Below are 56,603 nucleotides of genomic sequence, written 5' to 3'. Positions count from 1 at the left end.
GGCCTATCCTGCCGCCCGAATCGCTGTTCCTGTCCGACGAGCAGTTCTTCGGCCTGGCCAAGCCCTACCCGCGCCTGGCGATCGCCAAATCGAACGATGCGCTGGCGTCCGAACTGTCGGCGCCGATTCCCAACATCGCCGTCAACCGCCGCGCCGACGACCCGCTGGCCAACCTGCGCAGCTATCTGCTGCAAGCGGGCCGCCGCGTGATGATCTGCGCCGAATCGAACGGCCGCCGCGAAACCCTGCAGCAGTACTTCAGCGAATACGACCTGCACCTGACACCGGTGGAAGGCAGCGACGGCTTTTTGCAATCAAGCGCCAAACTGATGCTGGGCGTGGCGCCGCTGCACGCGGGTTTCGAGCTGTTTACGCCGGAAGGAAATTTATCCTTCATCACCGAGACGGAGCTGTATGCCGGCTCCGGCCGCAGGGTCGGCACGAAAAAACAGGAAGGCGTGACGCAGGTCGAGTCGATGGTGCGCGACCTGTCGGAGCTGAAAATCGGCGACCCCGTCGTGCACATCAACCACGGCATCGGGCGCTACATGGGCCTGACCAGCATGGACCTGGGCGAAGGCGAGACGGAATTTTTGCACCTCGAGTACGCGAAAGACACCAAGCTGTACGTGCCCGTGTCGCAGCTGCATGTGATCTCGCGCTATTCGGGCGCCTCGCCGGAAGACGCGCCGCTGCACTCGCTCGGCTCGGGGCAGTGGGAAAAGGCGAAGAAGCGCGCCGCCGAACAGGTGCGCGACACGGCCGCCGAGCTGCTCAACCTGTACGCGCGCCGCGCGCTGCGCCAGGGCCACTCGTTCGAATTCTCGTCGCACGACTACCAGCGCTTCGCCGACAGCTTCGGCTTCGACGAGACGCCGGACCAGGCCGAGGCCATCCACAACGTCATCAAGGACATGACGTCCGGTAAACCGATGGACCGCCTCGTGTGCGGCGACGTCGGCTTCGGCAAGACGGAAGTGGCGCTGCGCGCCGCCTTCATCGCCGTCATGGGCGGCAAGCAGGTAGCCATCCTCGCACCCACCACCCTGCTGGCCGAGCAGCATGCGCAAACCTTCGCCGACCGCTTCGCCGACTGGCCCGTGCGCATCGCCGAGCTGTCGCGCTTCCGTACCGGCAAGGAGATCACGCAGGCGTTCAAGGGCATGGCCGACGGCACCATCGACATCGTCATCGGCACACATAAACTGCTGTCGGACGACGTGAAATTCACGCGCCTGGGCCTCGTCATCATCGACGAGGAACACCGGTTCGGCGTGCGCCAGAAGGAAGCATTAAAGGCCTTGCGCGCGGAAGTGGACGTGCTGACCCTGACGGCCACGCCGATCCCGCGCACCCTGGGCATGGCGCTGGAAGGCTTGCGCGACTTTTCCATCATCGCCACGGCGCCGCAAAAGCGCCTGGCCATCAAGACTTTTGTCCGCAGCGAGGGCGAAGCCATCATCCGCGAAGCGTGTTTGCGCGAACTCAAACGCGGTGGCCAGATCTACTTCCTGCACAACGAGGTGGAAACCATCCAGAACCGCCTGGCCATGCTGACGGAACTGCTGCCCGAGGCGCGCATCGCCGTGGCGCACGGCCAGATGCACGAGCGCGACCTGGAAAAGGTCATGCGCGACTTCGTCGCCCAGCGCTTCAATATTTTGCTGTGCACGACGATCATTGAGACGGGTATCGACGTGCCGACGGCGAACACCATCATCATGCACCGCGCCGACAAGTTCGGCCTGGCGCAGCTGCACCAGCTGCGCGGCCGCGTGGGCCGCTCGCATCACCAGGCTTACGCCTACCTGCTGGTGCACGACGTGCAGGGCCTGACGAAACTGGCGCAGCGCCGCCTGGACGCCATCCAGCAGATGGAAGAGCTGGGCAGCGGCTTTTACCTGGCCATGCACGACCTGGAAATCCGCGGCGCCGGCGAGGTGCTGGGCGAGAGCCAATCGGGCGAGATGACGGAAATCGGCTTCCAGCTGTATTCGGACATGCTCAACGAAGCCGTGCGCTCGCTGAAAGCCGGCAAGGAGCCGGACCTGGCCGCGCCGCTGGCCTCGACCACGGAGATCAACCTGCACGTGCCGGCCCTGCTGCCCGCCGACTTCTGCGGCGACGTGCACGAGCGCCTGTCCATCTACAAGCGCCTGGCCAACTGCGCCACGCAAGAGAAGATCGACGATATCCAGGAAGAGCTGATCGACCGCTTCGGCAAGCTGCCCGACGCCGTCAAGGCCCTGGTCGAGACGCACCGATTGCGCATCGCGGCGAAAACCGTGGGCATCGTCAAGATCGACGTGCATGGCGAGGCGGCCACCCTGCAATTCATGGCCAAACCACCCATCGACCCGATGCGCATCATCGACCTGATCCAGAAGAACCGCCACATCAAGCTGCATGGCCAGGACAAGCTGAAAATCACGGCCGCCATGCCGGACCTGGCCGCGCGCGTGACACAGATCAAGACCACCATCAAGCAATTGACGGTGTAGACCATTTCGACCATTTATGCAGGCCTGACCCATGACCAATACCAAGACCATCACCATGAATCTGATCCTGCAGGGCCTCGACGGCGATAGCGCCCGCCTCGAGCGCATCGCCGCGCTGGCCGCACCCACGTCCGTCACGCGCCTCGGTCCGAATGCCGTGCGCTGCGAGCAGATCGCCTATTCGCCCGCGCTGCGCCCCACCATCGAGGTGGCGGCCCAGGCGGCGCAGCTGGACGCCACCTACATGATGGGCCAGCGTGAGCTCAGCGAATTCAAGCTGGTGGCGATGGACATGGATTCGACCCTGATCACCATCGAGTGCATCGATGAAATCGCCGACATGCAGGGCCTCAAACCGCAAGTGGCGGCCATCACGGAAGCGGCCATGCGCGGCGAACTCGATTTCGCCGCCAGCCTGAAGCAGCGCGTGGCCCTGCTCGAAGGCCTCGATGCATCGGCCCTGCAGCGCGTCTACGACGAGCGCCTGAAACTGTCGCTCGGTGCCGAGAAGATGCTGGCGGCCGTGCAGGCGGCTGGCCTGAAGACCCTGCTGGTGTCGGGCGGCTTTACCTTCTTCACCGAGCGCCTGAAAGAGCGCCTGGGCCTCGACTACACGCACGCGAACGCACTGGAAATCGTCGACGGCAAGCTGACGGGTAAAGTGTTAGGCGGTATCGTCGACGCCGAGGAAAAGCAGCGCACGGTGGAACGCGTATGCGCGGAGATGGGGATTGCGCCATCGCAGGCCATCGTCATGGGCGACGGCGCCAACGACTTGAAAATGATGGGCATCGCCGGCCTGTCCGTGGCCTTCCGCGCCAAGCCCGTGGTGCGCTCGCAGGCCGACGTGGCGCTGAACTTTGTGGGACTCGATGGCTTGCTCAACGTCTTGAGCTAAGTCGGGGCCAAGTTCGCGGCGCCAGGCGGTGCGCGCACGGTTGCATAAGTTTGCTATATTGCAAACTTATGTTCACCCCGCCCGTCCACCGTGAAAGAACACCGCATGCCGCCACCGCTGCCAGAAGAAATACAACGCCACCTGGAGGTGTTCGTCGCCGCCGCGCAAACGGCCTTCGGCGCCGACCTGGCCGCCGCCGTGCTGTTTGGCTCGGCCGCCGACGGCCAGTTGCGCGCCACCTCCGACGTCAACCTGCTGTTGCTGCTCAAGCGCTTTACGCCGCAGGCGGCCGATACACTGCGCGCTCCCTTGCGCCTGGCGCACGCCGCCATCGATTTGCAGGTGATGTTCCTGCTCGAGAGCGAATTGACGCAGGCCGCCGACGCCTTCGCCGTCAAGTTCGCCGACATCATCGCGCGCCATCGTGTCTTGCTGGGCAATGATCCTTTCGCCAGCCTGCACACCAGCCGCGACGCCGTGCTGCGCCGGCTGCGGCAAGTGCTGCTGAACCAGCAGCTGCGCATGCGCGAACGCTATATGCTATTGAGCCTGAATGAAGAACAGCTGGCCGGCGCCATCGCCGATGCCGCCGGTCCCTTGCGCTCGGCCGCCGCCTCGCTGGCGCAGCTGGAGGATAAACCTGCGCAGTCCGGCAAGCAGGCGCTCGAAGCGTTTGTCGACCAGCTGGGCGAACCGGCCCTGCACGCTGCCCTGCAAGCCATGTCAAAGGCGCGCGAGACGGCGCGCCTGGCGCCGGGGCAAGCCCTGCCCGCCTTCACAAGCCTGATGACGATTACCGAACGCCTGCGCGAGCACGCGGAGCAGATGCGGTGAACGGTCTCAATCCCTTTGACTGGAGCGGGCCATGGTTCCTGCTGGCTTACCTGATCTTCGGCCTGCTCGTGTACTACGGCGTGCGCGAGCTGCTGATCCGCCAGGAAGTGCGCAATCCGCACGCCCAGCTGTCGCTCGCCGACGATCCCTACCGCATCGCCTTCTTGCGCGGCGGCGCCCTCGAAGCCGTGAAGATCGCCGCCATCGTACTGGTCGACCGCGGCTTGCTGCGCGCCGATGGTCCGCTGCTGGAAACGGCCAGCGCCGACAGCCTGCGCTTCGCCAGCCACGACATCGAACGCGACGTGCTGCGGCTGTACCTGGGCCGCCAGGGCCATAGCAAGGAACTGGCCGTGCAGGCCGGGATGCTGCCCTCGTGCCGCGCCTACCAGGAGACCTTGATGCAGCAGGAATTGCTGGTCGGCCCGCCGCTGCTGCGCCGGCGCGAACGCATCACCTGGGCCGCGCACTGGCTGCTGGTGACGGTGGCCGGCGTCAAGGCCGTCATCGCCATCAGCCGCCAGCACTACAACCTGCTGTTCCTGGCAGTCCTGCTGGCGATCTTCCTGCTCATGCTGCGCGGCTTGCGCACCCAGGCGACCAGCTGGAGCGCGCAGCGGCTGCTGACCGACTTGCGCATGCTGTTTGGCCGCCTGAACATGCGTTCGGCGCGCCTGCAGGCGGGCAGCAGCAGCGCGGACATGGCGCTGCTGGCCGCCATCTTCGGCATCGGCGCACTGCCCTTGTCCGTGTACGCGTATGTCGCCGAGCTGTACCCTGCGCCCCGGCACAGCTCGGGCGGCGACTCGTCGTCCGGCGGCACGGGCGACTCGGGCGGCTCTTCATCGGGTGGCGACGGCGGCGGAGATGGCGGCGGCAGCGGCTGCGGCGGGTGCGGCGGTGGCGGCGGCTGTGGCAGTTAGCCAGGGAAGCGCGCGCGACCGCGTCGGCCTGGGCTGGCGCGGCGAACTGGCTGCCGGCATCCTGTCCAACCTGGCGCGGATCGACGTGCTGGAAGTGATCGCCGACGATTATTACCATGCCTCGCGCGCCGGTATCGCCGCCCTGCGCCGCCTGGCACGCCAGGTACCCGTCAGCCTGCACGGCGTCGGCATGGGACTGGCCTCGACGATACCCGCCGACCCGCGCCGCCTGCAGGCGATGGCGCGCCTGATGAAGGCCGTGCAGGCGGAATCGTGGTCCGAGCACCTGAGCTTTGTGCGCGCCGGCGGCATCGAAATCGGCCATCTGGCGGCGCCGCCGCGCACGCCGCATAGCGTCGCCGGCGCCATCGCCAATATCGCGCTGGCCACGCGCATCGTCGGCAGCGCGCCGCTGATGGAAAACATCGCCACCCTGGTGCAGCCGCCCGCCAGCACGCTGGACGAAGCCGCGTGGCTGGCGCGGATTATCCATGGCGCGCAAGTGCCGCTGCTGCTCGACCTGCACAACCTGTATGCGAACGCCGTCAATGCTGGCGAGCAGCCGGAGGCACTGCTGCTGCGCCTGCCCCTGGACAGGGTCGGCGCCGTGCACCTGAGCGGCGGCCACTGGATCGCGGCGCCGGGCGGCGGGCGGCGCCTGCTGGACGACCATCTGCACGACGTGCCGCCCGACGTCTTCAACCTGTTGACCCAGCTGGCGCGCCATGCGCCGCAACCATTGACGGTGATCGTCGAACGCGACGGCAATTACCCGTCGTTCGAGCATGTGCTGGACCAGCTGGAGCTGGCGCGCGCGGCCTTGCGCGCGGGGCGCAGCGCATGAGCTCTCCCGCACTGGAAACCTATCTGGCCAGGCTGTACACGGACGACGCCGTGCGTGCCGCCTTCCTGCTCGCGCCCCATGCGCAAGCCTTGCTGCATGGCTTGTCGCCGCAGGAAGCGGAAGCGATGGCAGCCATGGACCGCGTCGGCCTGCAGATGGCGGCGGCCAGCTATCGCGCCAAGCGGGCCGGGCGCGCCGGACACGGTGCACGGACTACGCCGGCACCACGCTGGTGGCGCCGGCTGCTGGCTGCCCGGACCTGACCGCCTACATCTGCCACAGCCGCAGCGGCAGCAAACCCCACCAGGCCAGCACCAGCAGCAGTTGCAGGGCCGCCAGCAAGGCGACCCAATCCCATTTCGCCCACGAGCCCGCCTCGGCCGCCGTGCCGCGGCTGCGCCAGCAGCGGGCCAGGCCGAACGCCGTGGCCAGCGGCAGCGCGCCCGTCGCCACTGTCAGCAGCACGCTGGCCACGGTGACGTCGCCCAGGCGCAGATAGGACTGGAAATAGAAAAACGGCAGCGGCAGGAGCAGCGCCAGCAGCGACAGCAAGGGCGCGAACAGATGGTCGCCCCGCCCCAGCCTGCGCAGCGCGGCGCGCCAGATGCCCACCACCAGCACGTACAGCAAGCCGGCGGCACCCAGGGCCAGGCTGCCCCACAGCACCAGCATGCGCAGCATCGACGCCCGCTCATAACTGCGCAAGCCGTCGCTGAGCACATGCTTGCCATCTTCCTGCATCAGCACATGCGACGCGGTGCTGCGGTCGCTGGCGCGGAACAGCAAGCCGCCCACCGGTTCCAGCTCCTTCGGCTCGCCCTGGAACGGGATCAGGAACAGCGATTCGCCATCCCATTTGACGCGCGTAAAGCCGAAGACGGCATCGACCCAGGCCATGCTGGCCATGGCGCTGGGCGACGGCACATAGACGCCCTGCCAGTTTTCCACCGTGGGCGCGGGCGTGCCCTGCGGGGCCGGCGCGCGCAGCGGCAGTTCCAGGTCGCGCAGCAGCAGGCGGTTGAAGCGTTCATAGTCGGCCCGCTCCGCATCCGTGTTGAAGGCCACGAAGAAGGCGCTGTCCTGCTCCGGATAGATGCACAGCATGGCGCGGAAACCCACGGCCGTGCCAGGGTGGCAGGCGCCCACCACATTGTGGCGGTCGCGCACGGCCAGCGCCAGGCCGTGGCCCGTCGCCAGGCCCGCCTGCGCCGCATCGGTGCCGGCCGGCTCCGACAAGGCGCCCATCAGGGCCAGGTCGATGAACTGCGTACCCTGCAGCTTGCCATCGCCCATCAGGAACTGCGCCAGCTTGCCCATGTCGGCCGCTGTGGTGGTAAATTGCGCGGCCGGACGCAGATACTGGGGCACGGCCGGCTGCGCCACGCCATGCTCGAAATACCCCATGGCCAGGCGCGGGTCCGCATGCGGGCCTGTCTGGCTGACAAAAGCAAACGTGCTGTCCGCCATGCCCAGCGGCTGCAGCAGCTGCGCATCGAGGTAGCGTTCATACGGCTGGCCCGTGACTCGCTCGATCACCATGCCCAGCAAGCCGTAGCCCATGTTCGAGTAGGCGTAGCGGCTGCCGGGCCGCGTGCGCACGCGCAGCAGATTGCCGCCGCCGTCAAAAGCCTCGGCCAACGGCGTGTCCGGCGCCGGTTGCAGGCTGAAGGCCTGCCAGAAGCGCACATTATCGAGGCCGGACGTATGCGCCAGCAGGTGGCGGATGCGCACGGGATCGCTGGCCAGCCACGGGTTTCTCAGCGCCAGTTCGGGCAGCACTTGCTGCAGGGGCGTATCGAGCGTGAGCTTGTCTTCGCTGATCAGACGCAAGACGCCCAGCGCCAGCGCCACCTTGCCCACGGAGCCCACCTGCATGCGCGTATCGGCCTGCATGGGTACTTGCTTGGCGGCATCGCGCAAGCCGGACGCGCCGACTTTGACTGTGCCATCGGGCAAGACTTCGCTCCAGACGGCACCCGCCAGGCCCTCTTCCTTCAAGCCGGCGCCAAACTCCGCCTCCAGGGTGGGGCCGGCGGCGTGCGCCGCCGTAGCGCAGCACAGCAGCAAGGCCGGCACGGCGCGCCGCAGCCATGAGCTGGCGCGCGCGGCCAGGGTGAGATATTGATTTCGTTTCAACAATGTATTCTGCCTTTTTCCATGGACTGCGCTGCCTCGCCGCTTTGCTTGTTACAATTAAAAATTGAGCAACGACGGGAGCCTTCATGTCACAAGATATTATTTTGGATACCCAACTCCAGCAGACCAAGAACCTGGCCTGGTGGTTGTACCTGATACATGGCGCCAGCTTCGTGTTTTCGCTGGGCGCGTTTTCCTTCATTCCGCTCATCATCAATTATGTGAAGCGGGACGAGGCGGCCGGGACCTTCGTGTACAGCCATCACAGCTGGATGATCCGTTCCTTCTGGTGGTATGTAGCCTGGATCGTCGTCGGCGCCATCCTGTGGATCACGCTGATCGGCATTCCGCTGGCCTTCGTCGTGTGGGGCGTGGCCTGGCTGTGGAAGGCTTACCGCCTGCTGCGCGGCTTCCTCGACCTGAACAACAACAAGCCCGTGCCCATGTAAAGGTGCTTCGCGGCAAGCTAACGGCTTGCCGCTTCCTGCATCGCCGCGAACGCCCGTTCGATATCGGCGATCAGGTCCTGCGGATCTTCCAGTCCCACGTTCAGGCGCACCAGCTGGCCCGGCAACTGCCAGCCCTTGCGCATGGCGGCGATGCGGTACGGCATCACCAGGCTGTTCGCGCCGCCCCAGCTGTAGCCAATCTTGAACAACTGCAAGGCATCGACGAAACGGTCCGTCTGCGCCTCCGTGTAGCGCGCGTCGAACAGCACGGAAAACAGGCCGCCCGCGCCCGTGAAATCGCGCTGCCAGATGGCATGGCCCGGGCAATCGGCGAAAGCCGGATGCAGCACCGTGGCGATCTCCGGGCGCCCCTTGAGCCAGGCGGCCACCGTGCGCGCGCCCCTGTCGTGGGCGTCGAAGCGCAGCTTCATGGTCGGCAAGCCGCGCAGCACCAGGTAAGCGTCGTCCGCCCCCACGCCCATGCCCAGACGCATGTGCGCCTGCGCCAGGCGGTCGTGCAGCGCCCGCTCGCGCGTGATCAGGGCGCCCATCAGCACGTCGGAGCCGCCCGACTGGTATTTCGTCAGCGCCTGCATGATGATGTCCACGCCCAGGTCGAAGCCGCGCAGGGCCAGGCCCGCCGACCAGGTGTTGTCCAAAGCCACCAGCACGCCGCGCGCGTGGGCTGCCGCGCAGATGGCAGGCAAATCCGGCACTTCCATCGTCACGGAGCCCGGTGCTTCCGTCCAAATGAGCTTGGTATTCTGCTGGATCAATGCCGCGATGCCAGCGCCGATGAGCGGATCGTAATAGCGCGCCGTGATGCCGAAATCCTGCGCCAGCCAGCGTCCCAGTTCGCGGTTCGGGTTGTAGATGTTTTCCGGCAATAACACGTCGTCGCCCGTCTTCAGCAGCGCGAAGTCCGCCATGGCGATGGCCGCCAGGCCCGACGGCGCCAGCAGGCAGTGCGTGCCCCCTTCGATCCCGGCCAGCCGCGCTTCCAGGGTGAACGTGGTGGGCGTGCCGTGCAAGCCGTAGGTGTAGGCGTTCTTCTCTTTCCAGTCGCCCGAGCGCATGGCCGCCACATCCTTGAACAGCACGGTCGAGGCATGGTGGATGGCGTTGGGAAACGCAGCAAAGCCTTGCGGCGCCTGGTAATCGCTGTGGATCAGCGCGGTTTGCGGGGATTTGGGTGTGGTCATGGCGTTGGCAAATAAAAAAGGCGGATTGCAATAATTGCGAATCCGCCTTGATTGTAAGGGCTTATGCCCTTGCCTGCCGTACGTCTGACAGAGTGTTACACCTGCGAAAAAACGTTCAGGCCAAGGCGCGCTGCCGAAGACAGTACTTTACTGTACGGCAAGGCAGCGCAACGCAGGCATGGACGTTTTTTACTCGGCGGCGCCCCACAAGTCATGTGCATCGGCCGAGGTAATGGTCACGTCGACGAACTGGCCGACCGCCAGCTTGCGGTGCGGCTCGAACGGCGGCTTCACATACACGACGCCGTCGATTTCCGGCGCGTCGGCGGACGAGCGGCCCACGCCGCCGGAACGGGTGACTTCATCGATCAGCACGCGCACGGTCTTGCCGACCTTGGCTTGCAGGCGTTTCTTGGAAATTTCTTCCTGCAGCAGCATCACGCGGCCACGGCGCTCTTCGCGCAGCTCTTCCGGCACAGGATTGGCGATGGCGTTGGCCGTCGCGCCTTCGACGGGCGAATACGCGAAGCAGCCCAGGCGGTCGATCTGCGCTTCCTTGAGGAAGTCGAGCAAATACTCGAATTCCGCTTCCGTTTCGCCAGGGAAACCCGCGATGAAGGTCGAGCGGATGGTCAGGTCCGGGTTGATGGCGCGCCAGGCCTGGATGCGGTCGAGGTTTTTCTCGCCGCTGGCCGGGCGCTTCATGCGTTTCAACACGTCAGGGTGCGCATGCTGCATTGGAATGTCGAGGTAAGGCAGGATGTGGCCGCCGCTCATCATCGGGATGATCTGGTCCACGTGCGGGTACGGGTACACATAGTGCAGGCGCACCCAGGCGCCGTAGGACTTGGCCAACTCGCCCAGCGCTTCCGTCAGCTGCGTCATGTGGGTTTTCACGGGACGGCCATTCCAGAAACCGGAGCGGAATTTCACGTCCACGCCATACGCCGAGGTATCTTGCGAAATGACCAGCAATTCCTTGACGCCAGCCTTGAACAGGTTTTCCGCTTCGATCATCAGTTCGCCGATCGGGCGCGAAACGAGGTCGCCGCGCATCGACGGGATGATGCAGAAACTGCAGCGGTGGTTGCAGCCTTCGGAAATTTTCAAATACGCATAGTGCTTCGGCGTCAGCTTGACGCCTTGCGGCGGCACCAGGTCGAGGAATGGCGCATGCGGTTTCGGCAGGTGGAAGTGGACGGAATCCATCACTTCGGCCAGCGCGTGCGGACCCGTGACGGACAGCACTTTCGGATGCACCTTCATGATGATGTCGTCGCCGGCAGCATCTTTCTTGGCGCCCAGGCAGCCGGTGACGATGACCTTGCCGTTTTCAGCCAGCGCTTCGCCGATGGCGTCGAGCGACTCTTGCACGGCGGCATCGATAAAACCGCAGGTATTGACGATCACCAGATCGGCGCCAGCGTAGGATTTCGCCGTTTCGTAGCCTTCGGCGCGCAGTTGGGTCAGGATTTGTTCGGAGTCGACCAGCGCTTTCGGGCAGCCGAGCGAGACAAAGCCCACTTTCGGCGCCGCACCTGGCATGGCCTGCATGGCCTCGGGCTGGGCGGAAGGAACGGGGATACGGTGAATTTCAGACATAGTTGGCAGCTAGTAAAATGGTGAGGCGAATCGGCTATTGTACCCCGAGCCGCCCCTTGCTGTCAGCGCGGCTTCCTTTTGCCAGCGCATCTGCAACGCATCAACCGCAACTTTGTTCCGGCGACTGCCGTAATGGCCGTGCGCGAATAAGATCCCGCACCGCACCGCCGGTATCAAGAAATTAAAAAATAATGCCAAAAAGAAACTAATGACTGGCATATAGTTGTTTTTAAAAAAACTAAATCAATCTCATGTCCTTTTCCAATCTGAAAGCGCGACGCTCGGCTGTCGCGGCTTGCGGTTTGACCGCATTGCTGCTGAGCGGCTGCGCCGTCAACACCTCGGTGGTCGATCCACTGAAAATGAGCGCACAGTCGGGAGAAACCCCGGTGGTCGTCAGCATCACGTCGAATACCAAAGATATTTACGGTTTCAACATGATCAAGTTACGCCGTGTGGTGGCGGGCGAGCAGCGCAGTGATTTCAAGCTGGTGTCCGCAAACCTGGTGATGAAAAAGGTCGAGAGCGCGATGGCAGGCGATACTTCCCTGTTCATTGGCGCACTACCGCCTGGCGAGTATGAATTTATCGAATTGATCGACACCCGGGCCAACAAGCTCCTGCATGTGTATTCGACCATCGTGGGAAGCTTCAAGATCGAAGCGGGCAAATCGGCGGATCTGGGCCGACTGATTGTGACACGCGGCAATTTCGGCATGCAGTACGGCCGCAGCGCCCAGGTGGCATCGAATGCGGAATTGATCCGGCGCTTTGCCCCCGACTACAGCGCCATGTTTGGCGCCGCTGCCAGCCTTGGCTGGAGCACCCCACGCCACGCGCGGGACGATGTCGAGCAATTTGCTCGCGCCCACCCTGCCGGGGCCGAGTGCGCCACCGAAATGCCCGATGGCCGGGTGGCCGCCGCCAGCCGCATGGGCGCCATCCTGATACGCTCGACGCAAGGGCGATGGAATATCATCAATGCGCCGTCGGTGGAGTCGCTGTCTTGCGTATTTCCTGTGGACCTGCCCAATGCCGAGTTGATCGCGGTAGGCGAATCGGGCTCCCTGCTACGCAAAGCGCGTGACAGCGACAAGCTGCTTCCTGTCGATGCAGGCAACCTGCCGCCCGGCAATCTGCTGCGCATCGGTGGCAACCCCAACGATGGCTGGTACGTGATGCATCGCAAGGAAGGCGAATTGAACATTTTCCATGCGAATCAACTGGACGCTGGCGACTGGCGATCCGTGTACCATACCACCCTGCCCGGATCGTGGCTGCATGGCCCAGGCTTATTGTGGACGTGGCAAGACGCGGACCGGATCGGCTATGCGCTGGAAAGCGGCTTGATCGGCGAACTCGATTACAGCACGGGCAAGTTGACCGAGCGCTTTAGTCCGCACAAGAAAAGCCTGACGCAGTTTATTCATCAAGCCAATGGCACGCAAAGCGTTCTGGTAGCGGCTGGTCTGGGAGGACGGTTTCCCGACGCCTATGCCTCACGGGATCGCGGCCAGAACTGGACGACTATCGTTTCGCCATTCAAAGTCCTGATGTCGCCCGTGGCGCCGCTCAATGACGGCCGCTTGCTGATGGAGGCCGGCATGTATAACGACGGAGCACTGCTGGTCAGCAGCGACGAAGGCAAAACCTGGGGGCCGTATGCGCCATACCGACTGCGCCACGCCCCATTGATTTTCCCTTCCGGCCTGGCGCTCAATATCATGGAAGATTTCAAGGGTAATGTCAGCATCTACAGTTCCATGGACAATGCCAGGACATGGAAGCTCGAGCATTCCAACCAGGATCTGCTCTCCACGCTGCAACAACTGAGGCAATAGCATTCAGCATCCGCGGCGGCGACAAGACAGCCGCAAAGCACAACGGCACAGGAGGTCCTGTGCCGTTGTGTGGCCCGCAATGGCTGCGGCCTACTTTTTGTCCGTGGGAGGAACCGGCGGCACAAACGGGAACGTGCCGAACAGATTCTTGCTCTGGCTCTGCATCTGTTCCTGCATCTGCACGAACAGGCTCTTGCTCTGGTCGATGTAGTTGTTCATCATGCCTTGCATCATCGGACCCTGAACATTCATGAACTGCGTCCACATTTCCGGGCTGAAAGGCTTTCCTTCGAAACTGCCGGCCGACGTGCCCGTGAATTTGTGCTGGATATCGGTGAACGCTTGCACGTTCTTTTCCAGGTAGGATCCCATCATGCCCTGCATGGCGTGGCCATAGTAGCGGATGATCTGCGACAACACGCTGCTCGAGAACATGGGCGCGCCGTTCGCTTCCTCTTCCAAAATGATTTGCAGCAAGATGCTGCGCGTCAAATCTTCATTGGATTTGGCATCGACGACGGTAAACACTTCATTGTCCAACACCAGCTGCTTGACGTCCGTCAAGGTGATGTAGGAACTGGTTTGCGTGTCGTACAGACGGCGGTTGGGATATTTTTTAATCAGGCGGTCTATACTTTTTTTTGCACTACTCATCACAAGTTCCACTTATTGCGCCGCAGCGCATACTGAGTTAATCCGAAAAAAAAGCGAACGTGGGTCCGCTTTCGCACCTGCCTACGTTTTCCATTATAGAGTGGAAAACGGCTCCATTGCACATCAGGGTAGTAGATTCCCGCATTTATTGCAACGCAACTAAAAGTAGATTCCTGACAAGACCGGAGATTACGCCGGTCTTGCCCGGCAAAACGCTTTGTGACTTAATCCGCCCTGACTTTAACATACCGCCCCGGCGCCGGCTCGATTGCCGCGTGGCGCTTGTTGCCCGGCTTGGCTGGCGCCTTCACCTGGGCGCCGCCGTGTTCGGCCAGGAAAGCCGCCCATTCGGGCCACCAGCTGCCCACATGCTCGGTCGCGCCTTCCATCCATTGCTCGGCAGTCAAGGGCTTGGCTTTCGCCGTGCGCGCGCCTTTGCCTGCGTCGTTGCTCCAGTAGCTGCGCTTTTTCTTCGACGCCGGATTGATCACGCCGGCGATATGGCCGGAGGCGCCGAGGATAAAACGGTTGGCTTTCGGCTTTTTCGGGTTCAGCAGGGCCGTGCTGGCGTAGGCCGCGCCCCAGGGCACGATATGGTCTTCGCGCGAACCGTAGATGAAAGCGGGCGCGTCAATGCTGCTCAGGTCGACCTTTTCGCCGGCCACCGTCAGCTTGCCCGGCACCTTCAGGCTGTTTTCCAGGTAGGTGTTGCGCAGATACCAGCAGAACATGGGGCCCGGCAAGCCCGTGCCGTCGCCATTCCAGTACAGCAAGTCGAACGCGGGCGGCTCCTTGCCCTTCAGGTAATTCGACTGCACGTAATTCCACACGAGGTCATTCGGCCGCAGGCTGGAGAACGTGCTGCCCAGGTCGCGGCCCGACATCAGGCCGCCCTTGGACAGGGTCTGCTCGCGCAGCGCCACTTGCGGCTCGTCGATAAAGACATCGAGCGCGCCCGTGTCGCAGAAATCGAGGAAGGTGGTCAGCAGGGTCAGGCTGGCGGCCGGATTCTCGCCGCGCGCCTTGAGCACCGCCAGCGCCGTCGAGACGATGGTGCCGCCCACGCAAAAGCCGAACATATTGAGCTTGTCCTGGCCGGAAATGTCCTGCGTCACCTTGATCGCTTCGATCACGCCCTGCTCCACGTAATCGTCCCACGTCAGGTGCTGCATGCTCATGTCCGGATTGCGCCAGGACATCAGGAACACGGTATTGCCCTGCTCCACCGCATAGCGCACGAGCGAGTTTTCTGGCTGCAAGTCAAGGATATAGAATTTATTGATGCACGGCGGCACCATCAGCAGGGGCCGCTGGTGTACCGTGGGCGTGCTTGGGGTGTACTGGATCAGCTGGAACAAGGCGTTTTCAAACACCACCGTGCCCGGCGTGGTGGCCACGTTGCGGCCCACTTCGAAAGCCGATTCGTCCGATTGCGAGATGCGGCCCTTCTGCATGTCGGCCAGCATATTGCTCAAGCCCTTGGCCAGGCTTTCGCCCTTGGTCTCGATCAGGGTTTGCTGGGCGTCGGGATTGGTGGCCAGAAAGTTGGCGGGCGACATGGCATCGACGATTTGCTGCACGGCAAAGGCAATCTTTTGCTTCTGGTGCGGCGTCGCTTCCACGGCATCGGCCATGGCGCTGAGAAATTCGGCATTGAGCAGATAGGCGGCCGCATTGAAGGCCGACAGGGGGCTGGCGTGCCAGGCGGGCGCGGCGAAGCGGCGGTCTTTCAGCTCCGGCGCCTTGCCGGCCATAAAGTCAGCCCACAAGCCCGTCAATTTGGCCACGTAGGCATTTTTCAGTTGCTCGATCGCTTCCGGCTTGATGCTGGCGCCCGCATCCTGCAAAATGCCGGCAATCGGATTGCCCTGGGGCTGCGGTACCATGTTGAACCACGTCTTCCACTGCTCAGGATTGCTGATCTGCGCCATCCATTCCTTGGTCATCATTTGAGGATCGGGCATGTTCATAGATGTAAAAGTCCATTAAGAAATTAAAACGTCGTCAAAAATAAATACTTCTGGATCAACTGCATGCAAACTCTTACTGACTGCCACTACTCATGATGCTCATGACCGCTGTTGCCTGGATCTATGTCGTCGGCCTCATGGCGCTGACGGAACCGTCCATCGTTGCCGGGGTGATGACCTTCGTGCTGTACTGCGTCATCCCGCTGTCCATCCTATTCTATCTGACGGGCTCGCGGCGACGCAAACGCAAGGCGGCGCGTATCGCTGAACTGAACGCCCGCGCGCTCGCCTCAGCAGACGATAAAACAAAAACGGCAGACACATAAGTGTCTGCCGTGCAGATTATTTGCGCCAGATCAAACTGGCCTGTCTTCCCGTGACGCCATCGCGCCGATACGAGTAAAACTGCGCCGCATCGCTGACGGTGCAATATTCCCCGCCCGCCACTTGCGCCACGCCATCGCGCAGCAGCATGGTGCGCGCCAGCGCATAGATGTCGGCCAGATACTTGCCCGGCTTGCCGGCGATGGCCGCGAATGCATCCGACAACACTTGCCGCTCGACATCGTCACGCGCGCCGTCGCGGAACGCCTGCAGCACGTCCTGCCCCACTTCGAATTGCTGCGGACCTATGGCCGGCCCCAGCCAGGCGAGGATCTCCGTCGCGCCCTGCGCGCGCATGCTGTCCACCGTGCGCTGCAAGACGCCGTTGGCCAGGCCGCGCCAGCCCGCGTGGGCCGCGCCCACGACGAGGCCATCGCTGGAGCTGAACAGCACGGGCAGGCAATCGGCCGTCATCACCACGCACACGGCGCCCGGCTGCGTGGCGATGCTGGCGTCGGCGTCGGGCACGTGGCCGTCCAGCTTGCCAGCATCGGCCACGGCCACGCCATGCACCTGCGACAGCCAGGCGGGCTCGGACGGCAGGATGGCTGCCAGCCGCGCGCGGTTGGCGGCCACGTGGTCAGGGTCATCGCCCACGTGCGTGCCCAGGTTCAAGCCGCCGCCGCCCTGCCCGTCACCATATGGCCCCTGGCTGACGCCGCCCGCGCGCACGGTCGCCAGCGCGCCCACGTTCGCGGGCAGGCCGGGCCAATGGGGAATAATGCAAGGCAACGGCGACGTCATCAGACCTGTTCCGGCTCGGGAATGCCGGCCGTGGCGATCAGTTGAGCGAAATCATCGGCCAGCGGCACGATCCATTCGCACGCTTCCAGGGTGCCCGGATGCACGAGGCCCAGACGACGCGCCTGCAGCGCCTGGCGCGAGAAGACGGACACCAGGTGCTGCTTGCCGTACACGGAATCGCCGACCAGCGCAAAGCCCAGGTGCTGCATGTGCACGCGGATCTGGTGCGTGCGGCCTGTTTCCAGACGGCATTGCATCAGACTCACGGGACGGCGGTCGAGTTCGCCGCTGCCAATCAATTCATAGTGGGTGATGGCGGGCTTGGCGGTGAAATTTTCCGAGACAGCCATCTTGACCCGGTCGCGCGGGTGGCGCGCGATCGAGGCATCGATGGTGCCCGCCATTTTCGGCGTGCCCCACACGAGCGCGAAATACTCGCGCTTGACGGTGCGCGCCTGCAGCTGGCGCACGAGGTCCGTTTGCGAGGCCAGCGTCTTGCCTACCACCATCAGGCCGCTCGTATCCTTGTCCAGACGGTGCACGATGCCGGCGCGCGGCACGCCGGCCAGCTGCGGGCAGTGGTGCAGCAAGCCGTTGAGCAGGGTGCCCGACCAGTTGCCTGGGCCCGGATGCACGACCAGTCCGGCCGGTTTGTTGATGACGATGATATGCTCATCTTCGTGCACGATGTTCAATTCCATCGCTTCCGGCTTAAAAGCCTCGTCTTCCGGCGCGCTTTGCGGCAGAATGACGATCTTCTCGTCGCCATAGGCGGTCATGTTGCGTTTGGCAACTTTTCCATCGACGGTCACGAAACCGGCTTCCAGCCACAATTGCAAGCGGCTGCGCGAGTATTGCGGCACCAGCTGGGCGATGACTTTATCGAGGCGGTGGCCGCAGGCGTCCGGCGTCAGTTCCAATGTAATCGGGGCCATTTCCTCGAAGACGTCGTCGGCGGCAAAATCGCCGTCAAACGCCTCTTCGGCAGCATGGTCAGAAAGGGAGTCAAACGCGGGGTCAGCCAAATTAGGCTTCGGAGTTAATATCACAGCATTCCCATCGGCTATAATCAGCCTATTGTAAAATCTTGGTTAAAACCTTCTTGCAAAACGTCATGCAAAAAAAATTATCGTTGGTAGTCGCTTCAGTCGTTCTGCTCGGCATGTCCGCTTGCAGCTTGTTGCCTGAAAAAGTGGATGAGACCAAAAACTGGTCCGTTACGAAATTATACTCGGAGGCGCGTGAAGAAATGGCCGGGCAGCACTATGAAGCTGCAATCGGCCTGTTCCAGAAGCTGGAGGCTAACTATCCTTTCGGCAACTATGCTCTGCAAGCGCAGATGGAGATCGCTTACGCGTATTATAAGTCGGGAGACCAGGCGCAGGCACTGGCCGCCGTCGAACGCTTCATCAAGTTGCATCCGAACCACGCCAATGTGGACTATATGTACTACTTGCGGGGCCTGATCAGCTTTAACGACCAGATCAGCTTCCTGAACTTCCTGTACGAGCAAGACCCGACCGAGCGCGATCCGAAAGCCACGCGCGAAGCGTTTGCGGCCTTCAAGCAACTGGTCGACAAGTTTCCAAATAGCAAATATGCGCCCGATTCGCTGGCCCGCATGAACTATTTGATCGATGCCATGGCGAAATACGAAGTGCACGTGGCGCGCTATTACTACCGCCGCGGCGCCTACCTGGCCGCCGCCAACCGCGCGCAAACGACGGTCAAGGACTTTGCCGCCTCGCCCGCCATCGAAGAAGCGCTGTTCATCATGTACCGCTCGTACGACAAGCTGGGCTTGACCGACCTGCGCGACGACACCTTGCGCGTGCTGACCAAGAACTACCCGAACACGGCATTCCTCAGCCCGGAAGGGGTGAACAAGGAACGCAAGTGGTGGAAATTCTGGCAGTAAGCTGCAATAAAAAACCGGGCTGGCCCGGTTTTTTTACTTAGAACGCCTATCAAAACCTACTGCGCGTCGTAATTTGCGGTCTGCGATGCTCACTGTACCTTCGTACAGTTCCGCTTCTCAACCACAACTTCCTTCCGCTCGCTACGGTTTTGTTAGGCGTTGTTATTCGCCGACCTTGCGTCGGAACACCCAGCTGGTGTCGTTCGACGCTTCCGGCACATACGCGTAGCCATCGACGTCGAACTGCTTGAGCTGCTGCGGATCGCGGATCTGGTTGACGGCCGCATAGCGGGCCAGCATGCCCCGCGCGCGCTTGGCGTAGAACGAGATGATTTTATATTTGCCGTTCTTCCAGTCCTCGAACACGGGCGCGATGACGGGCACGTCCAGCTGGCGCGGCTTGACGGATTTGAAATATTCTTCGGAAGCGAGATTGACCAGCACTTGCGCGCCCTGCTCCTTCGCCGCGCGGTTCAGGCCATTGGTGATGGTGTCGCCCCAGAACGCATACAAATCCTTGCCGCGCGCGGTCGTCAGGCGCGTGCCCATTTCCAGGCGGTGCGGGTGGATCAGGTCCAGCGGGCGCAGCAAGCCGTACAGGCCCGACAGGATGCGCACGCGCGACTGGGCATAGTCGAGCTGGGCTGGCTGCAGGCTGCGCGCCTCGAAACCGGCATACACGTCGCCATTGAAAGCCATGATGGCCTGGCGCGCTTCCGCCAGCTTCGGCGTCCAGGAGGCGTAGCGGGCCACGTTGAGGGCCGACAAGGCATCGGAAATGCCCATCAGGCTGCCCACTTCGGCGGGCGAGAACTGGCGCATGCGCTCGATGAGCTGGGCGGAATGGTCGAGAAAATCGGGGGTGCTGTGCAACGTGGTTGTTGGCGGCGTCTCCAGGTCGAGACTCTTGGCGGGCGAAAGCACGATCAACATAAATTATCACTACAGAATAGAATTGCCGACATGATACCTGCTCCACAAAAACTCGTCCTCGACACCAACGTTTGCCTCGACCTGTTCGTCTTCAACGATCCGCGCTGGGCGGGCCTGCTGGCGGCCATGGAAAGCGGCGCCGTGCACGCCATCACGCGCGAAGATTGCCGCGCGGAATATCTTGTCGTATTGCATTACAAACATCTGCCGCTCGATGAAGCCAGCCGCGCTGTCGCCGCCGCCCGCTTCGACGCCCACATCAGCGTCGTGGCACCGCCCGTGTCGGGCGTGCGCCTGCCCGTCTGCACGGACAAGGATGACCAGAAATTTCTCGAACTGGCGCGCGACGCCAACGCCGACATCCTCATCACCAAGGACAAGGCGCTGTTGAAACTGGCCCGCAAGACGGCCAAGGCCGGCATGTTCAAGATCATGGTGCCGGAAGGCTGGGCATTGCCGGGCTGAGCCGCCAAAGCCCCGCACGCGACGGGGCGCGCTGCGCTAGAATGGGAAACGATTCCACTTTCCGCACCGCGCCCCTACCGTTCATGAACAGCCCGTCCCTGCCCCACCTGACTCCCACCCTGACCACCCGCCTGCCTCTGGTGGGCACCACCGTGTTTACCCGCATGTCCAGCCTGGCGGCCCAGCATGGCGCCGTCAACCTGGGCCAGGGCTTTCCCGACTTCGATTGCGACCCGGCACTGGTCGGCCTCGTCAGCGACGCCATGCGCGCCGGCCACAACCAGTATCCGATGATGACGGGCGCCGCGCCCCTGCGCGAGGCGATCGCCGCGAAGATCGCCAGCCTGTACGGCCACGCCTACGATGCGGGCACGGAAATCACCGTCACGGCCGGCGCCACGCAGGCGCTGACCACGGCGATTTTGTGCTGCGTGCACCCGGGCGACGAAGTCATCGTCATCGAACCGGCCTACGACAGCTACCTGCCCGCCATCGCGCTGGCCGGCGGCGTGCCCGTGCTGGTGTCCATGCAAGTGGGTGAACAGGGCTACAGCGTGCCATGGGACAAGCTCGCTGCCGCCGTCAGCCCCAAGACGCGCTTGATCATCATCAATACGCCGCATAACCCGACGGGCACGATCCTGCGCCCGGCCGACGTGGCGGCCCTGGCCGACATCGTGCGCGGCACGCAAATCCTGATTTTATCGGATGAAGTCTACGAGCACATGGTGTACGACGGCGTGCCGCACGCCTCGCTCTCGCGCAATCCTGAACTGGCGGCGCGCAGCTTCATCGTGTCCAGCTTCGGCAAGACGTATCACGTGACGGGCTGGAAAGTGGGCTATGTGGCGGCGCCCGCGGCCCTGACGGCGGAATTTCGCAAGGTGCACCAGTACAACGTCTTTACCGTCAACACGCCGATGCAGCACGGCATCGCCGGCTACATGGCCGACCCGCGGCCCTACCTGGACTTGCCCGCGTTTTACCAGCGCAAGCGCGATTTGTTCCGCGACGGCCTGGCGGGCAGCCGCTTTACCCTGCTGCCGGCCGACGGCACGTATTTCCAGTGCGTGCGCTACGATGCCATTTCGCAAGAGACCGAAGCGCAGTTCGCAGAATGGCTGACGGCGGAAATCAAGGTGGCCGCCATTCCCGTGTCCGCGTTTTACGCGCAGGGCAAGGAGTCGGGCATCGTGCGCTTCTGCTTTGCCAAACAGGACGAGACCTTGCGCCTGGCGCTCGAGCGCCTGCGCAGCATTTAACGACAGAACTTCTCCGCCCCGGCGGAGCAAAGGATGACAGCATGGTACAGCGTCGCATCGGCCCGGCCGACCTGGTTCCCGGCGAACCTCTGCCCTGGGATCTGTTTCTGGCCGACCACAGCGCCGGCCCGCAACTGCGCAAGGGGCAGATCATCACGGACGGTGCGCAGCTGGGAAGGCTGATGCAGCTGGGCCTGTATGTGGGCACGCCGGACCAGCCGTCCGTCTTGCGCTTGCTCAATGAAGCGGCGCAGCGCCTGGAACGGCTGCTGCTCGCCTTGCGCAGCGAAAACAATGCCGAGCGCGACGTGCGCGACATCGCCCGCGAACTGCTGCGCGCGCTCGAACACGATGCCGACATCGCCCTGGCCAGCATCCTGCTGAACCAGATCGCCGGCAGCTACGCCGTGCGCCACTGCATAGAAACGGCGCTGCTGGCCATGCTGGTGGGCCGCAGCATGCACAAGTCCCACGATGAACTATTATTGATCGGCGCGGCCGCGCTGACGATGAACGTGGGCATGCTGCGCCACCACGACAGTTTCCAGGACCGGCGCGGCCCCCTGAACGACGAGGAAATGCGCATCGTGCGTCTGCATCCGCAGGAAAGCACGGAACTGCTGCGCTGCGCCGGCGTCGACGACGAGGAATGGCTCAGCTGCGTGCTCTTGCACCATGAAAACGACGACGGCAGCGGCTACCCGCAGGGGCGCACGGCCGATGAAATCCTGCAAAACGCCAAGCTGATCGGCCTGGCCGACCGCTATTGCGCCCGCGTCTCGGCGCGCAACTACCGCCGCTCCATCGTGCCCGACCAGGCGCTGCAGCATATCTTCCTCGACCAGAACCTGCCCATCGACCCGCTGCTGGGAGAACAGTTCGTCAATTTGCTGGGAAAATATCCGCCCGGCACATTGGTGCGCCTGCGCAACGGCGAACTGGGCGTCGTCACGCAACGGGGCGCCGCCTACGTGCACCCGCTCAGCGACCCGCTGGGCGCGCCGCTGTCCGCCGCCGAACTATCGCGGATGACGCCGCGCGACACGGGCGACAGCCAGTTCGCCATCGTCTCGTCGCTGCATGAAGACGATGCGGGCGTGCACTTCAGCATGCGCAATGTGTGGGGCGACGAGGCGCGGCTGTAGGCTCGGCGGGCACCAGGCACAGCTCACTTCACGGTTTCGGCGGGCGGATGCCGGTGTACTGTGCGCTGACCAGCAGCCATTGCTTGTCAACAAGCCGCGCCACATAGCCGGCGCGCAGGGCGAACGTGCGGGCGGCCCCCTCCTGATTGACACGGTAGGACAGCCGCGCCGAAATGAGCGCCGTATCGCCAAACAGACGCACCACCGGCTCATCGACCTGGAGCAGAGGACTCGGCCGCTTCTGCTCCGGCGCATAAAACGAGAGCATTTTTTCGCGTTCGTCCACCTCGCCGACCGGCGAAATTTCCACATAGTTCTCGGCCGTGGTGGCTTTCAAGGCAACTTGATCAAAGTTATTCTGCGCCTGCGCATGGCGCTGCACCAAGGCCACCAGTTCGGCATCGGCGGGAGCCGCGTGCGCGCTGCCGATCACGCCGACAGCGCCAAGCAGGCAGGTGGAAAGAACATGTGGAAGGGTCAATTTCATGCGTATTCATCCTGATCGAGGTCATTGAGAAGCGTCCGTTGCCTGCTATGGCAGTATCGGACACTCGCTGGCGGGCGGCGCATCGCGAGAAAGCCCACTGTATGCTATCCCCTTGCCATTTTCTGACACCGGCCATTGCGACAAACCGCTCGATTCGTGGATTGAAACGCCATTTCGCCGGCGCGGGATGCGCATGGCGATGCCTCAGCTCGCGCCCGCAGGCGCATCCAGCAACTTCTGTTTCAGGTCGAGGTTGAGCGCCCACTGCTCCGCCACGGGAATGGCGCGCCGCGAACTGGTCTTGATGGAACCCTCTTGCGTCCACAGAAATGGATAAAAGTTCAGACATAGGTCGCCGGCCAAGGGCAATTCGTCAAAGCCATCCGCATCGCCCGACTGCCGGCCGTAGAACTGCCGCAACTGGCTGGTAAAGGCCCATTCGACAAACGCCGTGAAGCCTATCTCCAGTGCTTCCCACTCCAGCGTCTCGGGGGCAAGGTAATACAGCTTGCCCTGGTCGGCCCCAAGTGCGCCGCCGTTGATGGCAAAAAAACCGCCGAGCACGTCATCGGCCACCAACAGAAAGCCCTCGGCCTTGCCTTCGTTCCACGAAACAATGTTCCGGCCCAGCTTGTCATGGCCCGAGCCCAATATCCGGAGCCAGCCGTCATCGACCAGGATGCCCCCGGTTTCATAGGCGATCGCGCCGAGGGGTGAACGCGTGGTGACTTGCAGGCTCAGCAGCACATCCTCCCGGCCGGCAGAGGGAGGCAGCAATTCGACCGGAATGTCGGCCTCGCTGGCCCATTGCCTGATCAGCGGAAACGCCGGGTCTTCACTATCCAATAATTCATTCAATGTACGCATGTCAGCTGACCTTATCGATGACCGCTTCCGGCGGTCGGAATGTGCATGGCGACGCCGGCCCTGCCTGGCAGATGCCGCCCGGCACCCTTCATTTTGCGGACGTCAGATACGCCCGCAAGCCCTGCGTGAGCACAAAAGGGAACACGCTCGCGTGATCTTCATCCTCGAAGACGCGCAAACGAGTTTTCAAGCCGGGGAACTTGCGCGACTTCAATTTCCCGTCAAACTCGCGCAAGTCCGCCAGCATGTCGGCCTCTTCCTCCAAACGCGAACGCTTCTTGCCCGCCGCCAGCTTTTCCAGGCCGCCAATGCCGAAGAACACGGACGCGGGCAAGTCCTTGTGGCTGGCCGCGTACGCCTGCTCGCGGTCGAACATCACGCCGGCGTCGTACCACAGCGACGGACTGCCAAGGATGTAGTGCTCGAAGGTGCGCGGTTCCGTCAGCAAAAATTGCAGGCCCAGCAGGCTGCCGTAGGAATGGCCGATAAACACCTTGCGCTGCATGTTCACGCGGTAGTGCTGTGCGATGAAGGGGAACACCTCGCCCGAGACGAACTGGCCATACGCCTTCGCTTCGCCGAACGCGGGCGGCCGCCCCGGCATGTCCGAGCGGTAGTCGTGCTTGCGCGGCGTGGTGGGCGTGTAGTCGCGGCGGCGGCTGTACACCCCGCCATCGCCATTGGCGTATGACAGTCCCACCACGATGACTTCTTCCATCCCCGCATGCTTGTTCAGGCGCTGCGCGATATTGCGCACGACGGGAAACGCATAATTGGCGTCGGTGACGAACAGCACCGGGTAACGCTTATTTCCCTGCCGATAGGAATCGGGCAAGGCGACATACAGCTGATAGTCGCGCTTCAAGGCTTGCGCGCGAATATCGCGCACTTCCGTATTGTCCAGCACGTAGCTGGCAGGCGCGCTGGCGGGCGCGCTGGCGGGCGCGGCCAGGGCGCTGCTGCACAAACAACAAAATGCAATGAACAGGCTCAGAGGTTTCAAACTGGTTTCCTTCATTGAGGTAAAAGTTACTTTGCCGCAACCGCCGTCAGCTGCACCAGCTTGCGCTCGACAAACGCCTGCAGCTGGGGCGACAGGGTTTGCAAGCCCTTGGCCCGCTCATATGCCTGGCGCGCCTGGGCCGGGTGGTTGTCGGCTTGCAAGGCGATGCCGAGGCCCATCCACCAGACGCTGTTGTCGGGCGCCGCCTGCAAGGCCAGCTGGTAGTGTTCGGACGCTTCGCGGTAGCGCTGCTCGCGCTGCAGCACGCCGGCCAGGAAGGCCTGGTATTCGCCGCTGTCGGCCGCGTACGGCAAGCTGCGCATCAGGGTGTCGAGGGCGGCCGCGCCGCCGTTGGCCTTGTCCAGTTGCAAACGGGCCAGCATCATCGCTTGCGCCGGCTGTTTCGGGTCCAGTGCCAGACTCAGCTGCAACTGGCGGGCCGCCTCGTCGGGACGCTGCGCTTCAAGCAGCAGGCGCACCAGGGTTTCGCGCGCCCCCTGGTGGCGCGGGTCCAGCTGCAGGGTCTGCTGCAAGGCCAGCATGGCGTCGGAGACGCGGCCATCCTGCAACTGGGCCAGCGCGCGCCGGTATTCGTTCTCCACGCGCTGCTGCGCAGTCACTTGCTTGCCGTCGATGAGGAGTTCGCTGGCGGCGGGCGCTGCCGTCCTCACCGCCACCTTGGCCACGTGCTCCTCGGCAGGCTTGGCCGGCTTTCCAGTGATGCGGCGCATTTCAGCATCGCGCACCCTGGCGGGCGCGACCGTCTCCACGGCCTGGAACGCGGGCTTGGGTTCCGCCACCACGACGGCCGCCGCCCGGGCAGTCACTACCGGCACTGGCATGGGTGCAATGGGGACAACAGGCACAGGAACGGGCATAGGAACAGGCACCGGAACCGGGTTGCTGGCCACATTCACCAGCACTGGCGGTACGGGCGGCCGCTTCAGGTAGACCCAGCCCAGGGCGATGGCCACCGCCGTCAGGCCGGCCGCGCCGCCGATGACCAGCGCGCGCGAGACGCCCCGCTCGCGTTCGGGCACGGAGCGGATGCCGGCCGCGTCGCCGCGTCCCTCGGGGGTGCCGCGGGCGTCGAGGTCTTGCAACATCTTGTTAATCAGGCTCATCTACAGGCTCATCTTCGTCATCGGTTCAATAAAGTCCAGCTCACGCCGCAGGCGGCGGCCAGCACGCCGGCGCCGGCCAGCCACGGCCATGGCCGTTGCCAGAAGCGGCGCGGCTTGCTGGCCAGGGTATCGCTGGCGGCCAGCCCCACGTGGCGGCCGCTGACCTGTTGCCGCCCTTCCCCATACGCCACCATCAGCGCCTTGTGCGCCATGATGTTGATCAGGCGGGGAATGCCGCCGGACGCCTTGTACAGGCGGGCCACGCCGCCACGGCTGAACAGGCGCGCGCCATCGAAACCGGCCACGCGCAAACGGTGCGCCACATAAAAATCCACGTCGTCGCGCGACAACGGTCCCAGGTGATAGTGAAAGGTGATGCGCTGCGCCAGCTGGCGGATCTCCGGCAGGGCCAGCTTGACGTCCAGTTCGGGCTGGCCGAACAGCACGATCTGCAGCAGCTTGCGCTTTTCCGTTTCCAGGTTCGTCAGCAGGCGCAGCGCTTCGAGGCTGTCGACGGGAATCGCCTGCGCTTCGTCCAGGCACAGCAGCACGCGCTTGCCTTGCGCGGCCAGGTTGAGCAGGCGCAAGTTGAGGGATTTGAGCAGCTGATGCTGATCCGCATCCTTCTCCAGCAATACATCGAGGTCGTCCGCCAGCGCCAGGATCAATGATCGGGGCGGCAGGTTCGGATTCGGGATATAGGCCGTGACGAATTCCGGTCCCAGCGATTGCATGAACTTGCGGCACAAAAAGGTTTTACCGGTGCCCACTTCGCCAGTGATCTTGATGAAGCCCTCGCCATTGCGCGCCGCCACCAGCAGGGTGTTGAGCGCCTTTTGCGACTGCGGGCCGTTGAAGAAGAAACTGGTATCGGGCGTGAGGCCGAACGGCGCCTCGCGCAAGCCGAAATGGGCCTGGTACATTTAGCGCTGCTCCGACGGCCGGCGCGGATCGAGCGCCTCGATGCGTCTGCCGGAATCGAGCAAGTCCTCGTTCCAGCTGCTGGCGCCTTCGACGATGGTGGGCTTGATCAGCACCACCAGTTCGCGCTTCTGGATCACCTGGCCCGTGTTGCGGAACAGCGCGCCCAGCACGGGAATGTCGCCCGCGCCCGGCACTTGCGAACGGTCCGAGGTGGTGGCCTGGCGCATCAGGCCGCCGATGGCGACGATGCGCCCGTCCTGGCTGCGCACCATGCTGTCCATCTCGGACGTGCTGGACGCGGCCAGCGGCAGCTTCAGCGAACCGGCACTGCCCAGGTCGATCTGCTTGTTGACGGTGGTGACCTGGCTGACGGACGGATGCACGTGCAGGATGATGTTGCCCTGCTCGTCGATCTGCGGCGTCACGTCCAGCACCACGCCGGAAAAGAAAGGCTGCAGAGTGACATTCGGGCTGGAGGTGGTGCCGCCCGTGGTGCCGGTGGAGGTCACGGTGGTGCTCACGCCCGTGACGAAGAATTCGTCCGTGCCTATCTTCAGCACGGCCTTCTGGTTGTTCATCGTGGCGATGCGCGGACTCGACAGCACGTGCACGGCCCCCTGCGACTCCAGGAAGGAAATCATGGCGGCGAAATTGGCCGTCTGGAAAGCCAGGCCGAACATCGAGCCGGCCGCATTCGCCGCCGAACTGAGGCCAAAGCCGCTGCTGGCCGTCAAGCCGCTGCCATTCGTCATGTTCGGCGGCTGGCCGCCGTTGAACGGCAGCGGCGCCAGGGTGCCGCCAGGCTGGATGAAGCCCGTCGAAATGCGGTTCGTATGGCCGCTCTTGATCGAGGCGAACGAGGCCCAGTTGATGCCGGTCTGGAAATTATCGTTCAATTCCACTTCGAGAATCTTGGCTTCCAGGATCACCTGGCGGTCGACCGACAGCTGCGTTGCCTTCAGGTACAGATCAACGGCACGCAACTCGTCGGGCATGCCGCGCACGACGACGACGCCGGACTGCGGGCTGATCACCACCTTGCGGCCATCGGCCGTGCCGCCGATGATGGCGCCCAGCGAGTCTTTCAGTTCAGCCCAAAAATTGCTGTCGGACGTGGTGCTCAGATTGGAACTGTCCTGCACCACTTGCTGGCCCGGCTGGCCCGGCTGCTGCGGCAGGTTCTGCTGCGCCTGCTGGTTGCCGTTGCTCCCGCTCTGGCCGCTGGTGCTGGTGCCGGCGTTCGCTACCGACGTCGAGGAAACGCGCAGGTTCGACATGCCCTTGCGGCTGCCCGTCAGGTAGTTCACCTGGAACATGCGGGTTTGCATGGTGAGCGGCCGTATCGTAATGCGCGTGCCGTCGACCTTATAGTCATAGCCATACAGCTCGCGCACGGCATCGAGCGCCTCGAACAGGGTCACATCTTTCAGGTTGGCGGAAATATTGCCCTGCACATCAGGATGCACGAGCATGTTGTAACGCGTGCCGTTGACGAGCGAGTGAAAGAACTGGCGCGCCGGGACGTTGTTGAAGGCGACGTTAAAGCGCTCGTCGAGCACGCCGCGCGCCTTGGGCAGCTGCGCGGCCAGCGCGGACGCCGGCGGCAGCAGCGCGTTTTCCACGGCCGCCGACTGCGCCGCAGGAGTGGTGGTGGCCGCTGCGCCCGCCACCTGCTCCTTGATCGCATTGTAGGTGTCGCGCTTTACAGGCGCGACGTTGCAGGCGCACAAACCCGCTGCAAGTCCCAGGACGCCCGCCCGCTTGCTTATTTCAAGTATCTTCCGCATTCCCGCCTTGTGTTTATTGGGTGACATGAACCTGTTTCCTTCGCACATGCATTGCATCATTCGCATCGACCGCCTTCGGATACAGCCGCAGCGTTTCCAGGGTCTTGCCGCGCCGCAACGTCACGCTTGCCTCGCCGATGCCGACGACGACTGCGCCGCCCACCTTGTCGCCCGCCCGCACGCTGCGGCCGTCGATCACGGCCAGACGCCGCCCGCCAGACTGATTGGAAATCAGCACCGACTGCAGCTGCGGCCGCGCCGCGCCGGCAGTCGCCGCACTGCCCTGGACGGGTGCCGCATCGGGCGGCCGCGTGGGATCGGACAGCTGGGCAAATGCCCCCGGCGCCAGCGCCAGCAGCGCGCCCGCAAGGACGACACGGCAACTGGCGCGCATCACAGCGCGATCCATTTCTCGTCCAGGCTGAGCGTGTACAAGGTCAGGCTCAGCGTGGCATTCGGATACTGCTCGACTTTCATGTTGACCTTGCCCCAAAACACATGGGCAGGCATGGCCTCTACGGCATCCATATAATTCACCATATCCAGGTAATTTCCGCGCAAGACAATTTCCACGCCATGACGGTACAGCACGGCAGGCGACTTCGCCGGCTCCGGCTCCGCTGGCGCTTGCCCGGCAGGCGCGGGAGCGGGAGCGGCCTCAACTGCGGACGCCGGCACCGCCGGCTTTGCGGCCACATGGCCGCCCTGTCCCATGGCGCCGGAAGGCAGCGTGGTCAGCGACACCAGGCGCAGGTTGGCCTGCTGTTTCAGCAACTGCTGCAGCATCGGCACGATGCGCTCCGGCGCCACCAGGCCATTTTGCGTCGACTGCAAGGCATGCCGCCTCTGCTGCACTTCCTGCCGGATCCGTTCGAGCCGGACGCGGTCCTGCTGGTCAGGGTCGCCCGCATGCGCGGCCATCCTTTGCGCCACCTCAGCATCAGTGGCCGCGACGGCCTGCTGCCGCTGGGCAATTGTATCGGTCAGCGCCTTGCGCCTGGCTGACTGCGGATCGACGAACAGATAGAAGACCATGAAAATCAGCAGCGCCGCACTGGCGCCAAAGACCATGGCCCGTTCGCGCACGCTGAGCGCATCAAACTTCAGGGCAAATTTTTGCCATTGCTGTTTCATTCTTTAACCGTCCCTGCGCCGCTGGCCGGGGCCGCCGACGATTGCAAGCTGAAGTCGATAAAACGTGGCGCCGATGCTGCCACGGCAGCGGCCGGCGCAACGCCCGGCAACGCCGGCACAGCGGCCGGCACCGGCGAGGCAGTCTGCGCAGCAAGCTGAGCGCTGGCCATATCCAGGCGCGCGAACGATTTTCCCTGCAAGGCCGGCTCCCTGGACAAGGCGAGGATGTACTGCGGCAGCAAGTCCGGCTGCACGACGCGTCCCTGCAAGCCGATCTCGTTGCCGGCACCGGCGATGCTCGCCCCCGTCAGCCACAAGCCATTGACCCTGGCGCGCGCGAACGCGCGGAAATAGTCGGCATAGCCGTTTGTATTGCCCAGTTCGCCGCCCTGCAGAATCTGCCCGGCTTCCAGCAAGGCGCCGCGGTCGGCTTCGGCCTGGCGCAGCGCGCCCGCAATCAGCGGGTCCTTGCCAGGCACGGGAAACCGAGCAAACACGTCCGTGCGCCGCGCCTCGCGCGCGTCAAGCATGAGCTTGGCGTCGGCCGCTGTCCGCTCCAGCGTAGCCAGCTGGTGCGCGCCATACCAGACCAGCACGGCACTGACGGCGGCGATCAGCCCCAGCCCCTGCAGCAAGCCCACTGCCGACAGCGCCTGCTTCTGTTTTTCAAAGGCAGGGTTGAATAGATTGATTTGCTGGCTCACGCTGGCATCCCCTCCTGCCGCAGGGCCGCACCCAGGGCCAGGAAAAAGCGCGCCTGGCCGCCAGCGGCCAGCAGATCCGGCACCTTGGAAAAATCAAACAGGGCCGCCAGGTCCAGCGCCTCGACCGGCATGTACAGATTGTCCGCAAGGTAAGCATGCAAACCATCGCTGCCAGTGGGCGCGAGCACCAGCCTGGCAACGGTAATAAAATGGAATTGACGGTCGAAATGGTCAAAGGAACGCTGCAGTTCCAGCGTGATCTTGTCGTAATACTGCTGCCGCTGGGTGTCGCTGGTCTCGGCCAGCTGCGCCACGGTCACGTCGATGCGGCGCGCCAGGTACAGTTCCCCATCGGACGTCACGGTCAGCAGCCCTCCTTCGCCATCGAAAGACAGCATGGCCAGGCCGCGGCCCTGCGTCTCCATCAAGCCGGCGATATTTCGCTGGGCCATTTCCGGGATGTCGATGACCGACAGGGCAATCTTGCATTCGCCATACAGCGCCTGGCGCTGGGCTACGGCGCTGTTGCGCGCCGCGACGGCGAACAGCGATTGCGCGCGGCCCGGTCCGTTCTTGTCGCCAGGAATATCGACGACATCGACGGTGGCGTCCGCCGCCGGAAAGTCGATCATGTCCTTCAGGCGCCAGCGGACGGCAGTCTTGAGCTCTTCCGGCGGCACGTTCGGCGCGTCGATCATCAGCAATTGATATTCGCCCGCACCGAGCAAGGTGGTGCTGCGGTAAGACTGGGCATGCACATCCCGGTTCATTTTTTCCAGGGTGGCCGCGGGCAGCGGCTTGCGGCCGGCATACATGACCGCCGCCTGCACCAGCGGCTTGTCGCCCGCACGCCGTTTGACCACGGCGGCGCACACACCTTCCGCCGAAAATGATGTCGCCAGCCAACCCTCGTGTTTTTTTGCTTTTGCGAATAAACCCATGCCACCGATCCAGATAATGAAATGCTACGGCAGCGGTGCCGCCCGAATGATGCATTCAATCAATTTTAATTCATAGCAGGTAAGAACAGGTTAAAAAAGAAACAATTGACAACATATTTTCAGGAAAACACCACGAATGTCACGCCACCCTGAAAAATCGCGCGCCCTTCAATATATTTCGCGCATGTACAACATGAAGTCGCTCTTGAACGTGCCGATGGTCTGGCGCGCCTGTCCCGGCAAGTAGGGTATCAGCGACTGCAATATGAGCGTGCCCTTTTTCGTCACTGGCGCGGCGGGCTTGGCCATCAGCACGCTGCCACTGCCCTGCTGCAGCAAGCCACTGTCGGGCGGCAAGGTGGTGGCGGCCGGCAGCTGCGCATCCGTCAGGTTGAGATAATTGTTCAAGACGAAATTCTTGCGCAGCAGGGCCGTGCAGTTGTCCAGCGTATTGGCGGCAAACGCGCTGCCGTTCCAGTATTGCGCGGCCAGGGGCACCAGCAGCGCGCGCTGTTCCGAGCCGTACATATTATTGATGCGCAAGCGGCCATGCCGCAGCCGGGTATCGCCGACGGCGACGCTGGCGGCGGGCGCGACCGCAAGGCCATTCACGCTGGAAATGAGCGCACCGTCGCTGTCGCTGATGCCCACCACCAGCGAAAAATCCTCGTACGGGCCATCCTGGCCGCTGGCCAGCCGGTTAAAGCTGTGCAGTACCGTGATGCCGGTCGCGCCGCTTGGAATGTCCTGCTGCAAGCCGGGCGCGGCCAGCGTAATGGTGCCGGCGCCGGCAGTGCCGGCCTGCACCGTGTAGATGGCGCTGTCGCCGCCGAACTTGATCAGCTCCCCCGCCGACAGGCCGCCGCTGCCGGCCACCGCCACTTGCGTGCTGCCGGCGGCATAGGCGGCGCCGTCCGTCGAGTAGGAACGCCCGCTGCGCCCCTGGCTCCACGCGAAGGCGGGCAAGGCCGGCGCCAGGCGGCCGATGGACAGCGCCGCGCCGGCATTCGCCGCCCCCACGCTGACGCTGGCGAGTGCGGGATAGGCGCTGCCATAGCGCGCCAGGATCTGATTGCTACTGCTCAATGCCGTCGCGCCCAGCACGATGCCCAGTTCGCGCTGGCCCATGTAGGTAAAGTCGCCGCAGGCGCCGGTCAGCGTGCCCGTGAGCGCGTAGTGGTCGGGAAAAAAGCGGCCGAAGACGGGCGCCGGGGTTTGCGCCTGGTTGGCGATATTGCAGCCGAACTTGCCATTGACGGCCGTATTGCTGCTGCTGCCGATCACGCAGTCGCCGGGCTGGTCGACGCTGGCGTAGGCGTTGTCAAGCACCGCCTCGGGCAGCATGCGGAAGGTGCCGACATCGCCGTAGCTCACGCCGCTATTGCTGGCCAGGCCGCTGGCCAGCACTGCCTGCCCCAGCGGGAACGGGCTGGCATTCGATGTCGATGCGAGGCGGTCGGTGTAGTCCGTGACACTGAGGAAACCGGTGATTTTCTGGCCGGCAGCGGAATTGTCGACCAGCGGCGTGCCGTTATAGCCAGCCGCCGCGGTAGCGCCCAGGGTAAACTGGGCACCCGCCGCCAGGCTGGGCGAGCCGCTCAGGCCGCTGTTGCTCATATTGGAGCTGAGCGTAAACTGCTGTGGCCGTACCGCAAAACTGTCGGTCGAGCAACCCACATTGGCCGTGCCGCACACGGCCGCGGTGCAAGTCACGCGCACGCGCACGTCGCGGTAGGCGCTGTACCGGGGCGCCACGGCGCTGATGGCGGTGGCCGGGATGCTCACGTTGGTGCTCGAATAGCCGCCCGTGAACGCCACCAGCCCCAGCGGAATCACCGCCGTCTGGGTAAGCGGGCAGTTATTCGCGCCCAGCGCCACGCCGGTGGCGGTATTGGCCAGCAAATCCACGGTGGCCGCACCAGCGAACGTCGTTTCCAGGCTGGCATCGGTCTTCAGCTTGACCAGGTCGAGCTTGAAGGCCGTGTCGGCCAGCTTGGTATTCAGCCGCGCATAGCTCAGGCTGCTGGTGCTGGGCACGCAACGGGGCGACGTCGCCTCGCAGGCGTTGAAGCGCGCCACCGCACACGCCTTGATCACCAGCGACTGGTCTTCCTGCTCCGTGAACTGCCCATCCGTCACATTCACGCTGACGGTGGCCGCCGTGCCGCTGCTCAGGCCAAACACCGCCTGGTACTCGCCGTTGAACAGATAGGTCGCCACGCCGTCGTTCAGCGCGCCGTTGGACAGCACGCCATAGCCCGAGATCAGGGCCCAGTCGCCGATGCCGTTCGAGGTACTCAGCTGGATTTGCGTGGTGTTGTTCGGCATCACGATATTATTGTGATTGACGTCATGCGCCGTGACCGTGACCGTGCTTTGCTGGCAGGTCAGGCCCGTGCCCGTATTCGTCACCGCATAATGGTTCAGGCAGCCTGCCTGGCTGAGATTCTGGTCGCGCTGCACCAGCGCCAGACCGCCCTCGTAATTATAGGCACGCAATTCGTCGATGGCGCCATCGGTGGAATTGCCGCTGCCGTTCTGTCCCGTGAATGCACTGCGGTTGTCGCCGATAAACAGGGTCCCGATGCGCGGCGACACCACCGCCGCCGTGGTAAACGCCGTCTCCTTTTGCAGCACGCCGTCGACGTATATGCGCAAGTGGTCGCTATTGGCGGCGGCCAGCGCATTGAAGCTCCAGCTGACGGCGATATGCTTCCAGGTGCCGGCGGCCACCGTATTGGCGGCCGTTTCCACCGTACGCTGGTTGCCCAGGCTATCCGTGACGACGAAGCGCAAAGCGCCCGTGCTGCGCCGCACGAGAAAAAACCATTCATTGTTCATCTGCGTGGCGTCGAGCAGCTGCGCATCGCGCGCGCCGCTGCCGGACCAGGCCGTATTGGCCTTGTACCAGAACGTGATGGTGCCGGCGCCGCCCATGGTGCCGGGCACGGACAGGGCGCTGTCGATGGCGTCGATGGCCGCGGCGCTGGTATTGAGAGGAAAGCTGGCGGCACGGCAGACGCGGCCGGCGGCGATGGTCTGCGCGCCGCCCAGCACCGTGCCGTCGCGCCCGTTACCGCTGGAATCGCTAACTTGCCCAGGCGTATTGTTCCAGCTGGGCTGCTCCATGCGGTACTCGATCACGGGGCGGGGAATATAGAACTTGATGGCGGAATTGCTGACCGGAAAGCCTGTCTGCGGCGTATCGTAATCGTTGCTGTCGGCTTGCCAGCCGATCTGTCCCAGTTTGGCGGAAGGCCCCGCCACCGCCGCGCCGTACTGGTAGATGAATTCGCCGTTTTCCTGCAAGATCAATTGCAGGCTGTAGGAGCCGGTCGGATTGGCGCCCGTCGTCCACTCCGGCACATTATTCCACGTCACGACAAAACTGCGGTACGGCGCCGTGCCGATGGTTGCGTAGCTGACATAGCAGGTGGCGCGGCTGGCGCAGGCGGTATTGTAAGTGGGCAATTCCAGCTTCGAGGTGGGATCGAGATCATTGCCATAGATGCGCATGGTGTAGTTCAAGCTGCTGTCCGGATAGGGCAGCGTCTGGACGGGGCTGCCGTAACCGCACGTGACGTTGTTGTTGAACTGCACCCGGCCATTCGTCATCACGCGCAAGCTGCTGAAGGCCACGCCCGAATACATGAAGCTGAATCCGATGGGCAAGGCGTCGCTGAGGGTGTCGTCAAGGATGGGCGGCGTGGTGCCGCAGCCGGTGGCGCCATTGAATTTGTACGGCGAGGTGTTGTAGCCGAGCCTGGCATGATTGCTGGCGTCGATCCAGTTGTAGGCAAAACTGGTATTGGCATACGTCACCGCGTGTGCCGGGGTGCAGCACAACATGGCCAGCAAGGCCAGACGCCCCAGTGCATGTATCCATACTGCCGTGACTGCCTCCATGTCGCTCCTTTGGTTTGCCTCGCCTAAAACTCCGCCTGCACGACGCGTTGCACATAATCGGGTTGATTCGTGGCGTTGGCGGTGGCGCAAACGCCGCCAACGGGCTGATTGCAGCCCGTGGCGATCACCTGGAAGCGCGGTACCGCGCCAGCGGTCTGCGTGCAGCGCACGGTGACGGAAAAACCGCTTAGCGCGCCAGCCGCAGGCAAGGCAAAGCTGCTGCTGGCGGCGCAACTGTTATTGACGCGCTGCTGGTACAGCCCCCACTCCATGCCGGCCCGGGCCGCCTGGTAGGCGCGCGCGCCCTGCACGTCCAGCGCCGACTCGGCATGCTGCATGGTCGAAATGGAAACCAGCGCCGCGCCCAGCGCGGACAGCACCACCAGCAGAAAGATGGCGGTGATGATGCTGAAGCCGCGCGCCGGGCGGCGGCGCGGCATGGGGGTAGCGGTAGCGGATATCGTCATGGCGAATTATTGACCTGTGCCTGCTGCACCAGCGTGATCTGGCCGGCATTGCTGCCGGGCGCGCCCAGGGTCAGGCCGATGCTGACTAGGCCGCGCTGCAAATTGGGCAGCGTTGCGAAAGAAAAACCGCAGCCGGCGACCTGCATCGCCATCAGCGCTGCCGACGGCGCGCTATTGAGCGGTGCGGCGGTGGCGCTCACCGGCTGGGCGGGCTGGATCGCATAGCCCGCATAGCGGGTCAGCGTACCCGTGCCGTTCACATTCGGCGCGCAGTGATAGGTCACGACCGTACTGACCACCTGGAAACGATAGCTGAGGGAAGGCATGGACGGCGTTTGCGCGACAAAGGGGTTATTGGCCAGCGTGACGTTGTTGCCGCTGATGGAGGCGACCTGGGCGCGGTTGCATTGCCCGCTGCAGTTATAGGCATCCACGGGAGGCTGGTCGCCCAGATTGTTGACGACGATAAAGTCGCCGGCCACGATGGTTTGCAAGCCGGCAGGCGCGGCGCCGACGATGGTAAACACCTTGGCATTGGCGACCGGCGTGAGGGGATCGAAGGCCAGCACATTGCCCGGCAACGTGTTCGGGTCATCGTCTTCCGACAGATAGCGCCCGCCCGTCTTGGTCAGCAGCAGCTCCAGATAGCTGCCACTGCCGTTGCTCGTCACGCGCACGCTGTTGGGCAGCGCCAGGCGCACGTCGCGCGCAATGCGGCGCGACGCCATATCGGCGGCATCGGCCAGTTCGGCCCGGGCGGCCACGTCCAGGTAGCCTTGCACGGGGGCGCGGATGAATACCGTCACCATACCAGCCACGATGGCCGTGATCATGATGACCACGATCAGTTCGATCAGCGTAAAACCGCGCTGCCGGGGGCGTGAATAAGTCATCATGGGACGGCATTGCCTGCATAGCGCGCGCGGTAGCCGGCCAGCACCAGTTGCTGATTCGTGCCGTAAGTCACGGTGACCGTGACGCGCAGCACATTCATATTGACGGGCGTGGTGTCCGAAGGCAAGGTGGCGCCTGCCGGCCCCAGTCCCGCATCGGGGCTGATGGCCACGCTCACCGCATAGCCCGCAGGAAAGCTGTTGCCGGCCGCGTCGGTCGTGTAGCTCACGGGCGTATTGAACGCGCGCACGTAGTCGCTGACATTGTAATAAGGCCGCCCCGTGGCGGGCACCGTCGCGCTGACATTCTGCGGCGTGTTGCAGCCGGTGGGATTGGTGGAACTGTTGAACGGCGCGGCATTCGTCGCCGCATCTGCGGCCGGATCGGCGACCGGATCGCAAAACGTGAAGCGCGCCATGGCCACCTCTTCCAGCATGCCCTCGGCCAGCGCCAGCGCCTGCTTGCGCAATTGCGGGTCGGCGCTGCTGGCCGTGGTGCGGCTGAAAATCTGCAGCAGCCCCAGCACGGCGATGGAGACGATGACAATGAAGACGATCAGTTCGATCAGGGTCACGCCGCGCTGCCCTGCCCTGCGCAACGGCAAGACGGCTATCCTAGTAATGGACATAGCCAGTCTCCCCTTCGACGATGATGTTGCGCGTCATGCCGCCGCCGCTGACGGCGACGCTGACGCGCGCGGGAAAGCTCGATACGGGCTCGGCGTCGCCCGCCTTGAACGGGCGGCCCAGGGCGTTGAAATAAAAAGAGGCGGCCTCCGCCGGCACGCTGTAGCTGATATTGCCGGGCGCCGCTTCGCACAGCCACGCCGTGGTATTGGCGCAGGCGGCCAAGGTGGCTTTGCGGCCGCTGTTGCCGCCAGCGGGCGGCAAGACGCGGTTGGGCGCGTCGCAGGCGGTATTGAAACACAGGGCGATGCGGGTGCCGTCGAGCTGCACGAAGACGGGCCGGTTTTGCGCGATCGCCAGTTTTTGCGCGTAGCGCAACATGCTCACGTTCTGATCGGCAAAGCTGCGCGCGTCAAAAGTCTCTTGCTGGAAAAAGCGCGGCATGGCGACGGCAGCCAGCAGGCCACCCACTACGAGCACGGCGATCAGTTCCACCAGGGTGAAACCGCGCTGCTTACGCACACCAATGACCAGTCCAGCAAACATCGAACCTGCAGGAGATAGCATCGTATGCGCCTGTTGCGATGGTCGGTATGGATGCATGGAGCAGATGAACACGAATCAGCCTGGCATACCAGGCGGATTCGGCTTGCATGCGGCACGAGTCGGCGCCGCATGCAGGACTGGTACCATTAACGGCAACTGGCAATGGCCGGTGCAGCCGAGACCACAGGTGCAACAGTGGCCGTGGCAACCGTGTACGTGATCGCGCAGGCAGTATGGTTGGCGTCAGAAGCAATCGACACCGGCGCCGTACCTGTGACGCTGTAATCGGTCAAGCCACCTGCCGCTGCCACGATGCCAGCCGCATCAGGGTAGCCATTGGCCATGGAGACCGTAGTACCTTCCATCGTTACCGTCACTGGCGCGGTGGTCGGCGAACCATTGACCAGCCACTGCGCATGTGCAAGCGAAGACGCGGCTTGGACGGAGGCACGGGCGCCGTTGACTTTCGCCAGACGGGCGTCGCCCGACAAATCGATAAAACGAGGAATCGCGGTAGCCGCCAGAATGCCCAGAATGACGACGACGACGATTAACTCGATCAGCGTAAAACCCGCCTGAGCACCTTGTTGAAAACGACGAATTGACTGTTTATGCATGCGGATCTCCAAAAATCAAAAAAAACACTACTGACAAAATTTGCCGGCAGAATAAAAATTACTTCAGCCCGCCTGTCCCGCCTATCCGTACCAGGACCACCTCCGGCACAGCCATCGAAGCCGGTGGTCCGGCCGCAGAGGCGGGCGCCTGCTGCAAGCTTACCTTGAATTGAAGCAACTCGGAACGGCTAGCGCCGAAAGTGTTGCCTCGTTTTAATATATATATTAATTCTGCATTACTTCTATCAAAAAACCAATGACTTTGAGGCAGATTTTCAATCTCCGATGACGCATATTCGCCCAGATAATTGAGCGGCGTTTCAGCCAGCCACTGCATCGGGTTCTGCCCGGCCAGCGCCGGCAACTGGTTTTGCCGGTCGGCCAGGTACAGTTCCAAGGTTTTCATGCGCAAACCCGCACGCAGGGCACCCACCGTTTGCTGCACCGCAATCCGCTCCGCTTCCTGCTGGTATGCCGCCAGCCGGTTCAGCAGCACGGCGGCCAGCACGGCGATGACGGACACGGCAATGGCAAATTCAAACAGGGTAAAACCCCGACGCCATGCCCTGCCGCCCACGCTCCTTTTGCCTGACGAACGGCGCGCAATCATCATTTATGCAGGGCGACCTTGCCCAGGTCCCACACCGGCAAGAAGATGCCCAGCGCCAGCACCAGCACCATGGCGCCAAGAAAGGCGATCAGGATGGGTTCGATCTGCGCGGACAAGGTCTTCAATTCGTAATCCACTTCCCGTTCGTACATCTGGGCGATTTCATTCATTAAATCATCGAGTGAACCGGACTCTTCGCCGACGGCGATCATCTGCAGCACCACCGGCGTGAAGACGCCCGCCGTCACCGAGGTGCGCAGGATGCTGTCGCCGCGCTCGACGCCGTCGCGCATCTGTTCCACGCGGGCGCACAGATAGGCGTTGTCCACCGTCTGCGACACCACCGTCAGCGCCTGCACGATGGGCACGCCGCTGGTGCTCGACAGGGCAAAGCTGCGTGCGAAGCGCGCCATGGTGCCTTTCAGGATGATCTTGCCGGCGATAGGAAACTTCAACTTGTAGCGATCCCACGTGTAACGGCCCCTGACCGTGCGCAGCCAGGCCCGGAAAGCGGCTATCGCGCCGATAGTCAGTGCCAGCAGCAAAGGCCAGTACGCCACCATGAAGGCCGACGTGGCGATCAGGATGCGCGTCATCAAGGGCAGTTCGGCGTTAAACGTGGCAAATACCTGCTCGAATTGGGGAATCACGAAGATATTGACGACGACCATGGCGATGAGCATGGCCACGATCACGAAACTGGGATAGCGCGTGGCCGACTTGACGCGCGCGCGCATGTCGCGGTCGAATTCCAGGTGGTCGAACAGGCGTAGGAAGACTTCATCGAGGCGCCCCGTCATTTCACCCACGCGCACCATCGACAGATAAAACGGCGTAAACACGGCGGGATGGCGCGCCATGGCGGCCGACAGTTCGCGCCCCGCGTCCAGCGATTCGCGCACGTCCTTGATGACGCGGCCGAACGCGGGGCTGATGGCGGACTCCTGCAGGCCGGCCAGGCCGCGCATGATGGGCACGCCCGCCTTGAGCAGGGTGTACAGCTGGCGGCTGAACAATTGCACGTCCATCGAGCTGACTTTTTTCTCCGTCAGCCGTTGCCACCAGCCGATATCGGCGCCGGTGGTGGCGGCCTTTTTGGTCACCAGGATTTCCACCGGCGTCGCGCCCGTGGAAAACAACTGATCGGCCACGGCGCCGCTGTCCGCGCCCTCCATCACACCGGTCAGCAGTTCGCCGCTGGCATTGCGCGCCTTGTAAGCAAAAAATGCCACGTCAATCCTCGCTCTGGTTGCTGATGCGCATCGCTTCCATCACCGTCGTGCGTCCCTGCACCACCAGCTGCACGGCGTGGCGGCGCAAGGTTTCGCCCGCCATCTGCGCCGTCGCCACCTGCATGAAGTGCGATGGATCGGCATGGTTGGCGGCGTCGGCCACGGCACGCGTGATTTCCAGCAATTCGTACACGCCCGTGCGGCCCCGGTAACCCATGCCATTGCAGTGCGAGCAGCCCTTGCCGTGGAAATACTGGTTGCGCTCGACCAGCTCGCCCAGTTCCAGGCGCAGCCATTCATATTCGTTCGGCGTGGGCGCGTACGGCGTGCTGCAGCTTTCGCAGATCACGCGCACCAGGCGCTGCGCCAGCACGGCTTGCAGCGAACTGCCCACCATGTAGCGGGGCACGCCCATGTCCATCAGGCGCAGCGGCGTGCTGATGGCGTCGTTCGTATGCAGGGTCGACAGCACCAGGTGACCCGTCATGGCGGCGCGCAGGCCGATCTGCGCCGTTTCCTGGTCGCGCATCTCGCCCACCAGCACGATGTCGGGATCTTGCCGCAAGGCCGAACGCAGTACCCTGGCAAAGTTCAGCTCGATCTTGTCGTTGACTTGCACCTGGTTAATGCCGGGCAAGCGGTATTCGACGGGGTCTTCCACCGTGATGAGCTTTTTTTCCACCGAATTGAGTTCGGACAAGGCGCAGTACAAGGTCGTCGTCTTGCCGCTGCCCGTCGGCCCCGTCACCAGCACCAGGCCGTTCGGGCGGCTGACGATGGCGCGGAACTGCTGCACCAGCTTGGGCGGCATGCCGATGGCGTCCAGGCGCAAGGTCGTGCCGCCCTGGTTCAGCAGACGCATCACCACCGATTCGCCGTACTGCGTCGGCATGGTGGAAATACGCACGTCGATGCGCTGGTTTTTCACGCGGATGGCGAAGCGGCCGTCCTGCGGCAAGCGCTTCTCGGAAATATCGAGGTCCGACATCAGTTTCAGCCGCAGCGCCAGCGAACTGGCGATCTTGCTGTCCGCTTCCGTCTGCAGGTGCAGCACGCCGTCGATGCGGAAGCGGATCTGCAGCCGGCCTTCCTGCGGCTCGATGTGGATATCGGAGGCGCGCACCTGCGTGGCATCCTCGAACACCGATTGCAGCAGCTTGACGATGGGCGCCTCTTCCAGGCCCGGATTGGCGGCCAGCGCGCCGAAGTCGACGGACACGTCGCCCAGGTCCTGCTCCAGCTCGCGCGTCAGGGTCGAGATGTCTTCCGTGCGGCGGTAGATGCGGTCGATGGCGGCCAGCACTTCCGTTTCATTGACCACGGCCAGTTCGATATGGCGCTTGACCAGGCGCGAGATTTCATCGTACGCGAACAGGTCGGTGGGATCGGACATGCCGACCAGCAAGCCCTCGCGGCGGTCTTCCAGCACCAGCGCGCGGAAGCGCCGCGCCTGGGTTTCCGGCAGCAGCCGCACCAGTTCGGGATTGATGTTGAAAAACTTCAGATTAATGTAGGGAATGTCGAGCTGGCGCGCCAGGGCACCCGAAATCTGCTCTTCCGTGACGAAACCGTGCTCGACAAAAACGCGGCCCAGCTTGCGTCCCGAACGCTTCTGTTCCGTCAAGGCCTGGCCCAACTGTTCTTCCGTCAGCAATTTCTGCTGCACCAAAATTTCACCGAGCCGGACTTTCTCTGGCCTTGCCATGCTTGCTCCTCGACAAATTCTTCAGACGATACACGCCATCGGCGTGCGCAGGTATTTTATTCCAGAACCTGTTGTTTCTTAAAGAAAATACATTGCGTCGCTTGATTTTTGCGCATTTCAACACGATGCAAGGAAACACTTGCCCCCCGCCTGCGCCCGTGGCAATAATGGCGGTCGTTCACCGTCTTGCCTGCCGCCCATTACCCCTATGAACGCCTGCGCCATCGAATTCCACAACGTGCATCTGCAGCTGGCGGGCAGCGCCGTGCTGCGCGGCGTCGACTTGCAGGTGCGCGCGGGTGAACTGTTCGGCCTGGTCGGCGTGAATGGCGCGGGCAAGACATCGCTGCTGAAATGCCTGCTGGACTTCTGCACGCCCGAGCGGGGAGACATCGCCATCTTCGGCCAGCCGCACCGGCAAGCCGCGGCGCGCCAGCCCCTGTCGTTTCTGCCGGAACGTTTCCAGGCACCGTATTACCTGACGGGCGGCGACTTCCTGCGCTACCTGGCGCGCCTGCACAATGTGCGGCCCGATGCGCAAGCCGTGCAGCAAGCGCTGGACGCGCTGGACCTGGCGCCGGATGCCCTGCTGCGCCCCGCGCGCGCGTATTCGAAAGGCATGATGCAGAAACTGGGGCTGGCCGCCTGCATGCTGTCGGGCAAGCCGCAACTGGTGCTGGACGAACCGATGAGCGGACTCGACCCGAAGGCGCGCGCGCAGTTCAAGCAGGTGCTGCGGCAAGCGCGCACACAGGGCCGCGGCGCCCTGCTCACCTCGCATGCGCTGGCCGATGTGGAAGAATTATGCGACCGCATGGCCATCCTGCATGGGGGCCGCATCGTGTTTGCGGGCACACCCGCCGAATGCCGTGCCCGCCATGGCGGCGCGGAAGACGCCAGCCTGGAACAGGCTTTCCTCAATTGCATCGCGACATGAACGGTCCCGATCAGGCGCCCCCGGGGCGGCCCTACGCGCCTTCCCCGCACGGCATGTATCTGCGCCATTTCGGCTTGCGCACGGCCCCGTTCGGCATCACGCCGGACCCCGCCTTTTTTTATCCCGGCAATATGCGGGGCGAACTGCTCGATGCGCTGCTGTATGCCGTCATGCAAGGCGAAGGCATCATCAAGCTGACGGGCGAAGTGGGCAGCGGCAAGACCATGCTGTGCCGCATGCTGGCCGAGCGCTTGCCGCCCCAGGTCGACGTGCTGTACCTGCTCAATCCCCGCCTGGAGCCGGACGATGTCCTGTACGCCATCGCCGCCGAACTGGGCCTGGAACTGGACGGCTGCCGCGCCGATGCCGTGCTGCGCGCCCTGCATGGCGAGCTGATCGCCCGGCATGCGGCAGGACGCCAGGTGGTGCTGCTGGCCGAAGAGGCGCAAGCCATGCCGGGCGCCACGCTGGAAGCGCTGCGCCTGCTGACGAACCTGGAGACGGCCAGCCACAAGCTGCTGCAGATCGTCCTGTTTGGCCAGCCGGAATTGCAGCACACCCTGGACTTGCCCCAGTTCCGCCAATTGAAGGAACGTATCACCCACAGTTTTACCGTGCCGCGCCTGCCGCAAGCCTTGCTGAACGACTATCTGGCGTGCCGCCTGAGCGCCGCCGGCCGCGCGGCACCCCTCGTTTTTACTCCGGCCGCGCTGCGCCGGCTGGCGCGCGCCTCGCAGGGCATCGTGCGCAGGGTCAATATCCTGGCCGACAAGGCCTTGCTGGCCGCGTTTGCGGACGATGCGCAGGACATCCGCGCGCGCCACATGCGCCTGGCCATCGCCGACAGCCCCTTCCACCGTCCACCCTGGTACGCGGGCAAGCCGCTGGCGAGGGCCTTGAGCGCGCTGATGCTGGTGCTGGCCGCCGCGCTGCTGTGGCAATGGCTGACAGCGGGTATCGCGGCGCCGGCCGCGCCACAGCCGCCACAGCCAGCGGTCGCGCGCACGCCGCTGCCAGCGCCATCGACGCTGCTCGAGGGCAAACTGGCGGAATCGCGCGACTGGCTGGCATGGCAAGGGCCGCAGCAACTGGTGCTGCAGATCGCCAGCCTGCCCGCCACCGAAACAGTCGCCGCGGAAACCTTCCTGCGGCAAGCACAGCAAGCCATCGGCCTGCGCGACATCCACGTGTTTCACCTGCCTGGCGCAACGCCCGCGAGCGCCGCCGCGCGCCTGGACATCGTCTACGGCAGCTTTGCCGACCGGGCCAGCGCCGATGCCGTCTGGGCCAGGATCGCCCCCACGTCGCCACGGAAAATATTGCTGAGCGACATAGAGAGTATCCGCACGGAAATGAAAGCCGCGACACCGGCACCAACGGCGCGTGGCACCCCCTGACTTTATTTCGGTATATTGCCTCCAGGGCCCGCACAGTCGATTGCTTTTAGGCGATCATGCTGGGTAAAATTACAAAAGCACAACATGACTTCAAGGGCGAACTTTTCATGAATCAACACCCTATTCCTGTGCTGGCCTCCTGGGTCGCCCTCGCCTGCAGCACCATGCTGTCCGGCTGCGCCACGCAGCAAATGCCGCTGTCGCCTGCCCACCTCAATGCCGCGCCCCGCCCCGGCGGCGCCATTCCCGAACCGGTGCAGCAAAGCAGCGCGCTGGCCGCGCCCTTGCCCGCGCCCAAAGTGGAAACCTACAGCGTCACCGTGCACAAGGTGCCCGTGCAATCGCTGCTGTTTGCGCTGGCGCGCGACGCAGGCATGAATATCGACATCCACCCGCAGATCGAAGGCAGCGTCACCCTGAATGCACTGAACCAGACCCTGCCGCAATTGCTGACGCGTATCAGCAAGCAAGTCGATATGCGCTACGAAATCGACGGCAAGAACCTGCTGGTGCTGCCCGACGCGCCCGTATGGCGCAATTACAAGGTCGATTACGTCAACATGGCGCGCAGCACCAACAGCAGCGTGAATATCGCCACGCAAATTTCCACGGCGGGCGGCGGCTCGAACAACACCAGCAACCCCGTTGGCAGCACGCAAGGCAGCGGCGGCAATGGCAATAACAATTCGACCACCCTGGTCGTGAATCGTTCGGAAAATAACTTCTGGTACAGCCTGGAAAAGAATATCCGCGACCTGCTGCGCGAAACCACGCTCAACGACGTGCAGGTGGACCCGCTGGCGCAGCTGAACCAGCAATTGACGACTGCCCAGGGCAATACGCAAGGCCAGCAAGGACAAGCGGGCCAGCAAGGCCAGCAGCAGAATCAGGGCGGCAATCAATACGGCGCCCAGGCGCCGATGCAGTATGGCAATCCGAATGGCGGCCAGCCTGCGCCAGGCCAGCAGCAGGGCAACGCCAACCCGTCCCAGCCGCTGGACGCGAACGGCATGCCGCTGCTGAAACTGGCCAACAAGGGCAGCCCTTCGTCCGTCGTCGTCAACGTGGAAGGCGGCTTGATCGCCGTGCGGGCCACGGGGCGCCAGCATGAAAAGATCGCCGAATTCCTCGACGCCGTGTTGCATAGCGCCAAGCGGCAAGTGCTGATCGAGGCAACCATCATCGAGGTTCGCCTGAGCAATGAATACCAGCAAGGCATCAACTGGTCGCGCCTGACGGGCAGCCTGAGCCTGACGCAGAAGCAAGTGGGCACCCCGGCGCTCAGCAGCGGCGTCACGCCAGGCACCACGCCTGGCATCTTCGTGCTCAATTACCTGAAAGACAGTTTTTCCACCACCATCCAGCTGCTCGAATCGTTCGGCAAGGTGAAAGTGCTGTCCAGCCCGAAGATCAGCGTGCTCAACAATCAGACGGCCATGCTGAAGGTGGTCGACAACAATGTCTTCTTCACCATCAAGGTGACGCCCGCCGTGATCAGCTCGACGGGCACCATCACCACGCCGGCCACCTATGAATCGAAGCTGGAAACGGTGCCCGTCGGCTTCGTCATGAGCGTCACGCCGCAGATTTCCGACAGCGATGAAGTAACCCTGAACGTGCGCCCCACCATCACGCGCATCGTGGGCTACGTGCAAGACCCGAATCCGGCCCTGGCCACGGCGAACGTGCAAAGCCGCGTACCCGTGATCCAGGCGCGCGAGCTGGAATCGATCATGAAAGTGGGCAATGGCCAGATCGCCGTGATGGGCGGCCTGATGCAGGACTCCGTCGACAATGCCAAGGATGGCGTACCGGGCCTGTCCAGCCTGCCCCTGGTCGGCAATTTGTTTACCTATCGTAACGAGGCAAGCAGCAAGACGGAGCTGGTGATCTTCATGCGCCCCGTGGTGGTCAAGGATGCCAGCGTCGATGGCGATTACCGCGACTACCGCTACCTGCTGCCCGGCCAGGCGCCGCTCAACAGCCAGCCGTACACGGATGGCCCGCCGGCGCCGGCCGTCCAGCCGCAGGCACGCCTGCAGGGAGACGTTCCATGAGCTTGCTGATGCAGGCGCTCAAGAAGGCCGAGCGCGCCAAGCAGAACAGCCTTTCCGACGAGGAACTGGAAAAGCCGTCCGAAGCCTACGACCAGGTGCTGGAACTGGCGCCGGCCGACGCCCTGCCGCCCCGCCCCGCGCCTGCCGCGCCACCGCCCGTGCAGCCGGCAAGCACCCTGAGCCTGGAACCGCTGCCGGACGCATCCGCACCGCCGGCGCCCGGCGCAGCCCAGCCAGGTCCGCAGCCAGGTCCGCAGCCAGATTCACAGCCAGGCGCGCAGCCCGCTCCGCCTCCCGAACCGCCGCGCGCGCGCCCCGAGCCCCCGCCCGCCCGGCCACGCGCCAGCCGCAGCAATCCGCCGCCGAAAGGTCCCACGGGCCCGATCAGCGTCGACCCGGCCACCGTGCGCCTGGCCGTGCTGCTGGCGATCCTGCTGGTGGTGGCCGGATCGATGGCGTACTGGTACTGGCGCGCCAGCACCAGCCCCGGCGCGGGCGCCAACCTGCCCGGCGTGCCCATGCCATTGACGGACGCCCCGGGCACGGCCGGCGTTGCCGGCCCCGTCGTGGTGGTGCCTGCGGCGGGCGGCGCCATGCCGGACGCGCCCGCACCGCTGCCGCAGGACGTGCCGCGCGAACAGCGCCCGCCAGCCGGCGCGGCGGAACAGCAGGCGATGATCCAGGCCGCCGCGCAAGCGGCCGTGGCCGCCCAGCTGGCGCAAATGCCGCCGCCTGCACCGCCCAGCCTGCCACCGGTCATGGCGCCCGACAACAGCCAGATCCAGGTGCTGCGCAACGATACGGCGCCGCAAATCAACCCCGGCGTGCAGCAAGCCTACCAGGCCTTCAACGGGGGCCAGCTAAGTCTTGCGCGCCAGCAATATGAAACGGTGCTGCAGCAGGATGCCAACAACCGCGACGCGCTGCTGGGCCTGGCGGCCGTGGCCTTGCGCGAGAACCAGGGCGCGCAGGCGGCGGCCCTGTACGTGCGTTTGCTGGAAATCAATCCCGACGATGGCGTCGCGCTGGCTGGCCTGATCGGTCTGCGCCAGGGCGACGTGGTGCAGAGCGAAGCCAGGCTGAAGGCCATCCTGGCGCGCAGCCCCGACAGCGGCCCCGTGCTGTTTGCACTGGGCAATCTGTACGCCAAGCAGCGCCGCTGGAATGAAGCACAGCAGCAGTTTTTCCGCGCCTACGGCGCCGCGCCCGGCAATCCCGACTATGCCTTCAACCTGGCCGTGGGCCTGGACCGGCTGAACCAGCCCCGGCTGGCCGCCACATATTACCAGCGCGCCTTGACCCTGGCGCAAACCACGCCGGCCGCCTTCGACCAGGCCGTCGTGCAAACGCGTTTGCGCGAACTGGCGGCCCCCGCGCCGGCAGCCCCGGCCGAACCGGTCATCATCCCACCCCGTCAGGAATAAGCACTACATGGCAGAACAGGCAAAACTTCCGCTGGGCAAATTGCTGATCCAGAAAGGCGTGATCAGCGAAGACCAGCTGCGCATCGCCCTGATCGAGCAGCGGCGCAGCAGCGAACCGCTGGGCAAGCTGCTGATCACCCTGGGCTTCGTCACGGAGGCAACCGTGCGCGAAGCGCTCAGCGAAAACCTGAAACAGGTCAGCGCGGATCTGTCGAGCCTGGTTGTCGACGCCATCGCCCTGAAACTGATCCCGAAGGACGTGGCCAAGCGCTACCGTGTCTTTCCCATCGTCTACGAGCGCCAGGCGGACAATCTGATCCTGGCCATGGCCGACACGAGCAACATCGTCGCGCTCGACCAGATCAGCGCCATGCTGGTCAAGGGCATCACGATTTCCACCGTGCTCGTCAACGAATCGGACATTTCGCGCGCCATCGACCAGTACTACGGTTTTGAATTGTCGATCGACGGCATCCTGCATGAAATCGAAACGGGCGAGGTCAGCTACCAAAGCATGGCCTCGCCTTCGGACGAGTACAGCCAGCCCATGGTGCGCCTGATCGACGCGCTGCTGGCCGATGCCGTGCAGAACGGCGCCTCGGACATCCATTTCGAGCCGGAACAGTCGTTCCTGCGCATCCGCTACCGCATCGACGGCATCCTGCGGCAAATCCGCAGCCTGCACAAATCGTACTGGCCGGCCATGGCCGTGCGCCTGAAGGTGATGTCGAACATGAATATCGCCGAGGCGCGCGCGCCGCAGGATGGGCGCATCAGCATCAAGTTTTCCGGGCGGCAAATCGACTTCCGCGCCTCGGCACAACCGACCACGCATGGCGAAAACGTCGTGCTGCGCGTGCTGGACCGACAAAAAGGCATCGTCCCGCTCGATGCGCTGGGCCTGGCCGAAGCGGAACTGAACTTGCTGAAACTGATGATCGCGCGCCCGGACGGCGTGATCCTCGTGACGGGCCCCACGGGCAGCGGCAAGACCACCACCCTGTATTCGATCATCAACCACATCAACACGGAAAGCGTCAACATCATGACCCTGGAGGATCCGGTCGAGTATCCGATGAACATGATACGCCAGACCTCCGTCAACGAATCCGTCAAGCTGGGCTTTGCCGACGGCATCCGCTCGATGATGCGGCAAGACCCGGACATCATCCTGGTGGGCGAGATCCGCGACCGCGAAACGGCGGAAATGGCGTTTGCCGCCGCCATGACGGGCCACCAGGTGTATTCCACCCTGCACACGAACTCGTCCATTGGCTCCATCTCGCGCCTGCTCGACATCGGCATCCTGCCCGACATCATGGCCGGCAACATCATCGGCATCGTGGCGCAGCGCCTGGTGCGCCGCTTGTGCCCGCATTGCAAGGAAACCGTGATCGCCGACGACGTCGAGCGCCGCCTGCTGGGTTTGGCGGCAGACGATGCGCCCGTCTCCATTTGCCGCGCCGTGGGCTGCGAGCGCTGCGCGCACCAGGGTTACAAGGGCCGCCTGGCGATCATGGAAATCCTCAAGATGACGGCCGAACTCGATGAATTGACGGCGCGCCGCGCCAGTTCGCGCGAATTGAAGAACGCGGCGCGCGCGGCCGGCTTCAAGGGCATCGTCGACGACGGCATGCGCCGCGTGAGGGAAGGCGTGACCACCCTGGAAGAAGTGGGCCGCGTGGTCGACCTGACGGAAAGGCTGGCCTGATGGCGCAATATGTCTACCGCGCCATGGATGCCGCCGGCACATTGATTCCCGGCAGCATGGAGGCGGCCAACGTGCCGGACCTGGAAGCGCGCCTGCACCGCATGCAGCTCGACTTGATCGACTGCAAGATCACGGGCCAGTATCTGGTGCTGCTGGGCAAGAGGATCATCCACCGCCGCGACCTGATCAATTTCTGTTTCCACATGGAACAGTTGACGGGCGCGGGCGTGCCCATCCTCGAAGGCTTGAACGACTTGCGCGAAAGCACGGACCATCCGCGCCTGCGCGAAGTCGTCACGGACCTGATCGAAAGCATCGAGGGCGGCTTGCCCCTGTCGGGCGCGCTGGCCCAGCATGGCGACATCTTCGACGCCACGTTTACCAGCCTGATACTGGCGGGCGAACAGAGCGGCAAGATCGCCGAAGTCTTCAAGAACCTGTCGGAAAGCCTGAAATGGCAGGACGAGCTGGCCTCGCAGACGCGCAAGATCGTCATGTACCCGATCATCGTCGCGCTGGTGGTGGCGGGCGTGACGTTTTTCCTGATGATCTATCTCGTCCCCCAGCTGACGGCCTTCATCCGCAACATGGGCGGCGAGCTGCCGCTGCACACGCGCGTGTTGATCTTTGTATCGAATGTGTTCATCGATTACTGGTATGTGCTGCTGGCCTTGCCCGTGCTGCTGTTTTTCGGCCTGCGCGCGCTGATCCGCCGCAGCGAGGCGGCCCGCTACGCCTGGGATGGCTTGAAGCTGCGGCTGTGGCTGGTCGGACCCGTGCTGCACAAGATCATCCTGGCCCGCTTCGCCACGTTTTTTGCCTTGATGTATGCTTCCGGCATCACGATACTCGAATGCATCCGCCTGTCCGAAGGCATCGCCGGCAACCAGGTGGTGGCGGCCGGCCTGCGCCGCGCCGCGCAGCTGATCAGCGAAGGCTACGGCGTGACGGCCGCCTTCCAGCACACGGGCATCTTCCCGCCGCTGGTCATCCGCATGCTCAAGGTGGGCGAGGCCACGGGCTCGCTGGACACGGCCTTGCGCAATGTCAGTTACTTTTACAACCGCGAAGTGAAGGAATTGATTGAAAAAGTGCAAGCCATGATCGAGCCGGCCATGACGGTCATCCTGGGCCTGCTGCTGGGCTGGATCATGCTGTCGGTGCTGGGGCCGATCTACGACACCATCAGCACGATGAAAACTTGAGACCCGAGACCTGAGAGCGCCGTGTTCCGCAAACAATTACTCTACATTACCAGCGACGCGCTGTGCGCCTACGACTGGGACCACGGCGTGCTGGGCCAGGGCCACGTCTTCCCCGCCAGCGCGGCCGGGCTGGACGGTTTCGCCGCATGGCTGGAAGACCCGCAGGCGCAGCGGTCGGGCGTGCCCGCCTATCTGCTGACGGACCTGATCGAGGAAGATTTCCAGCGCCAGTTGCTGCCCCACGTGCGCGGCAAGGCGGGCCGGGCCTTGCTGGAGCGGCGCAAGCAGCAGTTGCACCGCGACACGCCCTACCGGGGCAGCACCCTGCTGGGCCGCGAAAGCACGGGCCGCCACGATGACCAGGTGCTGTTCTTTGCACTGACCAACCCCTCGCTGCTGCAGCCGTGGACGGAGGCGCTCGAGCACTTGCGCGTGCCCGTGGCCGGCATTTACTCGACCAGCCTGCTCAGTATCGAGCTGGTCAGAAAGCTGTCGATCGCGCACGAACACTTGCTGCTGGTGACGCAGCAATCGGGCGGCTTGCGGCAAAGCTATTACGAAAAGGGCCAGCTGCGCTTTTCGCGCCAGACGGCCACCATCGCGCTCGACGGCGTGGCCGTGAATATCGCGCTGGAAACGGAAAAGACGCGGCAATTTCTCACCAGTACGCGCATGCTGGCGCGCGGCGACGTCTTGAATACCGTCATCCTGGCGCCGGCCGCGCAGATCGCCAAGCTCGAACTGCTGTGCGACAACGGCGTCGAAGTGGCTTATCACTTCATCGACCTGCAGCTGGCGGGCGAAAGGGTAGGCTTGCGCCGGACGCCGGCGCTGGCCGACGAATTGCTGCTGACCTTGCTGGGCAAGCATCCGCCGTCCAGCCACTATCCACCGGGCGCGCTGGCCCGCTATTACCACTTCCAGCGCGCGCGCAAGACGCTGTATGGCGCCAGCGCCCTGATCGGCGCGTCGGCAGCGCTGTGGTGCGCGATTAACCTGCTGGGCGGCATCACCGACGGGGCCGCCATCGAGCGCCTGGCGCAGGAAACGGCGTCCTACCAGGAGCGCTACCGCAGCGTCATGTCGACCCAGCCGCCGGCGCCGGCCAAGACGCAGAACATGAAGGTGGCCGTGACCCTGGGCCACATGATCGCCAGCCAGGCGCCGGAACCGGGCCGTCTGCTGGGCATGCTGAGCGCCGCGCTGGACCAGGCGCCGCAGGTTGCGCTGGGCCAGCTGCACTGGCATGCGGGCCAGGCGCCTGCGCGCGCGGCCGGCAGCCAGCCACCGCAGCAGCAGCAGCAGCAGCAGCAGCAACAGCAGCAGCAGCAAGGCGGCACGACCGGCAGCGCCCTGGCCGGCATTCCCGTCGCGCCGCCGCAGGCGCTGCGCCTGGAAGCGGACGTGGCCATGCCGAACAACGATTACCGCGCGGCCCTGGCCGCCATCACGGCCTTCGCGCAAACCCTGGCGCGCCAGCCGGGCATGCAGGTGACGATCGAGGAAACGCCGCTCGACCTGCGCCCCAGCGTGGCCCTGTCCGGCAAGAGCGCCGCCCCGGCCCCGGACAGCCAGGCCCGCTTCACTCTCTTGCTCGCGTGGCAGCCATGAGCGGCCCCGTCAAGCAGCCGCCCCTGCCCGGCATGCAACGGACGGGCGCGCCCGCGCGCACCCTGCCCGCCTGGCTGGGCGAACTGCACCTGATACGCCGCGCCCTGCTGTGCTTTGCGCTGACCATGCTGGCCAGCCTGTTGCTGCTGAGCCTGAGCATCGCCTACCGCACGCGCGAAGCGCAGCAGCTGGACCTGGCCCAGCGCACGCGCTCGGCGGCCACCACCCTGTTCAACCACGCGGAGGCGGAGAAGCAGGAAATCCGCGCCTACGAACCGCAATTCCTGGCCTTGCGCCAGCGCGGCCTGATCGGCGAGGAAAACCGCCTGGCCTGGATCGATGCCATCCGCCGCAGCCAGGAACAGCGCAAACTGTTGCCGATCAGCTATGACATCAGCCCGCAGCAGGGGCTGCAAGTGCCGTTGCCCATGGTGATGGGCCAATATCAGCTGCGCGGCAGCCGCATGCGCCTGCAAATGGATTTGCTGCACGAGATGGATTTGCTGAACCTGCTCGGCGATTTGCGCCAGGCCGGCTATTTCGCCGTGCAGGATTGCACGCTCAAACGCCATGCGGCGGCAGGAGCGGGACCAGGCGGCAGCGGGACAGCACCCGCCCTGGGCGCCGAATGCGAGCTGCTGTGGCTGACCCTGGGCAGCGCGCCCGTGCCGGGGCGGCCATGAGGCCCACCCTCATCCTGTCCGCGCTGCTGGCTGGCGCCGCGCTGACGGCCCAGGCACAGCCACCGCAGCTGGGACGCCTGTTCCTGTCGCCCGAGCAGCGCGCCCAGCTCGACGCGCAGCGCTACGGGCCGCCGCCGGCCAATCCGGCCCTGACGCCTCCGCCGCCTCCGCCACCGCCGCCACCACCCGCGCCGCCCGTGGAATTGAACGGCGTGGTACAGCGCAGCAGCGGCCGCTCCACCGTCTGGCTGAACCAGGCAGCGCAGAACGAGCCGTACAACCAACTTGCGCGCGAGCAGCCCGGCAGCCTGACCTTGCGCCTGTCGACGGGCCAGGTGGTGCTGCTGAAACCTGGCCAGCGCTACGACCCGGCCAGCGGCACGGTCACCGAGGCGCAGCCATGACGCCGCGCCAAGCGCGTCGCCAGCACGGCGCCGCCCTGCTGCTGCTGGTGGCCGTGCTGGGCCTGGGCGCGGCCAGCCTGCTGATCGGCGCCTTCGGGCGCAACACGGGCGAGACCGAACGCCAGCAGCGCACCCTGGCCACCCTGGCGCAGGCGCGCGACGCCTTGCTGGGCTTTGCGGCGGTCAATGGCCGCCTGCCCCGCCCTGCCGCCTCCGCGCTCGACGGGCGCGAGCGGGCCGCCGACTGCGCCGGCGACGCCGAGTGCAGCGGCTTCCTGCCATGGGTGGCGCTGGGCGTGGCCGGTGTCGACGCCTGGGGCAAGCTGCTGCGCTACAGCGTCACGCCGGAAATGGCGCGCGCGCCCATCGTCTCGTTTTCCGCCGTTGCCAACAGAGTCGTGCTCACGCGCGACGGGCGCGGCGAACTCGCCTACGTGGCGGGACAGGACCAGTGCGACGTCAGCGCGCAATGCCTGCCCGCCGTGCTGTTCTCGCAAGGCAGGAATCACTACGGCACGGCCGCCAGCGGCGTACCGCAGATCAATACGGCGCGCGGCAATATCGACGAAGCCGCCAACGACGGCGCCAGCCGCCGCTTCATTAACCGCCCCGCCACCGAACTTGCCACGCTGCCCGGTGGCGCCTTTGACGACATGCTGACCTGGATTACCTTGCCCACCCTGTATCAACGCATGCGCGCCGCGCGCAACCTGCCATGAGCGCCCGCCATGCGCGCCGCCAGCGCGGCTTTTCCCTGATCGAGATCGCCATCGTGCTCGTCATCGTCGGCCTCATGATCGGCGGCCTGGTCACGCCATTGACGGTGCAGCTGGAACAGCGCAAGGTGGCCGAGACGCAACAGGCACTGAATGAAGCGAAGGAAGCGCTGACGGGCTACGCGCTGCGCTACGGCTACCTGCCGTGTCCCGCCATTTCCGCCGGCAATGGCCTGGAAGACCGGCGCGGCGCCCGCTGCACGGGGGACAAGCGCGCCGGCTTCCTGCCGTGGGCCACGCTGGGGCTGCGCCAGGGCGACAGCTGGAACAATCTGTTCCGCTACAGCGTGACGCCGGCCTTCAGCGACAGCGAGCAACAATTCAACCTGGGCACGCCGCGCGACATCAGCATCGTCACGCGCAACGGCGGCGCGCTGCTGCAGGCGACGGCGTCAAGGGACATTCCCGCCATGATCATGTCCCACGGCAAGAACGGTTTTGGCGCCACCGGCGTGCAGGGCCAGCGCCAGGCTGTGCCTTTCGGCAACAATGTCGACGAGCGCAACAATGCATCGAACGCCACCACCTTCATCAGCCGTGCCGCCAGCGGCCCGCAGCAGCCCGGCGGCGAGTTCGACGATATCGTCGTCTGGCTGTCGCCGAATATCCTGTTCAACCGCATGGTGGCGGCGCAAAGGCTGCCCCGCTGATGCCGATGCTCCTGCCCTCGTTCACCATCGCCCGCTACACGCTGCTCGAAGCGCTGCGCAGCCGTCTGCCGTGGCTGTTCATGCTGGCCGCCTGCGCCGGCGCCGGCCTGGCCGGCTTCCTGCAGCAACTGGCGCTGACGGAAAGCGGCGCCGTGCAGGCGGCGCTGCTGGCGGCCACCCTGCGCCTGGCCAGCGTCTTCCTGCTGGCCACGTTCATCATCACCAGCATGGCGCGCGAAGCGGCCGACCGGGGCCTGGAGCTGCTGCTGGCGTTACCCATGCCGCGCGCAGCCTACCTGCTGGGCAAACTGCTGGGCTACGGGGCGCTGGCGGCCGTGCCCGCCGTGCTGTTCGGCCTGCTGATGGCGCTGTTCGCCGCACCCGCGCAAAGCGCGCTGTGGGCGCTGTCCTTGCTGGGAGAATTGTGGATCGTCGCCGCCTTCAGCCTGCTGTGCGCGGCCAGCCTGCAGCAGGCCTTGCCCGCGCTGGCCGCCACGGGCGGCTTCTATGTGCTGGCGCGCATGCTGGGCAGCCTGCAGTTACTCGCACACGGCCCGCAGGCGGGCGACTCCCTGGTGCAGCGCACCACGGCAGGCGCCATCGACGTGCTGGCCCTGCTATTGCCCCGCCTCGACGCCTTTGCGCGCACCGAGTGGCTGCTGTACGCGACCGGCGACTGGCAAGCCCTGGCCAGTGTGGCGGCGCAAACGGCCATCTATGTGGCCTTGCTGGCCAGCTGTGCGCTGTGCGACTTTTACCGCAGGAACATCTGATGGCCGCCGCCCAGCGTCCCTGGTCGAGCGTGCCGCGCCCCCTGTGCTGGCTGCTGGCGGCCTGCCTGCTGCTGCAGCTGGGCTGGCGCCTGGCGCAGCAGCAGGCACCGCCACAGGCGCGGCCCCTGCCCGCCGCGCCGCCGGCGGCTGTGGCGCGCCTGGCCAGCCTGGGCGAGCCGCTGGCCATGTCGAAGGCGATGCTGCTGTACCTGCAATCGTTCGAGGACCAGCCCGGCGTCAGCCTGCCGTGGCGCAAGCTCGACTATGACCGCCTGGCCGGCTGGCTGGAGACGGCGCAAACGCTCGATCCGCGCAGCCAATACCCGCTGGTGGCCGCCAGCGAAGTGTACGCGGGCGTGGCCGATCCGCAGCGCGCGCGGCGCATGCTCGATTTTGTCGCCGCCAGCTTCGCCGCCGATCCGCAGCACCGCTGGCCCGCCATGGCGCAGGCGGCGCTGGTGGCCAAGCACCAGTTGCATGACCTGCCGCTGGCGCTCGCCTATGCACGCCAGTTGCGCCAGCTGGCGACGGGGCCGCAAGTGCCGGCCTGGGTGCGCGAAATGGAGGCGTTCATCCTGGAAGACATGGACCAGCTCGACAGCGCCCGCCTGGTGATCGGCGGCCTGATCGCCAGCGGCCAGATCACCGATCCGCACGAGCTGGCCTTCCTCGCGCGCAAGCTCGACGAACTGTCCC

General features: G+C 64.3%; 53 protein-coding genes (2 of these 53 running past the window's edge). 26 read left to right on the top strand and 27 right to left on the bottom strand.

Annotated elements, in window-relative coordinates; genetic code table 11:
• The 6 genes from mfd to ACQ4WQ_RS06635 all read left to right on the top strand — a co-directional run.
• Positions 1-2,501 carry the 3' portion of a transcription-repair coupling factor gene (mfd, locus tag ACQ4WQ_RS06660; RefSeq protein ID WP_436495540.1) on the top strand. It extends 943 nt beyond the left edge of the window, so the window shows 2,501 of its 3,444 coding nt (coding positions 944-3,444); its start codon lies off the left edge, out of view; its stop codon occupies positions 2,499-2,501.
• 31 nt (positions 2,502-2,532) lie between these two features.
• The gene (serB, locus tag ACQ4WQ_RS06655) at positions 2,533-3,399 is read left to right on the top strand and encodes a phosphoserine phosphatase SerB (RefSeq protein WP_436495538.1); all 867 of its coding nucleotides are present in this window, start codon (positions 2,533-2,535) and stop codon (positions 3,397-3,399) included.
• A 105-nt stretch (positions 3,400-3,504) separates the two neighbouring features.
• The gene (locus ACQ4WQ_RS06650) at positions 3,505-4,233 is read left to right on the top strand and encodes a hypothetical protein (RefSeq protein WP_436495536.1); all 729 of its coding nucleotides are present in this window, start codon (positions 3,505-3,507) and stop codon (positions 4,231-4,233) included.
• Positions 4,230-5,156 carry a TIGR04222 domain-containing membrane protein gene (locus tag ACQ4WQ_RS06645; RefSeq protein ID WP_326459709.1) on the top strand — a complete coding sequence of 309 codons (927 nt, stop codon included), beginning with the start codon at positions 4,230-4,232 and terminating at the stop codon, positions 5,154-5,156. The genes ACQ4WQ_RS06650 and ACQ4WQ_RS06645 overlap by 4 nt, the downstream gene beginning before the upstream one ends.
• Entirely contained in the window at positions 5,146-6,000 is an 855-nt protein-coding gene (locus ACQ4WQ_RS06640) for an MbnB/TglH/ChrH family RiPP precursor modification enzyme (RefSeq protein WP_436495534.1), read from the top strand. The genes ACQ4WQ_RS06645 and ACQ4WQ_RS06640 overlap by 11 nt, the downstream gene beginning before the upstream one ends.
• Entirely contained in the window at positions 5,997-6,263 is a 267-nt protein-coding gene (locus ACQ4WQ_RS06635; protein WP_326459711.1) for a hypothetical protein, read from the top strand. Before ACQ4WQ_RS06640 ends, ACQ4WQ_RS06635 begins: the two co-directional genes overlap by 4 nt.
• Positions 6,264-6,267: 4 nt before the next feature.
• Here ACQ4WQ_RS06635 and ACQ4WQ_RS06630 read toward each other — a convergent pair whose 3' ends face one another.
• Positions 6,268-8,136, bottom strand: coding sequence for a serine hydrolase domain-containing protein (locus ACQ4WQ_RS06630; protein ID WP_436495532.1), 1,869 nt, complete (start codon positions 8,134-8,136; stop codon positions 6,268-6,270).
• Between the two features lie 86 nt (positions 8,137-8,222).
• Here ACQ4WQ_RS06630 and ACQ4WQ_RS06625 point away from each other — a divergent pair, with 86 nt between their 5' ends.
• Positions 8,223-8,585, top strand: a complete 363-nt coding sequence (locus ACQ4WQ_RS06625; protein ID WP_326459713.1) for a DUF4870 family protein — start codon at positions 8,223-8,225, stop codon at positions 8,583-8,585.
• Between the two features lie 17 nt (positions 8,586-8,602).
• Here the strand turns inward: ACQ4WQ_RS06625 and ACQ4WQ_RS06620 are convergent, their stop codons facing one another.
• Together ACQ4WQ_RS06620 and rimO are read right to left on the bottom strand one after the other, a co-directional pair.
• A complete protein-coding gene (locus ACQ4WQ_RS06620) occupies positions 8,603-9,787 on the bottom strand; it encodes a cystathionine beta-lyase (protein WP_436495530.1) in 1,185 nt (394 codons plus the stop codon).
• 189 nt (positions 9,788-9,976) lie between these two features.
• Positions 9,977-11,332: a 30S ribosomal protein S12 methylthiotransferase RimO gene (rimO, locus tag ACQ4WQ_RS06615; protein ID WP_170846336.1), complete on the bottom strand. Its 1,356-nt coding sequence runs from the start codon at positions 11,330-11,332 to the stop codon at positions 9,977-9,979.
• Positions 11,333-11,640: 308 nt separating this feature from the next.
• Here rimO and ACQ4WQ_RS06610 point away from each other — a divergent pair, with 308 nt between their 5' ends.
• The gene (locus ACQ4WQ_RS06610; RefSeq protein WP_436495528.1) at positions 11,641-13,230 is read left to right on the top strand and encodes a sialidase family protein; all 1,590 of its coding nucleotides are present in this window, start codon (positions 11,641-11,643) and stop codon (positions 13,228-13,230) included.
• A 90-nt stretch (positions 13,231-13,320) separates the two neighbouring features.
• Here the strand turns inward: ACQ4WQ_RS06610 and phaR are convergent, their stop codons facing one another.
• Together phaR and phaC are read right to left on the bottom strand one after the other, a co-directional pair.
• On the bottom strand, positions 13,321-13,884 hold the full coding sequence (gene phaR, locus ACQ4WQ_RS06605) for a polyhydroxyalkanoate synthesis repressor PhaR (protein ID WP_010399000.1): 564 nt from the start codon (positions 13,882-13,884) through the stop codon (positions 13,321-13,323).
• A 224-nt stretch (positions 13,885-14,108) separates the two neighbouring features.
• Positions 14,109-15,833, bottom strand: a complete 1,725-nt coding sequence (gene phaC, locus ACQ4WQ_RS06600) for a class I poly(R)-hydroxyalkanoic acid synthase (RefSeq protein ID WP_436495526.1) — start codon at positions 15,831-15,833, stop codon at positions 14,109-14,111.
• A 113-nt stretch (positions 15,834-15,946) separates the two neighbouring features.
• On the opposite strand from phaC, the gene ACQ4WQ_RS06595 reads away from it, so the two are divergent.
• Positions 15,947-16,180, top strand: a complete 234-nt coding sequence (locus ACQ4WQ_RS06595; protein ID WP_227741988.1) for a hypothetical protein — start codon at positions 15,947-15,949, stop codon at positions 16,178-16,180.
• Between the two features lie 16 nt (positions 16,181-16,196).
• Here the strand turns inward: ACQ4WQ_RS06595 and pgeF are convergent, their stop codons facing one another.
• Both pgeF and ACQ4WQ_RS06585 read right to left on the bottom strand, forming a co-directional pair.
• Positions 16,197-16,982, bottom strand: coding sequence for a peptidoglycan editing factor PgeF (gene pgeF / locus ACQ4WQ_RS06590; protein ID WP_436495524.1), 786 nt, complete (start codon positions 16,980-16,982; stop codon positions 16,197-16,199).
• Positions 16,982-18,007, bottom strand: a complete 1,026-nt coding sequence (locus tag ACQ4WQ_RS06585; protein WP_070220225.1) for an RluA family pseudouridine synthase — start codon at positions 18,005-18,007, stop codon at positions 16,982-16,984. The genes pgeF and ACQ4WQ_RS06585 overlap by 1 nt, the downstream gene beginning before the upstream one ends.
• 89 nt (positions 18,008-18,096) lie before the next feature.
• Here ACQ4WQ_RS06585 and ACQ4WQ_RS06580 point away from each other — a divergent pair, with 89 nt between their 5' ends.
• Positions 18,097-18,900 carry an outer membrane protein assembly factor BamD gene (locus ACQ4WQ_RS06580; protein ID WP_070220227.1) on the top strand — a complete coding sequence of 268 codons (804 nt, stop codon included), beginning with the start codon at positions 18,097-18,099 and terminating at the stop codon, positions 18,898-18,900.
• 162 nt (positions 18,901-19,062) lie between these two features.
• On the opposite strand, the gene yaaA is transcribed toward ACQ4WQ_RS06580, so the two are convergent.
• A complete protein-coding gene (yaaA, locus tag ACQ4WQ_RS06575; RefSeq protein WP_436495521.1) occupies positions 19,063-19,833 on the bottom strand; it encodes a peroxide stress protein YaaA in 771 nt (256 codons plus the stop codon).
• A gap of 30 nt (positions 19,834-19,863) precedes the next feature.
• Between yaaA and ACQ4WQ_RS06570 the strand changes: the two genes are divergently transcribed.
• The 3 genes from ACQ4WQ_RS06570 (at position 19,864) to ACQ4WQ_RS06560 (ending at position 22,705) form a co-directional block, all read left to right on the top strand.
• The gene (locus tag ACQ4WQ_RS06570; RefSeq protein WP_035819658.1) at positions 19,864-20,298 is read left to right on the top strand and encodes a putative toxin-antitoxin system toxin component, PIN family; all 435 of its coding nucleotides are present in this window, start codon (positions 19,864-19,866) and stop codon (positions 20,296-20,298) included.
• A gap of 83 nt (positions 20,299-20,381) precedes the next feature.
• Entirely contained in the window at positions 20,382-21,560 is a 1,179-nt protein-coding gene (locus ACQ4WQ_RS06565) for a pyridoxal phosphate-dependent aminotransferase (RefSeq protein WP_436495974.1), read from the top strand.
• A gap of 41 nt (positions 21,561-21,601) precedes the next feature.
• Positions 21,602-22,705 (top strand): HD-GYP domain-containing protein, encoded by a 1,104-nt coding sequence (locus ACQ4WQ_RS06560; RefSeq protein ID WP_436495519.1) that lies wholly within the window; start codon positions 21,602-21,604, stop codon positions 22,703-22,705.
• Between the two features lie 28 nt (positions 22,706-22,733).
• On the opposite strand, the gene ACQ4WQ_RS06555 is transcribed toward ACQ4WQ_RS06560, so the two are convergent.
• The 19 genes from ACQ4WQ_RS06555 to ACQ4WQ_RS06465 all read right to left on the bottom strand — a co-directional run bounded on the left by ACQ4WQ_RS06555 (position 22,734) and on the right by ACQ4WQ_RS06465 (position 42,279).
• Positions 22,734-23,192, bottom strand: coding sequence for a nuclear transport factor 2 family protein (locus tag ACQ4WQ_RS06555; protein ID WP_436495517.1), 459 nt, complete (start codon positions 23,190-23,192; stop codon positions 22,734-22,736).
• 204 nt (positions 23,193-23,396) lie between these two features.
• On the bottom strand, positions 23,397-24,059 hold the full coding sequence (locus tag ACQ4WQ_RS06550; protein ID WP_436495515.1) for a DUF2625 family protein: 663 nt from the start codon (positions 24,057-24,059) through the stop codon (positions 23,397-23,399).
• 88 nt (positions 24,060-24,147) lie between these two features.
• Positions 24,148-25,062: an alpha/beta hydrolase gene (locus ACQ4WQ_RS06545; RefSeq protein ID WP_436495513.1), complete on the bottom strand. Its 915-nt coding sequence runs from the start codon at positions 25,060-25,062 to the stop codon at positions 24,148-24,150.
• Between the two features lie 26 nt (positions 25,063-25,088).
• Entirely contained in the window at positions 25,089-26,186 is a 1,098-nt protein-coding gene (locus tag ACQ4WQ_RS06540) for a tetratricopeptide repeat protein (RefSeq protein WP_436495511.1), read from the bottom strand.
• 17 nt (positions 26,187-26,203) lie between these two features.
• Positions 26,204-27,109 (bottom strand): ExeA family protein, encoded by a 906-nt coding sequence (locus tag ACQ4WQ_RS06535; RefSeq protein ID WP_326459726.1) that lies wholly within the window; start codon positions 27,107-27,109, stop codon positions 26,204-26,206.
• Positions 27,110-28,924: a pilus (MSHA type) biogenesis protein MshL gene (mshL, locus tag ACQ4WQ_RS06530; protein WP_436495509.1), complete on the bottom strand. Its 1,815-nt coding sequence runs from the start codon at positions 28,922-28,924 to the stop codon at positions 27,110-27,112.
• Positions 28,911-29,306, bottom strand: a complete 396-nt coding sequence (locus ACQ4WQ_RS06525) for an MSHA biogenesis protein MshK (protein WP_326459728.1) — start codon at positions 29,304-29,306, stop codon at positions 28,911-28,913. Before ACQ4WQ_RS06525 ends, mshL begins: the two co-directional genes overlap by 14 nt.
• Positions 29,291-29,968 (bottom strand): hypothetical protein, encoded by a 678-nt coding sequence (locus tag ACQ4WQ_RS06520; RefSeq protein WP_495542706.1) that lies wholly within the window; start codon positions 29,966-29,968, stop codon positions 29,291-29,293. Before ACQ4WQ_RS06520 ends, ACQ4WQ_RS06525 begins: the two co-directional genes overlap by 16 nt.
• Positions 29,969-30,027: 59 nt before the next feature.
• Positions 30,028-30,735, bottom strand: coding sequence for an MSHA biogenesis protein MshA (locus ACQ4WQ_RS06515; RefSeq protein WP_436495505.1), 708 nt, complete (start codon positions 30,733-30,735; stop codon positions 30,028-30,030).
• A complete protein-coding gene (gene pilM / locus ACQ4WQ_RS06510; protein ID WP_436495503.1) occupies positions 30,732-31,676 on the bottom strand; it encodes a type IV pilus biogenesis protein PilM in 945 nt (314 codons plus the stop codon). Before pilM ends, ACQ4WQ_RS06515 begins: the two co-directional genes overlap by 4 nt.
• Before the next feature lie 168 nt (positions 31,677-31,844).
• Positions 31,845-35,582 (bottom strand): LamG-like jellyroll fold domain-containing protein, encoded by a 3,738-nt coding sequence (locus ACQ4WQ_RS06505; protein WP_436495501.1) that lies wholly within the window; start codon positions 35,580-35,582, stop codon positions 31,845-31,847.
• 23 nt (positions 35,583-35,605) lie between these two features.
• Positions 35,606-36,049: an agglutinin biogenesis protein MshP gene (locus tag ACQ4WQ_RS06500; protein ID WP_436495499.1), complete on the bottom strand. Its 444-nt coding sequence runs from the start codon at positions 36,047-36,049 to the stop codon at positions 35,606-35,608.
• Positions 36,046-36,945: a prepilin-type N-terminal cleavage/methylation domain-containing protein gene (locus ACQ4WQ_RS06495; RefSeq protein ID WP_436495497.1), complete on the bottom strand. Its 900-nt coding sequence runs from the start codon at positions 36,943-36,945 to the stop codon at positions 36,046-36,048. The genes ACQ4WQ_RS06500 and ACQ4WQ_RS06495 overlap by 4 nt, the downstream gene beginning before the upstream one ends.
• A complete protein-coding gene (locus ACQ4WQ_RS06490) occupies positions 36,942-37,571 on the bottom strand; it encodes a prepilin-type N-terminal cleavage/methylation domain-containing protein (RefSeq protein WP_436495495.1) in 630 nt (209 codons plus the stop codon). Before ACQ4WQ_RS06490 ends, ACQ4WQ_RS06495 begins: the two co-directional genes overlap by 4 nt.
• On the bottom strand, positions 37,558-38,091 hold the full coding sequence (locus ACQ4WQ_RS06485; RefSeq protein ID WP_436495493.1) for a pilus assembly FimT family protein: 534 nt from the start codon (positions 38,089-38,091) through the stop codon (positions 37,558-37,560). The genes ACQ4WQ_RS06490 and ACQ4WQ_RS06485 overlap by 14 nt, the downstream gene beginning before the upstream one ends.
• A 170-nt stretch (positions 38,092-38,261) precedes the next feature.
• Positions 38,262-38,732 carry a type II secretion system protein gene (locus ACQ4WQ_RS06480; RefSeq protein WP_326459737.1) on the bottom strand — a complete coding sequence of 157 codons (471 nt, stop codon included), beginning with the start codon at positions 38,730-38,732 and terminating at the stop codon, positions 38,262-38,264.
• 58 nt (positions 38,733-38,790) lie between these two features.
• On the bottom strand, positions 38,791-39,345 hold the full coding sequence (locus ACQ4WQ_RS06475) for a type II secretion system protein (RefSeq protein ID WP_436495491.1): 555 nt from the start codon (positions 39,343-39,345) through the stop codon (positions 38,791-38,793).
• On the bottom strand, positions 39,342-40,574 hold the full coding sequence (locus ACQ4WQ_RS06470; RefSeq protein ID WP_326459739.1) for a type II secretion system F family protein: 1,233 nt from the start codon (positions 40,572-40,574) through the stop codon (positions 39,342-39,344). The genes ACQ4WQ_RS06475 and ACQ4WQ_RS06470 overlap by 4 nt, the downstream gene beginning before the upstream one ends.
• A 1-nt stretch (position 40,575) precedes the next feature.
• Entirely contained in the window at positions 40,576-42,279 is a 1,704-nt protein-coding gene (locus ACQ4WQ_RS06465; protein ID WP_326459740.1) for a GspE/PulE family protein, read from the bottom strand.
• Positions 42,280-42,487: 208 nt separating this feature from the next.
• Between ACQ4WQ_RS06465 and ACQ4WQ_RS06460 the strand changes: the two genes are divergently transcribed.
• From ACQ4WQ_RS06460 to ACQ4WQ_RS06400, 13 genes are all read left to right on the top strand, one after another.
• A complete protein-coding gene (locus ACQ4WQ_RS06460; RefSeq protein ID WP_436495488.1) occupies positions 42,488-43,216 on the top strand; it encodes an ABC transporter ATP-binding protein in 729 nt (242 codons plus the stop codon).
• A complete protein-coding gene (locus ACQ4WQ_RS06455; RefSeq protein ID WP_436495486.1) occupies positions 43,213-44,613 on the top strand; it encodes an ExeA family protein in 1,401 nt (466 codons plus the stop codon). Before ACQ4WQ_RS06460 ends, ACQ4WQ_RS06455 begins: the two co-directional genes overlap by 4 nt.
• 107 nt (positions 44,614-44,720) lie before the next feature.
• Complete coding sequence (locus tag ACQ4WQ_RS06450) at positions 44,721-46,670, top strand: secretin GspD/PilQ domain-containing protein (protein ID WP_436495484.1); 1,950 nt, start codon at positions 44,721-44,723, stop codon at positions 46,668-46,670.
• A complete protein-coding gene (locus tag ACQ4WQ_RS06445; RefSeq protein WP_436495482.1) occupies positions 46,667-48,094 on the top strand; it encodes a tetratricopeptide repeat protein in 1,428 nt (475 codons plus the stop codon). Before ACQ4WQ_RS06450 ends, ACQ4WQ_RS06445 begins: the two co-directional genes overlap by 4 nt.
• Positions 48,095-48,101: 7 nt before the next feature.
• A complete protein-coding gene (locus tag ACQ4WQ_RS06440; RefSeq protein WP_326459745.1) occupies positions 48,102-49,805 on the top strand; it encodes a GspE/PulE family protein in 1,704 nt (567 codons plus the stop codon).
• A complete protein-coding gene (locus ACQ4WQ_RS06435; RefSeq protein WP_326459746.1) occupies positions 49,805-51,010 on the top strand; it encodes a type II secretion system F family protein in 1,206 nt (401 codons plus the stop codon). The genes ACQ4WQ_RS06440 and ACQ4WQ_RS06435 overlap by 1 nt, the downstream gene beginning before the upstream one ends.
• Positions 51,011-51,031: 21 nt before the next feature.
• Positions 51,032-52,621, top strand: coding sequence for a hypothetical protein (locus ACQ4WQ_RS06430; RefSeq protein ID WP_436495480.1), 1,590 nt, complete (start codon positions 51,032-51,034; stop codon positions 52,619-52,621).
• A complete protein-coding gene (locus ACQ4WQ_RS06425; RefSeq protein WP_436495478.1) occupies positions 52,618-53,304 on the top strand; it encodes a hypothetical protein in 687 nt (228 codons plus the stop codon). Before ACQ4WQ_RS06430 ends, ACQ4WQ_RS06425 begins: the two co-directional genes overlap by 4 nt.
• Complete coding sequence (locus tag ACQ4WQ_RS06420) at positions 53,301-53,708, top strand: hypothetical protein (protein ID WP_436495476.1); 408 nt, start codon at positions 53,301-53,303, stop codon at positions 53,706-53,708. Before ACQ4WQ_RS06425 ends, ACQ4WQ_RS06420 begins: the two co-directional genes overlap by 4 nt.
• Positions 53,705-54,427 carry a hypothetical protein gene (locus tag ACQ4WQ_RS06415; RefSeq protein ID WP_436495474.1) on the top strand — a complete coding sequence of 241 codons (723 nt, stop codon included), beginning with the start codon at positions 53,705-53,707 and terminating at the stop codon, positions 54,425-54,427. Before ACQ4WQ_RS06420 ends, ACQ4WQ_RS06415 begins: the two co-directional genes overlap by 4 nt.
• Positions 54,424-55,134, top strand: coding sequence for a type II secretion system protein (locus tag ACQ4WQ_RS06410; protein ID WP_436495472.1), 711 nt, complete (start codon positions 54,424-54,426; stop codon positions 55,132-55,134). The genes ACQ4WQ_RS06415 and ACQ4WQ_RS06410 overlap by 4 nt, the downstream gene beginning before the upstream one ends.
• Complete coding sequence (locus ACQ4WQ_RS06405; RefSeq protein WP_436495470.1) at positions 55,134-55,907, top strand: ABC transporter permease subunit; 774 nt, start codon at positions 55,134-55,136, stop codon at positions 55,905-55,907. Before ACQ4WQ_RS06410 ends, ACQ4WQ_RS06405 begins: the two co-directional genes overlap by 1 nt.
• A protein-coding gene (locus ACQ4WQ_RS06400; RefSeq protein WP_436495468.1) for a hypothetical protein crosses the window boundary here: on the top strand, positions 55,907-56,603 show its 5' portion. 23 nt of this gene lie beyond the right edge of the window; 697 of the gene's 720 nt are visible here — the first part of the coding sequence; the start codon lies at positions 55,907-55,909; its stop codon lies beyond the right edge, outside the window. Before ACQ4WQ_RS06405 ends, ACQ4WQ_RS06400 begins: the two co-directional genes overlap by 1 nt.

Source organism: Janthinobacterium goodfellowi, assembly GCF_051380695.1.
Classification (GTDB): domain Bacteria; phylum Pseudomonadota; class Gammaproteobacteria; order Burkholderiales; family Burkholderiaceae_D; genus Janthinobacterium.
The sequence above is the reverse complement of the archived record's forward strand: the minus strand, read 5'-3'. Positions and strand labels throughout refer to the sequence as shown.

Bases quoted from the DNA above. Each gene is read 5' to 3' on its own strand.
- ACQ4WQ_RS06610 (WP_436495528.1), top strand. From the start codon at position 11,641: ATGTCCTTTTCCAATCTGAAAGCGCGACGCTCGGCTGTCGCGGCTTGC.
- ACQ4WQ_RS06480 (WP_326459737.1), bottom strand. From the start codon at position 38,732: ATGCATAAACAGTCAATTCGTCGTTTTCAACAAGGTGCTCAGGCGGGT.
- ACQ4WQ_RS06415 (WP_436495474.1), top strand. From the start codon at position 53,705: ATGACGCCGCGCCAAGCGCGTCGCCAGCACGGCGCCGCCCTGCTGCTG.
- ACQ4WQ_RS06650 (WP_436495536.1), top strand. From the start codon at position 3,505: ATGCCGCCACCGCTGCCAGAAGAAATACAACGCCACCTGGAGGTGTTC.
- ACQ4WQ_RS06450 (WP_436495484.1), top strand. From the start codon at position 44,721: ATGAATCAACACCCTATTCCTGTGCTGGCCTCCTGGGTCGCCCTCGCC.
- ACQ4WQ_RS06440 (WP_326459745.1), top strand. From the start codon at position 48,102: ATGGCAGAACAGGCAAAACTTCCGCTGGGCAAATTGCTGATCCAGAAA.
- ACQ4WQ_RS06465 (WP_326459740.1), bottom strand. From the start codon at position 42,279: ATGGCAAGGCCAGAGAAAGTCCGGCTCGGTGAAATTTTGGTGCAGCAG.
- ACQ4WQ_RS06580 (WP_070220227.1), top strand. From the start codon at position 18,097: ATGCAAAAAAAATTATCGTTGGTAGTCGCTTCAGTCGTTCTGCTCGGC.
- ACQ4WQ_RS06595 (WP_227741988.1), top strand. From the start codon at position 15,947: ATGATGCTCATGACCGCTGTTGCCTGGATCTATGTCGTCGGCCTCATG.
- phaC (WP_436495526.1), bottom strand. From the start codon at position 15,833: ATGATGACCAAGGAATGGATGGCGCAGATCAGCAATCCTGAGCAGTGG.
- ACQ4WQ_RS06455 (WP_436495486.1), top strand. From the start codon at position 43,213: ATGAACGGTCCCGATCAGGCGCCCCCGGGGCGGCCCTACGCGCCTTCC.
- ACQ4WQ_RS06410 (WP_436495472.1), top strand. From the start codon at position 54,424: ATGAGCGCCCGCCATGCGCGCCGCCAGCGCGGCTTTTCCCTGATCGAG.
- ACQ4WQ_RS06560 (WP_436495519.1), top strand. From the start codon at position 21,602: ATGGTACAGCGTCGCATCGGCCCGGCCGACCTGGTTCCCGGCGAACCT.
- ACQ4WQ_RS06500 (WP_436495499.1), bottom strand. From the start codon at position 36,049: ATGACGATATCCGCTACCGCTACCCCCATGCCGCGCCGCCGCCCGGCG.
- ACQ4WQ_RS06425 (WP_436495478.1), top strand. From the start codon at position 52,618: ATGAGCGGCCCCGTCAAGCAGCCGCCCCTGCCCGGCATGCAACGGACG.
- ACQ4WQ_RS06525 (WP_326459728.1), bottom strand. From the start codon at position 29,306: ATGGATCGCGCTGTGATGCGCGCCAGTTGCCGTGTCGTCCTTGCGGGC.
- ACQ4WQ_RS06460 (WP_436495488.1), top strand. From the start codon at position 42,488: ATGAACGCCTGCGCCATCGAATTCCACAACGTGCATCTGCAGCTGGCG.
- ACQ4WQ_RS06495 (WP_436495497.1), bottom strand. From the start codon at position 36,945: ATGATGACTTATTCACGCCCCCGGCAGCGCGGTTTTACGCTGATCGAA.
- pilM (WP_436495503.1), bottom strand. From the start codon at position 31,676: ATGGGTTTATTCGCAAAAGCAAAAAAACACGAGGGTTGGCTGGCGACA.
- ACQ4WQ_RS06405 (WP_436495470.1), top strand. From the start codon at position 55,134: ATGCCGATGCTCCTGCCCTCGTTCACCATCGCCCGCTACACGCTGCTC.
- ACQ4WQ_RS06635 (WP_326459711.1), top strand. From the start codon at position 5,997: ATGAGCTCTCCCGCACTGGAAACCTATCTGGCCAGGCTGTACACGGAC.
- ACQ4WQ_RS06445 (WP_436495482.1), top strand. From the start codon at position 46,667: ATGAGCTTGCTGATGCAGGCGCTCAAGAAGGCCGAGCGCGCCAAGCAG.
- ACQ4WQ_RS06490 (WP_436495495.1), bottom strand. From the start codon at position 37,571: ATGTCCATTACTAGGATAGCCGTCTTGCCGTTGCGCAGGGCAGGGCAG.
- phaR (WP_010399000.1), bottom strand. From the start codon at position 13,884: ATGAGTAGTGCAAAAAAAAGTATAGACCGCCTGATTAAAAAATATCCC.
- pgeF (WP_436495524.1), bottom strand. From the start codon at position 16,982: ATGACGTCGCCGTTGCCTTGCATTATTCCCCATTGGCCCGGCCTGCCC.
- rimO (WP_170846336.1), bottom strand. From the start codon at position 11,332: ATGCCAGGTGCGGCGCCGAAAGTGGGCTTTGTCTCGCTCGGCTGCCCG.
- ACQ4WQ_RS06540 (WP_436495511.1), bottom strand. From the start codon at position 26,186: ATGAGCCTGATTAACAAGATGTTGCAAGACCTCGACGCCCGCGGCACC.
- serB (WP_436495538.1), top strand. From the start codon at position 2,533: ATGACCAATACCAAGACCATCACCATGAATCTGATCCTGCAGGGCCTC.
- ACQ4WQ_RS06625 (WP_326459713.1), top strand. From the start codon at position 8,223: ATGTCACAAGATATTATTTTGGATACCCAACTCCAGCAGACCAAGAAC.
- ACQ4WQ_RS06420 (WP_436495476.1), top strand. From the start codon at position 53,301: ATGAGGCCCACCCTCATCCTGTCCGCGCTGCTGGCTGGCGCCGCGCTG.
- ACQ4WQ_RS06505 (WP_436495501.1), bottom strand. From the start codon at position 35,582: ATGGAGGCAGTCACGGCAGTATGGATACATGCACTGGGGCGTCTGGCC.
- ACQ4WQ_RS06565 (WP_436495974.1), top strand. From the start codon at position 20,382: ATGAACAGCCCGTCCCTGCCCCACCTGACTCCCACCCTGACCACCCGC.
- ACQ4WQ_RS06520 (WP_495542706.1), bottom strand. From the start codon at position 29,968: ATGGTCTTTGGCGCCAGTGCGGCGCTGCTGATTTTCATGGTCTTCTAT.
- ACQ4WQ_RS06475 (WP_436495491.1), bottom strand. From the start codon at position 39,345: ATGATGATTGCGCGCCGTTCGTCAGGCAAAAGGAGCGTGGGCGGCAGG.
- ACQ4WQ_RS06620 (WP_436495530.1), bottom strand. From the start codon at position 9,787: ATGACCACACCCAAATCCCCGCAAACCGCGCTGATCCACAGCGATTAC.
- mshL (WP_436495509.1), bottom strand. From the start codon at position 28,924: ATGTCACCCAATAAACACAAGGCGGGAATGCGGAAGATACTTGAAATA.
- ACQ4WQ_RS06535 (WP_326459726.1), bottom strand. From the start codon at position 27,109: ATGTACCAGGCCCATTTCGGCTTGCGCGAGGCGCCGTTCGGCCTCACG.
- ACQ4WQ_RS06555 (WP_436495517.1), bottom strand. From the start codon at position 23,192: ATGAAATTGACCCTTCCACATGTTCTTTCCACCTGCCTGCTTGGCGCT.
- ACQ4WQ_RS06435 (WP_326459746.1), top strand. From the start codon at position 49,805: ATGGCGCAATATGTCTACCGCGCCATGGATGCCGCCGGCACATTGATT.
- ACQ4WQ_RS06570 (WP_035819658.1), top strand. From the start codon at position 19,864: ATGATACCTGCTCCACAAAAACTCGTCCTCGACACCAACGTTTGCCTC.
- yaaA (WP_436495521.1), bottom strand. From the start codon at position 19,833: ATGTTGATCGTGCTTTCGCCCGCCAAGAGTCTCGACCTGGAGACGCCG.
- ACQ4WQ_RS06550 (WP_436495515.1), bottom strand. From the start codon at position 24,059: ATGCGTACATTGAATGAATTATTGGATAGTGAAGACCCGGCGTTTCCG.